This window comes from Thiohalophilus sp. (assembly GCF_034522235.1).
Lineage (GTDB): Bacteria > Pseudomonadota > Gammaproteobacteria > UBA6429 > Thiohalophilaceae > Thiohalophilus.
This window is the reverse complement of sequence record NZ_JAXHLN010000003.1, coordinates 57,672-115,342: the sequence shown is the minus strand read 5'-3', so window position 1 is coordinate 115,342 and position 57,671 is coordinate 57,672. Positions and strand designations below refer to the sequence as shown.

Genomic DNA, 57,671 nt, shown 5'->3' with positions numbered 1-57,671 from the left:
GGAAGTCCTCCATGGGGTAAGGTTTAGCCAACCGCCACAGCCCCGAGTGATGCGCGGCTGCACGTGAGTGTAAACGTGAAGCGTTCACAGGGGAAACCATAGGCTGAGTATCGAGCTGCGAAATGGGTCGAACTCCGAGGTGCTGATCTCCTACTGCTGAAGAGAAAGCAACATCGAGTCATGCGTTATTGGCCAGTATGACATCGGACCTCGCGCAGTCGTAGACCTCATGCATGTGGAAAAGTCCTTTGTACGGAACCTGGGAGGTCTCATCTGTGCCCGGTGGGCATACCGAGCCGATTTATTAAGGTAATAACTGAGCAATAAATATGAACGCAGATGAGAAGTCGGACAAAGCCATAGTACTGAAGATGCTACCGAACAAAGAGAGGCAACTCTCGGCGGAGGTCGTGGAGGGAAGGGCTTTGCCCAAGAGGAACACTGGTCAGACGACCGCGGTCCGGACGCAGAGCCGGGGTATCGCGTCGCTTGGACTGGCTGGTGTGCGCCAAGCGGCGCGATCAAGGAGAGACTGTAAATTAAATTGTGTAACTGCTCAAAGTCCCATACCCTTGATAATAAAGGAGAAGACACATGAGCAGAAGAACAAAAACCAAAACCGATCTCGACCCGCAGCTTGAAGAACTGGTCAAGGCAGTCAAAACGCCAGAACAGCTTGCCGCATTGACCCAGCAGCTTCAGCAAAAAGCCTTTGAGGCCATGCTCGAAGGCGAGATGACTGACCATCTCGGCTATCCCAAGCACGCCACAGCCGGCCACAACACCGGCAACAGCCGTAACGGGTATAGCGCCAAAACCCTCAAAGGCGAACAGGGCGCACTGACCCTCGATGTGCCTCGAGACCGTAACGGCGAGTTTGAGCCGCTCATTATTCCCAAGGGGCAGACGCGTCTGCCGATGTTCAACGATAAAATCCTGGCGCTCTACAGTCGGGGCATGAGTACCCGCGATATCGTTGCCATGCTACTAGAGCTCTACGGCGTCGAGGTTTCCCCTACGCTCATCTCCCAGGTCACCGCGCAGGTGATTGAGGAAGTGCAGCAGTGGCAGTGCCGACCGCTGGACGAGATCTATCCCATCGTCTATCTGGACTGCATCCACATCAAGATCCGCCAGGACAAGCGGGTCAGCAACAAGGCCATCTATCTGGCGCTGGGTATCAACCTGGACGGCCAGAAAGAACTGCTGGGGCTCTGGCTCAATGAGAACGAGGGGGCTAAGTTCTGGTTGTCCGTGTTGACCGAACTCCAGCAGCGGGGTGTCCGGGATATCTTTATCGCCGCCGTGGACGGTCTGACCGGCTTCCCCGAGGCGATCAATACCGTCTACCCCAAAACAAAAATCCAGCTGTGTATCGTCCACATGGTGCGCAACTCGCTGAAGTTCGTGGCCTGGAAACAGCGCAAGGCGGTCGCCGCGGATTTGAAAAAGATCTACACCTCCCTGACGGTGGCCGAAGCCGAGCAGGAGCTCGACGCCTTTGCGGCTCGCTGGGATGATCAGTTCCCGTCGATCAGTGCCAGCTGGCGGCGACACTGGCCCAACCTGATTACCCTGTTCGACTATCCGGATGACATCCGTCGGGTGATCTACACGACCAACGCCATCGAATCACTGAACAGCGTGATCCGCAAGGCGGTCAAAAATCGCAAGGTTTTCCCTAACGATGAATCCGCCCTCAAGGTCGTCTACCTGGCCATCCAGGCGGCATCGAAAAAATGGACCATGCCCATTCACCATTGGAAGAACGCGCTCAATCGCTTTATGATTGAATTCCCGGACAGAATGCCGGAGCAGTTCTAAGCGGGCAGTTACACAGAATTATTTACAGTCTCATCAAGGAAGGATGGACAGTTCACAGCATTGCTACATCACATCAGCGTGGAACTCCTGGAGCAAAGCTATTTTGCACTAAAAAGAAACTCTGCTCCGGGGATTGATGGTGTGACGTGGCGGTCCTATGGGGAAAACCTTTCTGATCAGCTTACAAATCTTCATAACCGGATACACAAAGGTAACTACCGAGCCCAACCTGCCAGGCGGACAATGATCCCAAAGGCAGATGGTTCAGAAAGACCTCTGAGTATCTTATGCCTGGAGGATAAGATAGTCCAACAAGCTGTGGTTTATGTGCTGGAAGCGATCTTTGAGGATAACTTCATGGGATTCTCATATGGATTCCGTCGAGGGCGTAGCCAACATGATGCGCTAGATGCTCTTAGTACCGGGATCTATAGAAAGCGAGTGAATTGGGTGTTGGACGCAGATATTCAGAAGTTCTTTGATGCCATGAACCATGATTGGATGATGCGATTTCTCCAACACCGAATCGGAGACAAACGACTGCTTCGACTTATCGCGAAGTGGCTGAAAGTGGGTGTCATGAATGGCCATCATAGAGAGAGCAGTGATCAGGGAGCGCCGCAAGGAGCGGTAATTTCGCCTATTCTTGCGAACATTTACCTGCATTATGTGCTCGATTTGTGGAGTCAAAAATGGCGCCGCCAACAGGCCAACGGTGATATGATCGTTGTACGTTATGCAGATGACTGTGTGTTTGGTTTTGAACACGAACACGTTGCGCAGTCATTTCTGGTTGACGTTAAGGAACGTTTGAAAGCGTTTGATTTGGTCTTACACCCAGATAAAACGAGGCTGATCCGTTTCGGAAGGTATGCGATACAGAATAGGAAGCGTTTAGGTGAAAGGAAGCCGGAAACATTCGACTTCCTTGGTTTTACGCATTTCTGTACGCGGTCTAGAAAGAACGGCGCGTTTGTTATTGGGCGTAAGACGATCAAAAAGCGTATGCGTGCAACGCTGAAGCTTATTAAAGCAGAGTTGCGCAGGCGATGGCATGATTCAATTCCCAAGACGGGAAAATGGATTCAAAGGGTGCTACAAGGCCACTTGAATTACTTTTCGGTGTCGGGAAATGACTCTAGCATTTGGCTTTTCTATAGCGAAGTGCGCCGACTTTGGCTACAACGTATTAGATCTCGAAGCCAAAAAGCTTTTATGAGTTGGAATAAATTCATGCGTATCACCACTCGTTTCTTTCCTAAAATCCGGTTGCTACATCCTCATCCTTGTTACCGCTTTGACGTTCGTACTCGAGGGAGGAGCCCAGTGCGTTAGTAGCGCACGCTGGGATCTGCGCGGGGGGTACTGGGTAACCGGTATTCCTACCGCGACCATTGCAGGCAATGAGGCAGCGATAAACACTAATGAAATATTTCTAGTATGTCATTGACTCCATTTACAATGATATTGTGTACTGGTTCCAATTTAGTTTGGTGATTTTTAGGAGTATTAGTCTATGAAAATAATTATAGTTCCATTCTTGATGGTTGCTTTGTTGCTAACGGGTTGCATTACGGTAAGTTTGTCGCCAGAAGGCTCTAAAGTGAGACTTACATCTAATCCTGATGTTGTTCGCAACTGTTCATACGTAGGGCAAGTAAAAGGCACTGATCATTTTAATGGCGGTCTTGCAGGCCAAGGTGCGGCGGAGGAAAATGCAATGCGAGAAATTCGTAATCGAGCAGCGGATATGGGTGCTAATACTGTACATATTGTCACTAAATCAACCGGAACGTCGGGTTCGGCAATTCGAGGGGAAGCATATGGCTGCACCTAGAGGAACCTGATGTCGTTATACCTATATCATATCGGAATTTAAGGGATCAAAGCCCTTTGATTCCATACGATCATATAGAGCGAGTGAGGGATGGTGGCTTGGGTGCCTCCGATAATACACAGCTTACTCATCCTTATTGTAATCAATCAGTAAAGCAATGAGCGTATAACAATGCGCTCGTTCGGACGCTTTTGTCGTCGCGCTGCATAGCATTAACGTTATACGTATAGGAAATCGGATATGGATGCGGAAGTGGTTAGACTTATAGAGACGGTATCTCTAGACGCGATAAAGATTCTTGGTCCAGCTATAATTGCTGCTTTCGCTACCTACAAAGCCACTAAGATCCAGTATGAAATAAAGTTACAGGAAATAACGAAAGGCCATGAGTTCAAAGCCCGAGAACATTTGTTTGATTATTACAAGGAAAGGCAAGCGAAGCTCTCAATGAGCCATGAAGAGCTCAACCGCGCGCTGAGTCAATTGCTAGGAATGTCTGCTGCTTCTAGTGACTACGATGAAGGTGATTCGACAAGTAAGATTGTTGACAGTTTTTCTGGAATTTCTGGCTTGTATACTGAGTTGGCGCCTTTTGAAATTGAAGCGACGTTAAAAGATTTCGAGTCAAAAGGGCTTTCAGAAGCCATAGAATATATAAAGCTACAGTCATACACGGATAGGCTTCGTGACCTTCAAGAGCCCATAAATTACTACAGCATTAAAGATAACGTATTTCTATTGTTAGAAGTTTACTCCTTTCTAGAGCGTTGCAACCAAATATTGCTGGAGACTCAAATTGAGCGACTTTTCAGTGAGTACGTGGGCAGCGAGCGATCATGAGAGGATCATGGGGTCAGAGCACTTGAAGTCTGACAATCTTATATTTCAAGCGCTCTAACCCTTTGATAGAATATGGAAGAGGCGGTTATGCAATCTTTCTTTGCAGACAAATCAAAAGTATTCTTTCAAGCCCATCCTTCACAACAATCCCAAAATAAAAGAGGTTTAAAGAATATCTCTGAAGATTGGGAAATGATGGCAGCATATTTAGAAGAGAAAAATAATGCCTAACAAGAAAATCATGTCGTTCGCTATTGCTCTCTCGGACACGGCAAAGCCGCGTTGCATATTTTGTAGTTGAATGTCGGCTTCTGGCCGGTAAGTGACCGTACCTGGCTACTCACCGACCAGCTCCGATTAGATCTCAGTTTGTTCCGCCAGCTCTAGCGCGTCATCCACTTCGATACCCAGGTAGCGAACGGTGCTCTCCAGCTTGGTATGACCGAGTAGCAGTTGAATCGCCCGAAGATTCTTCGTGCGTCGATAGATTAATGTCGCCTTGGTACGTCGTAGCGAGTGCGTCCCATAGTCAGCTGGATCCAACCCAATATCGGCAATCCACGATCGCACGATCCGCGCATATTGTCGGGTTGAAAGATGCGGCGATCTCTTCATCCGACTCGGGAAGAGATAATCGCCACTGGACAGTTGTGACTGGTCGATCCAGGCCGAAAGTGCCTGACGAGTCTGCTCGGTTATTTCGAATTGAACGGGCTGTTGCGTCTTCTGTTGCAGGATCATGGCGCGTTTAGATACCTGGGTGCCGTGAGCGATGTCTCGCACCCTGAGCCTGACGAGGTCACAGCTGCGCAATTTGCTGTCCAGGGCTAGATTGAATAGGGCCAGTTCTCTCACCTTGTAGCCTACTGAAGGCGGATACGGATTGCCGAGATTTCACGGATTTTCAGTGGCGGCTTCAGGCCAACTAATCTACCCTTGTTCCAGGGTCCAGCGTAATGTGGAAACTCGGTACGGTAGGTCATGGTCGGTTCTCCCGGTGGTGACAGGATCACCAAGTATGCGACAAATTCTGATGGGCGCTGACCGACGCAGAGCGGCATTGCAGGAAATGGGAAGGCGATAAATACTAATGAAAATGCTTCTCGTTTGTTACCGACCCCATTTACTTTATGCGCAACAATAATAAACAACCATGAAAAAAACAGAGCCTGAGATAAAGGAACTATCAGAATTCTTAGCAGAATTTAACGGCGAGAGTGATCGGGGTGCCGTACTAACGGCAGGAGCATATCTCGATGAGAGGTTAGGTGAAATGCTAAAAGCATTTTTCGCTGAGGTAAAAGAAACAGACGATCTGCTATTTGGCTTTAACGCCCCGATCGGCACCTACTCAGCACGCATTAAAGCAGCATATTCTCTTGGTCTTATACAAGATAATGAATTTAGCGAACTAAATATAATAAGAAAAATACGTAATGAATTCGGCCATAGTTGGAAAGGTGTAAGTTTTAAAACACAAAAAATCATAGACCTGTGTAATAACTTGCCGTGGTTAGGCCCAGAGGAGCATAAAGAAACTTCTGATGCAAAAGCGCGGTTTAGTGCTGAGGTGGCAATATTACTTTCTGATTTCCTGTGGCGAGTTCGACTTATTAAAAATGAACAAAGAGATATTAAAGAGTGGTCTCACAAAATGCGTTCATAGTAAAAATTACGCATAACAACGCGCTTGTCTGGTGCGCGCGCCGCGATGCGGCATGCGCCCCTCAGCTTAGTCGTTAAGTGCTTAATCAGGAGATAAGTTGAGAAATCTCGGCAACACAAAACTATGGTGTCACCTGTCGTTTGTTAGTGGGGTACAATTCACGAACAAGGAAATTCGTGAAAGTATTCCCGCCAAAATCTTTAGCTTTAGAGAATTGGTCCAAGCTGTAGCAAAAATTGCAAATCACAATCCGGATTATAGTCTATTTTTCCGCGGGCAACTCAAAGACTACAAGCTAAATTCTGGCTCAAGTTCATTCTATCCCACGCTTTTCAGATCACCGGGTCGCTCGTTGTCTACAAGAGAGCTAGAAGAAAGATACAATAAACTAGAAAAGTGCACTAATGACCTGCTTATAAAACTAGATGAGTTAGATATTGATAGCATCAATAAGTTGAAGAAATTCCCTGAATTACCATGGTCGATTCTTCAGCACTATGAGGTTTGCCAAACTCCTTTGTTGGATTTTACTCATTCACTTCGCGTGGCAGCTTCCTTTGCTCTAAATGATGCAGTCGATACTGCCAATATATTTGTTTTTGCCTTTCCATACCCGAACGGAACCATTTCCTACTCAACAGAGGAAGAGTTGTTAAACGTAAGGTTGCTAAGTGCATGCCCAGCTGAAGCATTGCGTCCTCATTTCCAAGAAGGATACTTGCTGGGCTCATTTCCATCCCGTGTTAAAAGGAAGCAGCCGTTTCTCGATTTTGGTAGGAGACTAATAGCCAAGTTTGAAATACCGAAAAAAGGCTTCTGGAATAAAGATTTTCATGCTATTCCGAAAACGGCACTGTATCCTCATAATGACGAGATCGAAATAATATGCGAGAAGATTAAGTCGAAGAATGGAACTTAACAATCACATTAACTTCGCTCCCTTCGGTCGACGGACGCTCGCAAGCTCGCGCCTTTTATGTGGGCGTTGAATGTCTGCTCCTGGCCGAGAGCAGCCAGATTGGCACACTTATTTTTAATTCTACAGCCTACTCTTTCAGCAGTCGCTTGAGAAAAACCCGCATTTCCTTGGCGGCTTGCATGTCGCCTTTCTTTTCCGCCACTTCGATGCCCTTTTCATAGGTGGCGATCGCCTGCTGGTGATCGCCGCTGTCGGCATGGGCCTGGCCCAGCAGTTTCCATGCGGCCGAGTAGTCACCATCGAACTGCAGGGCGCGCTGTAGATGTGGGATAGCGTTGGCGGGTTGTTGTTCCTTCAGGTAGGCCTGGCCAAGCCCGAACCGCAGCAACAGACTGTCCTGGCCGTCGGTGAGCATTTTTTCGAGGTTGTTAATCATGGACATGGCACAAGGATAGGGGGAGATAAAACAAAAAACAATAATGTATTACCGCAGAGAGCATGCGGAAATTTTGAATTTTGAATGTTTAATTTTGAATTCTGGATTGTTTGAATATTTGATTAGCGGCGCCAGAAGGCGGGAGTCAGTAGAACAAGCAGGGTGAAGATTTCGAGGCGACCGAGCAGCATGGCAAAACAGAGAATCCATTTGGCGCTATCGCTTAGAGAGGCATAGTTGCTACCCACCTCACCCAGCCCCGGACCAAGGTTGTTCATGGTGGCGGCGACGGCGGAAAAGGCGGTGATCTGATCCAGTCCGGTCATCATCAGGATCAGCAGCATAATAGCAAACACGGCCACATAGGCGGAGAAGAAACCCCAGATGGAATCAATGATCCGGGGGGAGACAGGTTTGCCGCCGATTTTGATGGGGATTACGGCGTTGGGATGAATAATCCGCATAATTTCGCGTGAGCCCTGCTTGATTAGCAGCAGAAAGCGAATCACCTTCATACCGCCGCCGGTGGACCAGGCACAGGCGCCGACAAAACTGACGAACAACAGCAGCACCGGCAAAAAGCCGGGCCACAGATGATATTGGTGGGTGGTGAAGCCGGTGGTGGTGCCGATGGAGACGGTCTGGAATATCCCATGCAGCAGGCTGCGTTCGATGCCGTCGAAGACGCCCTCGTAATACAGGTAAAATACAGTAACCAATGCAACTACTAGCAGGATAAGAACATAAGCCCTGAATTCGGGATCAACAAAGTAAGATGCTACTGAGCGATAGCGCCAGGCGGCAAAATGCAGGGCGAAGTTAATACCGGATAAGAACATGAAAATGATTGCCACCACCTCAATCATGGGCTTGTCGATAAAATAGCCCATGCTGGCATCGTGGGTGGAAAAACCACCGATTGCGACGGTGGAAAAACTGTGGCCAATCGCATCGAACAGATTCATACCCGCCAGCCAGTAGCCTGCGGCACAGAGTACAGTCAGGCTCAAATAGATATACCACAGTGCCTTGGCGGTTTCGGTGATGCGGGGGGTGATCTTGGTGTCCTTGACCGGGCCGGGGGTTTCGGCGCGATACAACTGCATGCCGCCGATCCCAAGCATAGGCATGATGGCCACCGCCAGTACGATGATCCCCATCCCGCCCAGCCATTGCAGCTGCTGTCGATAGAACAAAATGGATTCAGGCAAGGTGTCGATGCCGGTGAGAATGGTCGAGCCGGTGGTTGTCAGGCCAGAGAAGGACTCGAAAATCGCGTCCGTGATGGAGATATCCGGTTGAGGTGCGAGAATGAAAGGAATGGCACCAAACAGACTCAGGGTGGTCCAGAATAAGGCGACAACCAGGAAACCGTCGCGTGTCCGCAATTCCTGTTTGCGGTTTTTGACCGGCAGCCAGAGCACAATGCCACTGATGAGGATCACCGCAAAACTGTAAAAGAAGGCCTCGAAGGTTACATCAAGATAGATCACCGAGGTCACCAGCGGTGGCAGCATTGCCAGGCTGAAGATCATCAGCAGAATACCCAGGATGCGTTGTATAACAAGCAGATGCATAATCAAAAACAGGGACGAGGGACGAGGGACGAGGGACGAGGATAAACAAAAGGCACGGGGTATTTGCCTTGTTTACGGACGGTTCTTATAAATAGAGCTGTGGTGATGCAGTGGATTAATTGCATGTTCCTCGTCACTCGTCCCTCGTAACTCGTACCTTGTTATTTAAATGAATGTGATGCTGACCTGGAACATGCGCTCGACATCGGGGATACGGGCTTTGTCCACCAGGAACATAATGACGTGGTCATCGGATTCGATCAGTGTGTCATGGTGGGCAATGATGACTTCCTTGTTGCGGACGATGGCGCCGATGGTGGTGCCGGGCGGAAGCTTCAGGTCTTCGATTTTACGACCAACGACTTTCGAGGTGTTGATATCGCCATGGGCGATCGCCTCGATCGCCTCGGCCGCGCCACGGCGCAGGGAATGGACCTTGACCACGTCACCACGACGTACATGGGCCAGCAGACTGCCAATGGTAGACTGTTGCGGTGACAGGGCGATGTCGATTTCGCCGCTCTGGATCAGATCCACATAGGCGGCACGGTTGATTAGCGTAATCGCCTTACGCGCGCCAAGGCGTTTGGCCAGCATGGATGAGAGGATATTGGCCTCATCATCATTGGTCAGGGCACAGAAGACATCGGTTTTATCGATGTTCTCTTCCAGCAGTAATTCCTCGTCGGCGGCATCGCCGCATAGCACCATGGTTCGGGATAATTCATTGGAGATTATTCGGGTGCGCTCGGGATTGTGATCGATCAGCTTGACCTGGTAATTGCGTTCCAGTGCCTGGGCTACCCGCTTGCCGATATTGCCGCCGCCGACAATCATGATGCGCTTGTAGGGTTTGTCCAGGCGGCGCAGTTCACTCATGACCTTGCGGATATTCTTGCTGGCGGCAATGAAGAAGACTTCGTCGTCGGCCTCGATAACCGTGTGGCCTTCGGGGATAATCGGTCGGCCACGGCGGTAGATGGCGGCGACACGTGCCTCGATAGCGGGCATGTGTTTGCGCAGGGTTCGCAGTTCATGGCCGACCAGCGGGCCGCCGTAATAGGCGCGAACGCCGACCAGTTGCACCAGCCCGTCCGCAAAGTCGAGGACTTGCAGGGCGCCGGGATGGTTGATCAGGCTTTGTACATAATTGGTGATCAACTGTTCGGGGCTGATCAGCACATCGATGGGCAAGGCTGTCGGACTGAACAGATTCTTGTGTTTCAGGTATTCCAGGGCCCGGACCCGGGCGATTTTGGTCGGCGTATGGAAGATCGTATAGGCGATCTGACAGGCGATCATGTTGGTTTCATCACTGTCGGTCACGGCAATCAGCATGTCGGCATCATCCGCGCCGGCGCGCTGCAACACTTCGGGATAGGAGGCGTGGCCGACCACGGTACGCAGATCCAGCCGGTCCTGCAGGCCCTGCAATACCTCTTCGCGCTGATCGATCAGGGTGATATCGTTGGCTTCACTGGCAAGATTTTCTGCCAGGGAACTGCCCACCTGTCCGGCCCCGAGGATGATGATTTTCATAAAAATCCAGTATTGTACTTGTTATTGGCTGTATGGAGGAATTGTAAAACGTTTATTGATGGATTACCCATCATGAGTGATATTTTTTGGATCAATCCCCAGTGCACGCAGTTTGCGATATAGATGGGTACGTTCCAGCCCGACCGCCCGGGCTACCTTGCCGACACTGCCATGTGCTTTGCGTAACTGATACTCCAGGTAATCACGTTCGAACTGTTCACGTGCTTCGCGAAGTGGTAGGTCATAATTGACCTCAACCTCACGTTTGTTAGTTGTTGTGTCGCCTTCGCCCAGGGTGGCGTCAATCTCATCGACATCGATCTCGTGGCCCGAGCCGACAATAAGAAGTCGCTGAATCAGGTTGGTCAACTCGCGCAGGTTACCCGGCCAGTCGTAGTTGCGTAGTCGATTCTGGGCCGCCATTGTGAACTTGCGGTAAGGTAATTTTTCCAGGTCGACCAGCTGGTTGGTAAAGAAATTAAGCAAATCAGGGACATCTTCACGATGTTCGCGTAAGGCGGGGATACGCACCGGTACCACGTTTAGCAGATAAAACATATCTTTGCGGAACAGGCCGTCGGCCACCCGCTGTTCCAGATCGTAGTGGGTGGCTGCGATGATGCGCGCGTGCAATTCGATGGGTTGGGTCCCGCCGGTTCGATAAAAACTCTGTGCATCAAGGGCGGAATAGAGCTTGGCCTGGGTGGCCGAATCCATTTCGGCAATATCATACAACATCAGCGTCCCGCCACTGGCTTGTTCCAGCAAGCCGTAATGAACCAGGCCGTTCTTTTCAGAGCCGAACAGTTCGTGCGCGGCATTATCGGGGTTCAGACCGGCGACATTGACGTCGATAAAGGGGCGATCGCGCCGGTTGCTGGCATCATGTAGATAGCGTGCGGCGATATGAATCCCGCAGCCCGGTTCGCCACTCATTAATACCCAGCTGTCATGTTCCGCGATGCGCCGTAGTTGATCCCGCAGTGTCTGCATGGCAGCGCTTTTGCCGATCGGTTCGTGCACCAGCAGACTGTGCCGACGCAGCCCCTGGTTTTCGCGCTGCAGTTTGTCTGTTTCCAGGGCGTGTTCGATGGTCAATAACAGCTTGGCCAGGGAGATCGGCTTTTCGATAAAGTCATAAGCGCCCAGGCGGGTGGCCTCGACAGCGGTTTCAACCGTGCCATGGCCGGACATCATGATCACCGGGGTGCCAAGTTGGTTATCATCCTTCCACTCCTTGAGCAGGGTGATACCATCGATGTCCGGCATCCAGATATCCAGCAGAATCAGATCCGGTCTGCGTTGACGGTGTTGTTGGCGCGCGGCTTCGCCGTTTTCGGCAACCGCGACAGTATAGCCTTCATCCTCAAGGATCTCTCGCAACAGCTGACGAATATCCGGCTCGTCATCGACGACCAGAATATAGGGCCTGGCAGCCGAGGTGTCAGGCTGCTGTGTCGGATCAGGGGCGGCGGATTCAGGCGGCTGCATCATCATCGCGGTTAATCGATTGTTCGGAGTCAAGCTCCATTGTATCGCTTATTTCACCGCCGGAGGAAACCACCGGCAGGCGGATAATAATCGTGGCACCCCCTGTGGGGCTGTTCTCCGCCCATAACATGCCGCCGTGCTCTTCGACGATCTTTTTCACAATGGCCAGCCCCAGACCACTGCCGCGGGGTTTGGTGGTGACATAAGGGTCGAATAACTGATCAAACAGCTGATCGGGGATGCCCGGGCCACTGTCCTCGATTTTCAGTTCCACATAGCGGCAGCTCTGCTCATGAGCGCACTTCGTGGTGACTCGAAGCCTGGAGCCCCTGGCATAGTCCATCGCTTCCAGCGCGTTTTTGAACAGGTTGTGCAGCACCTGACGCAGGCGGCCGGCATCGGCTTCGATGCGCGGCATGCTGGGATCCAGCTTCAAGGTGAAGCGGATCTGGTTATTGCTGGTGCGATAGAGATCGAGGACTTCGTCAATGATCGTGTTCAAATCCAGCGTTTCCAGTTGCAGCTCCGGCATACGGGCATAGTCGGAGAACGCCTTGACCATCTCCTTGAGCGCCTCGACCTGCTGGACGATGGTGTGGGTGGAACGGTCCAGCACGTCGGCATCGTCTTGCGGCATTGTTTTCAGATACTTGTGACGCAGGCGTTCGGCAGCCAGCTGAATGGGGGTTAACGGATTTTTGATTTCATGGGCCAGGCGCCGGGCGACTTCGCCCCAGGCCGCATTGCGTTGGGCCTGAATCAGCGCGGTAATGTCGTCGAAGACGATAATACTGCCGCTTTCGCGATCGCTGCTGTCGGGCAGCGGGGTGCCGCGACACATCAACACCTTGCGGCCGTTGGGACCGAACAGGGTAACCTGCTCCTGCCATTCCTGTTCGCCGGCATCGAGATACTGGGCGATCGCGTCGACCAGTTGCCGGGTGGCGGGTTCGGCGTCGGCCAGCGTATCCAGTCGCGCGCCCTGATAACGGCTCAGGTCGAGATTCAGGATCTGGCTGGCAGCCAGGTTGTGGGTATTCAGCGTGTGCTGGTTATCCAGGGTCAACACACCGGAGGAGAGATTGGCGAGCACCGCCTCCAGATAGGCGTGCTGGGCTTCCAGTTGCTGTTGACTTTGCTGGGCCTGTTGCTGGGCAATGGCGATCTTGTGGGTCATCTCGTTGAACGAGCGAACCAGAAAGCCGAGCTCATCCTTACCGGGCAGGGGCAACCGTTTGTCGTAGTTGCCGGCGGCCACTTCGCGCGTGCCCTCCACCAGATCGTAGATGGGTTGCACCATGCGTCGCGCCGCATAAAAGGCCGCCCAGATGGCGACCAGAATACTCAGCAGCAATACCAGCGAGAGGGTGAGAATAAAGCTGTATTTCAGTGGCGTGCGCAGATAAGCCACTTCCCGGTACTGGCCGAACGCCGACTGCACGCTGTCGGCCAGAGTATTGATACGCTCGTTCACCGGAAACAGGGCCTGCAGGATGCGCGGTTCGGTGACCGCATCGGGTCCGGGCAGGGTCACCGCGGCCCGAAAGTGCAGGCCACTGTCCTTGATCGGGACCAGGCCGATGTCATCGTTACCCTGGCGCAGCATGTGCAGGGTGGTGTCATCCAGTCGGGCCGGCAACAGCTGGGTCGACTCCAGGTTGCTGGAGGCGATGATGCGGCCGTTGCGCGAGAACAGGGTCAGTTCGGAGGCGTCGGTACTTTGATGGATTTCATTCAGCTTCAGCGCGGCGAGGTTGTTGGGCGTATTAACCAGCTCACTGCTCAGGTTCTGGGTCTCGCGCAGTAACTCGCGCATGCGCACGCCCAGTGACGCCTGGCTCAGTTCCAGTGCATCGTTCAATGCATTCTCGACCCGCACATCGAACCAACTGTCGATGCCGCGCTTGATAAAGTCGAGTGAGAAGTAATAGACCACCGACACCGGCGTGACCGAGAGAATGACAAACATGACGACCAGGCGGGCGGTAAGCCGGGTACCCGTATCCTTCCTTCGGTATTGCTGTATCAGTTGCCACAGGCTTTTGCCGATCAGAACCAGCAACAAGAGTATCGCGATAATATTGACGCCAAGCATCAGCGAGTAGAGCTCGCCGAACAGCGCCGAGTTGTGCGTAGCGCCGCTCATCAGATAGAGCGAGGTCAGCAGCAGGGCGAACAGAATAATGATCGGTGCGCTGCCGGAGAACAGCTTGCGAATCAGCGAGCCAATGACCATGAGTACCAGTCGCTTTGCAGTTGCCAGTCACTTGAAATATAGGCCAGTGGTCGCATGGGTGCCGGCAGGGATTCGATATCCAGTCGGGCACGCAGGTCGATGCCGTATTCGGCGCCCGGCTCCAGCAGGTTGGCGTCAATCAGGGGCAGGTCATTGACCTGACCGAGCGACCAGAGGGCGGTGTCCAGATTGCTGTAGTTTTCCTGAATACCGCTGTTGAGGTTGTGAATCACGTATTTTTCGGTCAGCGCGTGATAGAGCAGCAGGTAGTTCTGGGTCAGGGTGGCCAGCTCCTTGTCCAGCCACCAGACGCGCTTGCGATCCACCCGGATATCGAGGGCGATGATCAGCGGTACCCCGTTTTTGACCGCATTGACGGCTTCCCGCGACAGGCGGTAGTCGATGCGGGCATCCAGGTGATAGACCATATCACGCAGGGTCAGCTCTGCCGAGCGGATTGCAAAACCGTTATCGGCTGCGGCGGGATTGGAAGTGCCTAGAGCGGTCACGAGCAGCAGATAGCGCAGCCAGCGGACGGGCTCCGGTGTTGCGGTCTCAGCTTGTCTTGACCAGACGTGCGTAATAAAAACCATCCATATCATCCTCGCCGGGCAAGATCTGTTGCCCTGCCGACTGAGCATGTCCCCAGCCTGTCGGCAGGGCATCGTGCCGGGCATTGTCCACGGCGGCCAGAAAATGTTCCACCTGTTGTCGATTTTCCTCCGGCAGGATCGAACAGGTGGCGTACAGCAGGCTGCCGCCCGGTTTAAGCAGGGGCCACAGTGCTAACAGCATAGCATGTTGTGTGGCGCACAGCGTCGGGATATCACTCTGACGGCGGTGCAGTTTGATGTCGGGATGGCGGCGAATGACGCCGGTGGCGCTGCACGGCGCATCGAGCAAGATGCGATCGAAAAGCCGGCCGTCCCACCAGCTCTGTGGCCGGGCGGCATCGCCCTCCAGCAGTGTCGCGTGCAGGTTCTGCCGCGTCAGGTTCTGTGCGATCCGCTGCAGGCGAGATGGCTCGATGTCCAGGGCGACCAGCTCCTGTACGTCGGGCTGCTGTTCGAGCAAATGCGCGGTCTTGCCCCCGGGTGCGGCGCAGGCATCGAGGATCCGTTCGCCGGGTTGGGGATCCAGCAGCGGCGCGGCCAGCTGAGCGGCGATATCCTGGACCGAGATATGCCCCTCGGCAAAGCCGGGCAGCTGTTCCACCGGGCAGGGGTCGGCGAGAATCACGCCGCTGTCGCCGGCACGGGCTTCGAGCCCGGCCGCGGCCAGACGCTTTATATAGGTGTCGCGGGAGACCTGACGCTGATTGACCCGCAGGCTCATCGGTGCCTGGGTGTTGTTGGCCTCGACGATCGCCGGCCACTGCCCGGGCCAGGCCTGCTGCAGGTGGGTCAGCAGCCAGGCGGGATGGGCAGTGCGAGCCGGGGCGTCCTGCGTCAGTTTAGTCTCGAGTTGAGGTTGCTGGCGTTGATAATTGCGCAGTACCGCATTGACCATGCCGCGCGCCCAGGCCTTGTTGAGGCTTTGGGTCACGGCGACGGTCTCGCCCACCGCCGCATGGGCCGGGATCCGGCTGAAACGTAACTGATACAGTCCCAGCAACAGCAGCAGACGCAGATCGGCGTCTTTTTTCTTCAGCGGTTTGTGCAGCAGTTGTCCGAGCAGAAATTCGAGTTGCGGATACCAGCGCATTACCCCGTAGCAGAGGTGCTGCAACAGCCCTTGATCGCGGGCCTGATCCAGCTGCGGGATGATCTCTTCCAGGGCCGTATCCAGGTTCTGACCGTGCTGGACGATCTGCTGCAGCACCCGCAGGCAGGCAAGGCGGACGTTCATCAGTGCGTGTCGCCCAGGCGCATGCCCACCTGCAGCCGACCGGGGCGGCCGTTGAGGAAGGCAGCCGCGCTCATCGCCTTGCTGCCGGCCGGCTGGATCTGTTGCAGCAGTAACAGGCCCTGCCCACAGGCCACACCGATCCCCTCAGAGTCAGTGCTTACTACGGTGCCAGGCGTTTGGTCAGAGGCGGCAGGGGGTGTTTCCCGCGCCCCGGCCTGCCAGATCCGCAATGCCTCGCCCTCGAGCCGGGTGTGACTCACCGGCCAGGGGTTGAAGGCGTGCACTTCGCGCGCCAGCTGGATGGCCGGTTTGTACCAGTCAATCCGGGCCTCGGCCTTGTCCAGCTTGCGGGCATAGGTCGCCTGACTGTCGTCCTGAGGCTCGGGCTGAAGCTGGTCGAGGCTGGCCAGCGCCTGCACGATCGCCTTGCCACCGAGCGTGGCCAGCTTGTCGTGCAGACTGCCGCCGGTCTCATCCGGGGCAATCGGGCAGCGCAGCCTGAGCAGCATATCGCCGGTATCCAGTCCGGCGTCCATCTGCATGATGGTCACGCCGGTCTCGCTGTCGCCGGCCAGAATGGCCCGCTGGATCGGCGCCGCGCCGCGCCAGCGCGGCAGCAGCGAGGCGTGGATGTTCAGGCAGCCGTGGGCCGGAATGTCGAGCACCTGTTGCGGCAGCAGCAGTCCATAGGCGGCGACGATCATCCGCTCCGCCTGCCAGTCGGCCAGTTCGGCCAGGGCGGCGTCGGATTTGAAATTCTCCGGCTGGCAGACCGGTATCCCGTGTTCCCGCGCCAGCCGCTTGACCGGCCCCGGTTGCAGCTTGCGTCCGCGCCCGGCCGGGCGATCGGGCTGGGTGTACACCGCAGCAATCTCGTGACCGGCATCGAGCAGGGCTCGCAGCGAAATAGCGGCGAACTGAGGGGTGCCGGCGAAGACAAGACGTTGTTCAGAGGGCATCGGTGTCCTGGGTGTGTGTTGCGACTTGTTAGACGCCGCCAGGGGCTAGGTTCCAGGTCCTGGAAACTAGTACCTGGCACCTGTCGGATTTATCCGGCCTGGCGTTGCTGTTTTTGCAGCTTTTTGCGGATGCGCTGGCGCTTGAGATCGGAGAGGTAGTCAACGAACAGTTTGCCCTCCAGATGGTCCATTTCGTGCTGGATGCAGACCGCCAGCAGGCCTTCGGCTTCCATCTCCACGGGGTTGCCGTCGCGGTCCTGCATCTTGAGACGGATATGCTCGGCCCGCTCCACGGGCTCATACACGCCCGGCACGGAGAGACAGCCTTCGTCGATCTGCTGGATACCGTCTTTTTCAAGGATCTCCGGGTTGATCAATACCAGCGGCTGGCTCTTGTCCTCGGAAACGTCGATGACAATCAGACGCTGGTGGAAATCCACCTGGGTCGCCGCCAGACCGATGCCCGGCGCGGCGTACATGGTCTCGAACATGTCGTCGATCTGCCGGTGCAGGCGGGCGGCGAACTGCTCCACCGGCTTCGCCTTGATGCGCAGCCGGTCATCGGGATAATTCAAAATATTCAACATTGCCATATAATTTCGTGACGTTTCTCTAGTACGAGTGTAGAAAAAGCTGCTAACATTATGATAGTACTGTGATACTACTGACTGCAGACCTGTCAGATTCGGGCTTGTTCCCGGTGCCAGGTCGATTAAACTCGAATAACAAGCGGCCTCTGACAGGGGAACCTTCATGGTAGATAATAAACCGACTGGCCTGATTTTGACACGTTTCCTGTCGATTGTTTTGCTCGGCGCGGGCCTGGCGGCCTGTGGCTCGACGCCGCCGGAGCCCGAGTCCGCTCCGGCGCCTGAATCGACCCCGTATACGCTGGAAGAGCCCGGTGCCGGTGCCGAACCCGAAAAGCCGGTGTTTAAACCGGATTATCCGGAGCGCTACGTGGTCAAAAAAGGGGATACCCTGTGGGATATCGCCGGCCGCTTTCTCAATGATTCCTGGTTATGGCCACAGGTCTGGCATATCAACCCCGAGATTCGCAATCCGCACCTGATCTATCCCGGTGATGTGATCGTGCTTTATCGTGATGCTGACGGCAAACCCTATCTGACGCTGGAAGGTAGCGCAGGGGTGGTTCCCGAAGCGCCGCGGGGCATCGAGACTATCAAACTGTCACCGCGCAAGCGCTACGAGCCGATCGAAAAGGCCATTCCGACCATCCCCCGTTCGATCATCGCGCCCTTCTTGCAGCGTCCGCGGGTGATCGACAGGGATGAGCTGGATGATGCCCCCTATATCGTTTCCAGCTATGAAGGCCATCTGATCAGCGCGACCGATAACAGGATCTATGCCCGGGATATCCAGGATGAGCAGATCGGCCGCTATGAGGTGGTCCGTCCGGGACGGGTCTACAAGGATCCGGAAACGGGCGAAACGCTCGGTTACGAGGTCCTGCGGCTGGCGGAGGCGCGCGTGGTTCGCGGTAAAACCGGTGCCGATGATATCACCACCCTGAATATCGTGAATGCCACGCAGGAGGTGCTCAACGGCGATCGTCTGTTGCCGATTGAGGATCACGCGCTCGATTTTAATTTCTTCCCCCGGCCACCCGAGGACGAAATGAACGGCCATATCATTGCCGTGCACAACGGCCTTTCCCAGATTGGCCAATATAATGTGGTGATTCTGAGCAAGGGCACTCGCGATGGGCTGGAACCGGGCCATGTCCTGGCGATCTATCAGGACGGGGACACCGCCCGCGATCCCGACAGCTGGCTCGGCTTCCATGTGGATTTGCCCGACGAGCGGGCCGGGATCCTGATGGTGTTCCGTACCTACGAGAAAGTCAGCTACGGACTGGTCATGGAGGCCTACCGCTCCTTGCACGTCAATGACAAAGTCACCAATCCCTGAGAGGGCGTGAACGGCGGGGCTGTTCAAATTCCCGTCGGGTGATACAATCCCCCTGATGCAACCGAAACGGCCTTGATGGCCGCTTTCGGGGGACCAAACGGAGTTGGTCGGGATACACTTATGGCTGAACGACAGGAATCATTGCGCCCCTGGCTGGCGCTTCACCGGGCCCCGCATATCGGTCCCGCGACCTTTTACTCCCTGATAGAGCGTTTTGGCAGCCCGGCGAAGGTTCTTGGCGCCGGATCGGCGGCGTTGAGTGCGGCCGGCCTGCGGGAGGAGACGGTGGCAGCGTTGCAGACCCCGGACGAGGCCGCGATCGAGGCCGATCTGGCCTGGGCCGCGCAGCCCGGGGCGCATATCCTGACCCTGACGGATCCCCGCTATCCGGCCCGTTTGCGGGCGATTGCCGATCCCCCGCCACTGTTATACGTGTACGGCGATCCTGACTGTCTCGGGCTGCCGCAACTGGCCATGGTCGGTACCCGCAACCCGACTCCGGCCGGTCGCGAGACGGCGCAGGAGTTTGCCCGCCACCTGGGTGGCATGGGATTGACCATCACCAGTGGCCTGGCGCTGGGTATTGATGCCGCCAGCCACCAGGGTGCCCTGACCGGTGGCGGCTACAGTGTGGCGGTGGTTGGCACCGGCCTGGATCGGGTCTACCCGGCCCGCCATCGTGAGCTGGCCCACGAAATTGTCCAGCGTGGCGCGCTGGTGTCGGAATTCGCGCCCGGCACGCCGCCGCTGGCGGGGAATTTCCCGCGCCGCAATCGCATTATCAGCGGCCTGGCGGTGGGGGTGCTGGTGGTGGAAGCCGCGCGGCAGAGCGGGTCATTGATTACCGCCCGGCTGGCGCTGGAGCAGGGTCGCGAGGTATTTGCCGTGCCCGGCTCGATTCATAACCCCCAGGCCAGAGGCTGCCACCAGTTACTGCGTCAGGGTGCCAAGCTGGTCGAAACGGCGCAGGATGTGCTCGAAGAGCTGGGCGAACTGGTGGACTATCAAGTCACAGCGGATGCCCCGTCTGGCGAACAGATCGTGGTGGATCCGAAGAATGAACTCGACGCCGAGTATCAAAAAGTGCTGGAGTGTATTGGTCACGAGCCGACATCCGTAGATACGGTAGTAGAACGCAGTGGATTGACGGCCGATGCCGTTTGTTCCATGCTCTTGGTACTGGAATTGCAAGGCTTTGTTGCCGCCACCACCGGTGGTCATTATTGCCAGACCTGTTAGAGGGGTAAGAAAATGAAAGAGAGTGTACTCGACGTATTGATGTATCTGTTTGAAAACTATATGAATGATGAAATAGAATTCGATACGGACGAGGAAACACTGCGCGTGGAACTCCAGGAAGCGGGTTTCCGTCAAGTCGAAATCACCCGCGCCTTTGAATGGCTGGAAGGTCTGGTGGCGATGCAGGATGACCCGTCGATCTACAGTGGTAAAACCACCGGATCGATTCGCATCTACACCGCCGAAGAGTGCGAAAAACTGGATATTGAAGCCCGCGGCTTTTTGCTGTTTCTGGAGCAGACCGGCGTACTGGATCATTATACCCGTGAAATGGTTATCGACCGGGTCATGGCGCTGGGCGAAGATGAAATTGACCTGGAACAGCTCAAATGGGTCGTCTTGATGGTACTGTTTAATCAACCGGGCAGGGAAGCGGCATTTGCCTGGATGGAAGATCTGGTGTTCGACGAAATGCCCGGTATTCTGCATTGAGTTGGCAAAACAAGCAGATTTAAACATAGTGCCCGCTAAACGCGGGCATTTGCTTTTATAAGAGTAACTTAACCTTATGGCAAAAAGTCTGGTTATCGTTGAGTCGCCCGCCAAGGCCAAAACGATCAAAAAATATCTTGGCAAGGATTATGAGGTCCTGGCTTCCTATGGTCATGTGCGCGACCTGTTGCCCAAGGAGGGCGCGGTCGATCCCGAACATGACTTTGCCATGAAGTATCAGCTGATCGAAAAGAATGAAAAGCATGTCGATGCGATTGTCAAATCGCTGAAAAAAGCCGACAACCTGTATCTTGCCACTGACCCGGATCGTGAGGGTGAAGCGATCTCCTGGCATCTGTATGAGATCCTCAAAGACCGGGACGCACTCAAGGATAAACACGTCGGCCGCGTGGCGTTCAACGAAATCACCAAGCGTGCGGTGAATGATGCGGTAGAGCATCCGCGTGAACTGTCCGATGATCTGATCCATGCCCAGCTGGCGCGTCGCGCGCTGGACTATCTGGTGGGCTTCAATCTCTCTCCCCTGTTATGGAAAAAAATCCGTCGTGGCCTGTCCGCAGGACGGGTACAGAGTCCGGCCCTGCGCCTGATCGTCGAGCGGGAAATCGAGATTGAAAATTTCAAGCCCAAGGAGTACTGGAGCATGGATGCCGAGGTGGAGCAGGACAAGCAGGTGTTTGCCGCCAAGCTGACCTATCTCAAAAGCAAGAAAGTCAGCCAGTTCACGATTAATAACGAGAAAAAGGCCAAAGAGGCCGAACAGACCCTGAGTAGTGCGGCCAATGGCAAACTCACGGTCCACAAGGTCGAAAAGAAACAGCGCAAGCGTAACCCGGCCGCGCCGTTTACCACCTCGACCGTGCAGCAGGAAGCTTCACGCAAACTCGGCTTTACCGCGCGCAAGACTATGAGTGTCGCCCAGCAGCTGTATGAAGGGATCGATCTTGGCGGCGAAACCGTCGGTTTGATTACTTACATGCGTACCGACTCGGTGAACCTCGCTGATGAAGCGTTGACCGAGATCCGCCAGTTTATTCAGGACAAGTACGGCGCCGACAACCTGCCGAAAGAACCGCGCCAGTTCAAGACCAAATCCAAAAATGCCCAGGAAGCGCACGAGGCAATTCGCCCGACATCGGTGCTGTACGAACCGGCACAGATTAAAAAGAATCTGAGCAAGGATCAGTTCCGCCTGTATGAGTTGATCTGGAAACGCACCGTCGCCTGCCAGATGATCCACGCCACCATGGATACCGTGGCCGTGGATCTGGCTGCCGGTAGCCCGGACAACCTGTTTCGCGCCAACGGCTCGACCGTGGTCAAGCCCGGTTTCATGGCGCTGTATCTGGAAAGTGAGGACGACAGCAAGAAAGATAAGGACGACAAGGACCGCATTCTGCCGCCGATGAAAGAAGGCGATGTGGTCAAGCTGCTCAAGATCCTGCCGGAGCAGCACTTCACCGAGCCGCCGCCGCGCTATTCGGAAGCCAGCCTGGTCAAGGCGCTGGAGGAGTACGGCATCGGCCGCCCCTCCACTTATGCTTCCATCATCTCCACCTTGCAGCAGCGCGAATATGTGGAGATGGACAAGAAGCGCTTCATTCCGACCGATGTGGGGCGTATCGTCAACAAGTTCCTGACCGAACATTTTCCCCAGTACGTGGACTATGAGTTCACCGCGCATATGGAAGACGATCTGGATGCCATCTCTCGCGGCGAGAAGGACTGGATTCCGATGATGAAGGCCTTCTGGAAGCCCTTCCACGAACTGGTCGAGGACAAGGACAAGAGCGTGGATCGCAAGGATGTGACTCACGAGCAGATCGACGAGAAGTGTCCCAAATGTGGCGGCAGCCTGGCGATTCGTCTGGGCCGGCGCGGGCGCTTTATCGGCTGCAATAACTATCCCGAGTGTGATTACACCCGCAACGTCAACGAGGACGCTAACGCCGAGCCGGAAGTGATCGAGGGCCGCAAGTGTCCAGATTGCGGTTCGGATCTGATTATCCGCCACGGGCGTTACGGCAAATTCATCGGCTGCAGCGGTTACCCCGACTGCCGCTATATCGAGCCGCTGGAGAAGCCGGAAAACACCGGCGTACAGTGTCCCGAATGCAAGCAGGGCAACATGCTCAAGCGCAAATCACGTAACGGCAAAATCTTTTTCTCCTGTGAGCGCTATCCCGACTGCAAGTACGCCGTCTGGAACCAGCCGCTGAACGAAGCCTGTCCCCAGTGCAACTGGCCGATGCTGACCCTCAAGACCACCAAGCGGCGCGGTACCGAAAAGGTCTGTCCGCAAAAGGATTGCAATTACAGCGAGCCGGTGGAAACCGAAGAAGAGACTGAGCAGGAATAAATAATAAAAGTTGGCAGATGGCAGTTGGCAGTCAACAGTCGTTAATTGTTAATCGTTGTCGATCTGATTTGTTGTGCCATCGGCCGGTGCAGGAGCGGCTGCGCCGCGATGCGACTTTCGGCAGTGGGAAATCGGAAGTCGTGAATCGTCAATCGATGGTGATCTGATTTGTTGTGCCATCGGCCGGTGTAGGAGCGGCTGCGCCGCGATGCGACCTTGAATAATGAAGGGTAACAGCCATGTCCTCGTCGATAGACCAAGCCGTGGAAGTGTTGCGCAATGGCGGGGTGATTGCCTATCCCACCGAGGCGGTCTATGGCCTCGGCTGCGATCCGGATAACAGCCCGGCGATCGAAAAGATCCTGACGTTAAAACAACGTGAAAAGAACAAGGGGTTGATCCTGATCGCCAGTGAGGTCGGGCAGCTAGAGCCCTATCTGGACGAATTACCGGAAGAGGCGCGGCATCGGGTTCTGGCCAGCTGGCCGGGACCGTTTACCTGGTTGTGGCCGGCCAAAGCGCAAACCAGCGAGTGGTTGCGCGGCGACTTTGCCACACTGGCGGTGCGCGTCACCGCCCATCCGCAGGCGCGGGAACTGTGCCAGGCCTTCGGTAAACCGCTGGTCTCGACCAGCGCGAACCTCGGCGGCCAGCCGCCGGCGCGCACGGTCGCACAAGTGCGTGAACAGTTCGACGCCCGGGTAGATTTTGTGCTCGAGGGTGAAGTCGGCCCGCACAGCAGCCCGACGGAAATCCGCGATGCGCTCACTGGAGAGCTGATCCGCGGATAAGAAAATCTTACTGCAGAGACGCAAAGGTCGCAGAGAAATATTATTTAAGAAAACCTGTAGGCCGGATCAAGCGATAGCGGATCCGGCAAAATCATCTGCAAGGTAAGGTGGCTCCGCTTTCGCTTGAGCCACCCTACGAACGGATGGTCTCAGGTTTTATTAATCTTGTACTCAGCGCCCTCTGCGGTAAAAATTATATTAATACGGTGTAAAGTCGATGAGTGAAGTCAATCCCGAAGCGGTCAAAGCCTATCTGTTAAACCTGCAGGACGAAATCTGCAACGCCCTGACTGAAGAAGACGGCGGTAACGGGTTTGTGGAGGACAGCTGGGAGCGCGAGGAAGGTGGCGGGGGACGATCGCGTGTACTGGAAGAAGGCCGGGTATTCGAAAAGGCGGGGATTAACTTCTCACACGTATACGGTCCCGGATTGCCGGCTTCGGCCACGGCGCACCGTCCCGAACTGGCCGGGCGGAGCTTCCAGGCCATGGGCGTGTCGCTGGTGATCCATCCACGTAACCCCTATGTACCGACCTCGCACGCCAATGTACGCTTTTTTATCGCCGAAAAAGAGGGCGCCGATCCGGTCTGGTGGTTTGGCGGCGGGTTTGATCTGACGCCGTACTATCCGTTCCATGAGGATGTCATTCACTGGCATACCGTTTCGAAGCAGGCCTGCGACCCCTTCGGTGAAAAGGTCTATACGCGCTATAAAAAATGGTGTGACGACTATTTTTATCTCAAGCACCGTGACGAGACCCGCGGGGTCGGCGGACTGTTTTTCGATGACCTGAACGAATGGGACTTTGACAAGAGCTTCGCCTTCATGCAAAGCGTCGGCGATCATTATATTCCCGCCTACCGGCCCATCGTCGCCAAACGCAAGGATCATGAGTACGGCGAACGGGAGCGGGATTTCCAGCTGTATCGACGCGGACGTTACGTGGAGTTCAACCTGGTCTACGATCGCGGTACCCTGTTTGGCCTGCAGACTGGCGGGCGCACCGAGTCGATTCTAATGTCCCTGCCGCCGCTGACCCAATGGCGCTATAACTGGTCACCCGAACCGGGCACGCCCGAAGCCGAGTTGTACGAACATTATCTACAACCCCACGACTGGCTCGGCCAGTAACATAGGCCGCATCCGTAGCCACTGAACAGGTATGCCGTCACTTGTCACTTTGATCAAACCCTGGGAGTTTTCTCCCACCGTGCTGGTCAGCACCCTGGCTGCGGCAGTTCTGTACTGGCGGGGGATAAAACAGCGACGGCGCGATAAGCTGCGCACCGGTTTCTGGCCCACACTGAGTTTTTGCCTCGGGTTATTACTGATTTACGGGGTGATGCAGACTTACGTGGATTACCTGTCCCAGCACATGTTCTGGGTGCATCGCCTGCAGCATCTGGTCCTGCATCATATCGGACCGTTTCTGATTGTGCTGGCCACACCCCATAAGGTTCTCGGCCGGGGCATCCCGCAAAAATGGCGCCAGCAGATGCTGTTGCCGATCTGGTATAGCCGGCCTGTACGCGGGATCTATCGATTCCTGCAGAACCCGGTCTTGGCGCCAGCGTTGTTTGTAGGCCTGATCTATTTATGGTTGATCCCGGAAGTCCATTTCGAGGCAATGCTCAGCGAAACACGCTACAAGGTCATGAACTGGAGTATGCTGATCGATGGTCTGCTGTTCTGGTGGCTGATCGTGGATCCACGCGCCCCGCAGGGGCGGATAACCCTGCACTATTCAAGCCGGATTGTGATGTTGTGGGTGGTGATGGTTTTGCAGATCATCATCGGCGCCTATATCGCGCTGAGTGAAAAGGTGCTGTATGACGTCTACAGTGTTTGCGGGCGGGCCTGGCCGATTAGCCCGCTGACGGATCAGACCATCGGCGGACTGACCACCTGGATTCCCGCTGCGATGATGAGCGTGATCGGCATTCTACTGGTTATTCGCCTGTGGATGAGGCAAAGCGCGCAAGCTGAGCAGAAAAATGTTTCCGGTGGCGAAAGCAAGCAGGTATGAGCATGACTATGCATCGAGACCGTAAAGTAACAATACCCGGATTTGGGTATCTTGTCGTGTTACTGATGATCGTGCTATTTCTGCATGGCTGCACTGACAGTGATGAAAAGTGGCAAACAAAGGACATTACTGGCCTTATGCCACCGCTGGCTTTTACCCTGCGCTCCGCAAACAGTAAAAGCATGGTTGATGCGCAGGATTATCGCGGTAAGATCCTGTTAATGTATTTCGGCTATATGCATTGTCCGGATGTCTGTCCGATGACCCTGAGTCGACTGCAGAGTACGGTTTCGCAGTTAGGCAAGCGAGCAAGTGAGATCAGAATACTGTTTGTCAGCGTGGATCCGCGGCGTGATAGTCTTGACGAGCTGGGACAGTATGTACAGGCCTTTGGCCAACAGGTTGTTGGCCTGCGTGGGGGTCAGCAGGCCCTGCAGGAGCTGACCAAACGTTATCGTGTAACCTATGGTTACGACAAACCTGATGCTGACGGTGATTACACCGTTTCACACAGCAGCGCGGTTTATGTGTTCGATCACCAGGGACAGGCGCGCCTGTTGATCCGCGATAGTGATTCAACAGAGGCAATTCGTCACGATCTGGAACAATTGCTGGCCGAAAGCCACTGACCTGCCCTTTTTATTCCTCAAGTAGTGTTTCAATCCGGCAGACAATCAGATTATGTTCACAGTATCGCAGGTCTGGTTGCGCGAGTGCGATACCTGACACCTCATTCGAGAGGTGTCACGCAGGCTATCGCCAGCGTGACCTACGCGATTTGAGCCACCCTGCAAAAAATTAAAACTCTGCGGTCCTCTGCGTCTTTGTTGCGCGATGTACAGGGATGTACAAGTGTCGCGGGAGGCAGGAGGCCGGGAGCGACCCTCTGCGTTGGGTGTTTTTCTTATTCATTAATCAGCTTTTCGATTTTGTCGAGGATATCCGGCCGTTCCCAGTCGACGCTGCCGAACAGGGCGTAACGGATACTGCCCTGTTTGTCGATGACGTAACTGGTCGGAAAGGCGAAGACCTCCCATTGTTTCAGTGCCTTGCCGTCGCGATCCAGCAGGATCGGGAAGGTGACGTTGACTTTGTTGTCGAGAAAGTCGCGGATGGTCGGTTTGTCCTCGGCCATGTTCACGGCCAGAATCGTAAACGGCCGGTCCTGCAGGCGGTTTTGCAGTCGTTCCATGGAGGGCATTTCATGCACGCAGGGCGGGCACCAGCTGGCCCAGAAGTTGACCAGCACCACGTCGCCACGGTAATCCTCCAGGGTGTACTCGCGATCATCCAGCCCGGAAAGTCGCAGGGAGGGCGGTTGCGGATCGCCGGCATAGGCCTTGAGCTCGCGTTCCTTCTTGCTGGAGGAAAGAGGCTTGAGTTCTTCCTCCAGCGGGTTGACGCGCCGGCTGATCGCGGGCCAGTGATGCAGGGCCAGGGCGGCCTGACGAACCAGGTGAACCAGCCCGGTTTCCCATTGTTGTTCACGCTCCGTGGCATCGGGACGGTAATAGAAACGATCTCGCGCCGCCGGCAGCAGGCGGAAAAAGACATCACTACCGCTCTCCTCCAGTGCGGGGACCGTTTGCCCAAGTTTCCAGCGCCAGGGGGATTTGGCCGGCTGCAAAATAAAGATCGAAGCATTGCTCTGCCGGACAATGGGGCGCAGTTGTGCCGCCTCACCCGGATCCGGCGTTTCATGATAGAACTGGGGACTGATCAGGATCACCCCGGGCGTGTGATCGTTGTCCGGATTCTGCAACTGCCAGGCGTGCAGGCCGCGCAACACGGGCAGGGCACCGCGGCCGCTGCTGATGAGAAAAACCCGCTTTTGCCCCGGGTCTGCCGCTTCAATCAGTGCGACCACGTCGCTTGCCGGGATCTTGTCCAGACTGCTTGCGGTGGTCGGCAAAAAACGTGATTCAAACAGATCCACCAGCCAGTTTTCGTGTCCCGAGTCCGCCAGACGGCGGGCCGCGCGGCGTTCGGCTTCTTGCAGGCCGTCCTCGGAGGGGAACCAGATAAACAACACCTCGCCCTCACCACCGTGGCGACGGTATGTGATTTCAGTACCATCTTCACTGCTTACCGTCGCGGACTGTTGTGCATGAACGGGTGAAATACCCGGCCAGCCCGCGATCAGCATCAGCAGGCCGATCAGGCTATTGTAGAAAGTTCGGGAGCTTGTCATCATGCTGACGGTTATACCTCAAGCCTGTTAAATGGACAAATGGGCTCCCGCTTCGTAAAAGGTTGAATTTGATAATGACGCATTCGAATTATGATGTGGTAATCGTTGGCAGCGGCCTGGGGGCCTATACCCTGGCCCGTGAGTTTCGCAAGCTCGACAAGGAGGCAACGCTGTTGATGATCACCCGTGATGACGGGGTATTCTATTCCAAACCCATGTTGTCCAATGCCCTGGCCGGTAACAAAACCGCCGAGCAACTGGTGATGAAGCCGGTTGAGAAAATGCGCGAGGAGCTGGCTGCGGAGATCTGGACCGAAACTGATGTTACGGAACTTCAGCCTGCCGATCACAGCCTGCATTGTAATGGTACCGAGATAGGTTATCGCCAGCTGGTCCTGGCACTGGGAGCCAGGCCACGGCAGTTACCGTTGCAGGGTGATGCTGCCGATCAGGTCATCAGTGTGAATGATCTTGTTGCCTATCGTGAGTTTCGGGAACGACTTGAAGGACAGCGGCGCGTGGCGATTATGGGGCCGGGACTGGTCGGTTGTGAATTTGCCAACGATCTGTTGCGTAGCGGTCATGAGGTGCAGGTTATCGGGCCGGATGCGTATCCGCTCAGCACCCTGCTGCCGGAAGAGGCCGGTCGGCGCATGCAGCAGGTATTGGAAGAGAAGGGTTTCCACTGGTATTTGCAGCGCACGGTGGAACGTATCGATACACAGAATGGCGCATTCGCTTTGCAGTTATCCGATGGTGAACCGTTGCAAGCCGACTTTGTGTTATCGGCGGTCGGGCTGGCCCCCAATCTGGATCTTGCCAGGGCGGCCGGGCTTGAAGTGAACCGGGGAATTGAAGTGGATCGGCATCTTGCCACCAGCGCGGCGGATATCTATGCCCTGGGCGATTGTGCCGAAGTGGCGGGGTTGTGGTTGCCCTATGTCATGCCGATCATGAATGCAGCACGGGCGCTGGCCAGGACACTGGCCGGTGAATCGACCGAACTGGTGTATCCCCCCATGCCGGTGGTGGTCAAGACGCCCGATTTCCCGCTGGTGGTCTGCCCGCCCGCGCCGGATGCGGTCGGTCAATGGCAGATCGAGCAGGATGAAGCGGGGTTGCGCGCGCTCTTTATGGATGCGGAAGAGACGTTGCGGGGCTTCGTCCTGACTGAAGACAAAGTCAAGGAGAAGCAAAGCCTCACCAAACAACTGCCCAATGTACTGGATAGCAGCCCCTAGCCCCTGGCTTTATCGGCGGCCTGCCCGGCCACTTCTTTCAGTTGCGTCAAATGGTGATTGATCTGTTGCGACAGCGTCGTATCCGGCGTTCGCTTCTGCTCGATCACGACCCGCAGCAGCTGTTCGATTGCCCGGCAATGTTCGGTCACCCGGGCAAATCCGTAGCTGGTCCCGGTGCCGGCCAGGGTGTGGCATTGACGCATCAGTTGCTCCAGACCGTCGGCTGTCATGTTGTCCGCCAGCCCTTGCCAACTACACTGGATCGCCTCGATCTTCGCCGGTAGCTGACGGGCGTAATTGTTGTGCAGCTGCTCGAGGCGGCGCTGAATGTCGGTCGGTTTGTTGCGCATGGCTATCCGGGTTGCTGGAACATGGGCCGGTATGAGTGGGGTTATTGGTCAGTAACAATCAGTCAAGTATGGTTGAAAAGGCGGAAAGAAGGAAACTTTGCCGGGGCGGAGGCCCCGTAGCCGAAGCCAATTTGGTAAACTTGGCACATGGATATCTCCCGGATTCTCGATTCCCTCAACGATGCCCAGCGCCAGGCGGTGTGTGCGCCGGCCGGTAATGTACGGGTGTTGGCCGGCGCCGGCAGCGGCAAGACCCGGGTACTGGTGCATCGTATCGCCTGGTTGTTGCAGGCCGAAAATGTTTCGCCTTACGGCATTCTGGCGGTTACCTTTACCAACAAGGCGGCCGGCGAGATGCGCAGCCGGATCGAGCAACTGCTCGGGATCCCGGCGGCCGGTCTGTGGGTCGGCACCTTTCATGGCATCGCCCATCGTTTGTTGCGCGCGCACTGGAAGGATGTCGATCTGCCGCAAACCTTCCAGATCATGGACAGCGAGGATCAGTTCCGCGCCGTAAAGCGGGTGGTGCGGGAGATGGGACTGGACGAGGAGCACTGGTCGCCGCGCGAGGCACAATGGTTTATCAATGCGCGCAAGGACGAGGGGCTGCGTCCGCAACATCTCGAACATCATGGTGATCCCCGCCAGCGACACATGATCGCCATTTATGAAAATTACGAGGCCGCCTGTCAGCGTGCCGGGCTGGTCGATTTTGCCGAGCTGCTGCTGCGGGCCCATGAGCTGTGGCTCAAACATCCCGACATTCTGGGTCATTATCAGCAGCGTTTTCGCCACATTCTGGTGGACGAGTTTCAGGACACCAATACCATCCAGTATGCCTTCGTGCGCCTGCTGGCCGGACAGAGCGGCCAGGTCTTCGCCGTCGGCGACGACGATCAGTCGATTTATGGCTGGCGTGGCGCCCGGGTGGAGAATATTCATCAGTTTGCCCAGGATTTTACCAATACCAGCACGTTTCGCCTGGAGCAGAATTACCGTTCCACCTCGACCATTCTCAACGGTGCCAACGCCCTGATCGCCAATAACACGGATCGCCTGGGCAAGCATCTGTGGACCGCCGGCCAGGAAGGCGATCTCATCCGGCTGTACGGCGCGTTCAACGAGCAGGAAGAGGCGCGCTATGTGATCGAGCAGATCCAGGACTGGATCGAGCAGGGCGGGGCGCGCAGTGAATGCGCGTTATTGTATCGCTCCAATGCCCAGTCCCGGGTGCTGGAAGAGGTATTGTTCCAGGCGCGCATTCCCTATCGGGTCTATGGCGGGCTGCGCTTTTTCGAGCGCCAGGAGATCAAGGACGCGCTGGCCTATTTGCGTCTGGCGGTCAACCACGAGGATGATGCCTCGCTGGAGCGCATTATCAATGTGCCGACCCGCGGTATCGGCAACCGTACCGTCGCTGCCGTGCGCGACGAGGCCCGTCACAGCGGCAGCTCCATGTGGCAGGCCATGCAGCACGTGATCGAGCACAAGCAGCTGGCCGCCCGCGCACTGGGTGCGTTGCAGAACTTTGTCCAGTTAATCGAAAAACTGGGAAATGATATCCGCGAACTGGAACTGCACGAGCAGATCGAACAGGTGATACAGGCCAGTGGCCTGATCGCCCATTATGAAAAAGAGAAGGGCGAGCGCGGCCAGGCGCGCATCGAAAACCTCGAGGAGCTGGTCAGTGCCGGGCGCGCCTTTGAGCCGGAGCAGATCGAGGACGACGAACCCGAACCGGATCCCCTGTCGGCCTTTTTGTCCCACGCCGCGCTCGAGGCGGGCGAACGCCAGGCCGACGAGTGGGATGACTGCGTACAGTTGATGACCCTGCACTCGGCCAAGGGGCTGGAGTTCAAGCAGGTATTCATGTGCGGGATGGAAGAGGGCCTGTTTCCTCACCGGCTGTCGGCGGAAAATCCCGGCCGGCTCGAAGAGGAGCGGCGCCTCTGCTATGTGGGGATGACCCGTGCCATGGAACAGCTGACTCTGAGCTACGCCGAAAAGCGCCGGCTCTACGGCGAGGAGCACTTCGCCAGGCCGTCGCGCTTTCTCAAGGAGATCCCGCCCGAGCTGATCGAGGAGCAACGTCTCACCGGCGTAGTCACGCCCGCCGCCAGCCTGTCATCGGGACAGGGCGGGTTCTCGCTCAATGAATCGGGCTTTGCACTCGGGCAACGGGTTTGTCACGACACCTTCGGTGAAGGGGTGGTGCTCAACTACGAAGGTGAGGGCCGCCACGCCCGGGTGCAGGTTAACTTCGAGTCCGAAGGCAGCAAGTGGCTGATGGTGGAGTACGCCAACCTGATGGTTTGTTGAACAAACAGATCTAGGCGCTGACTGTGACTACGTATGGAATTTCGGTCTGGGGTTTACCCAGATGGTGGCCCTGGGCAAAATCTACCTCAAACTCACGTAACAGTACCAGCGTCTTTTCATTCTCAACGAACTCGGCAATGGTTTGTTTGCCCAGGGCGTGGGCGATCTGGTTCATGGATCGGACCATCGCCTGATCGATGTCAGATCCGGCCAGCCCCTTGACGAAAGAACCGTCGATCTTGAGTTTGTCCACCGGCAGATGTTTCAGATAAGCAAATGAGGAGAAACCGGTACCGAAATCATCCAGTGCAAATTGACAGCCAATATCCTTGAGTTGATAAATGAAACGGGTCGCCTCGGCAAGGTTGGAGATTGCCGCCGACTCGGTTATTTCAAATGTCAGTGCCTCGGGACTGAGTCTGGTTTCCCGTAGTAGACTATTAATTAACGGTAACAGTTCCCGGTCTTCAAAGGCACGGCCTGAGAGATTGATGGCGAAATGGATGCTGTCGTTTTTTTCATGCAGTCGGGCAAGATGCTCTATTGCACTGCGCACTGTCCAGCGATCCACCTGGTTGATCAATCCAAAGCGTTCGGCGGCGGGCAAAAAGCCGCCAGGCAGAATCACATCGCCATCATCCAGTGACATGCGTAATAAGACCTCGTAATCCTCGCTCAGACCATTTTGAATATCGATAATGGGCTGAAAGACCAGTTTGAAATGATTATTTTCAAATGCATCACGTACCCGGCTGGCCCAGCCCATATCTTCGGCCATGCCGTCACGCTGCTTGTCACCGGGATCATAGAGATGCAGACAGTTGCGTCCCTGGGACTTGGCGATGTTACAGGCCAGATCGGCATGCGATAGCACCTCGTCCTCGGAGAGTGATTGATGCGTCAACATGGCAATCCCGATACTGCAGGTGATATTGAAGGCCTTACCGGCTTCCATGAAGCGGTAGTTTTCGAATAACAGCCGGATGTTTTCAGCCACCCTCAGAACAGTAGGTGGATCTACATTATCCAGTAGCAGGGTGAACTCGTCACCACCAAAGCGGGCAAGCAGATCTGCTTCGCGGGTATGCTCCTGCAGCATTTCGCTGCACTCGAGAAGCAGTCGGTCGCCGGTGGCGTGGCCGAGTGTGTCGTTAATATATTTAAACTGATCCAGATCCAGATAAAGCAGGGCACAACTGATACCACTGCGATAGATCCGACTGAGTGTGCGTTCCAGTTCGCGCTGGAAGTAATTGCGGTTATAGAGGCCGGTCAGCGTGTCATGTTGGGCCTGATAGGTGAGTTCCTGCTCAAAGGCTTTTTGTGCCGAGATATCCCGGGCGGTCCCCATTATGCTGACCACTTCACCATTTTCACCCCACTGGGGTTTGGCGTTGAAACTGATGTGGCGGCGCTGGCCGTCCTTGTCCAGATGCACGGTTTCATAATGGAGTAATTCCTGCCCTTCCATTACGCGCGCTATTGCTGTTTTATCACGTTGTTCCGATTCGGGGGCCTGGAAGTCCTGGTAGTACCGAAATAACATTTCTTTGGCCTGGTAACCGTAAATACGGCTGACCGCATCATTGAGATAGGTCCAGCGTCCTTCCCGGTCCATGCTCCAGACCAGATCGTGTGCGGTTTCGACCAGATTGCGATAGCGGGCTTCGGCGTCCAGCAGCATCTGTTCGGCGGCCTTGCGTGCGGAGATGTCTGCAATCAGACAGGTATAATAAATCCGCTCATCGTTATGCATCAGGCTGATACGCATCGACATGGGAATTGCATAGCCGGTGCGATGTCGACCCTCCACCTCCAGTTCTTTACGTGGCAGTGAGGCCTCGTCACGGGGCAGGATAAAATCCGGCAACAGCCAGTCCAGGGATTTGCCGCGGATTTCCTGGGAATTAAAACCGAAGAGTTTTTCCGCGGCCGGATTAAAGGTTTCAATTGCATGCTGATCATTGATCACGATAATGCCCTCGGCGGCGTGATCGACAATCGCGTGAACGTGGCTCTCCTGGTCGCCCAGACGACGGAACAGTCGGCCCAGCATCTGGATAATATAGCCGGTTTCGTCGGTGGAGCGGGGTCGAAGACGTCGTGCCATATCATCGTAATTGGTCGCGCCGCTGCCGCTGATCAGGTCCTGAACGGGCTGCAGGGATTGTTTGAGACTGCGAATTGAGAGAATGGTCAGGGTAAACGCGAACAGCCCGAGTGCGGCCCAGATCAGAATGACCTCGCCGGTCAGATACTGGGTCCGCCACCAGTAATATTTCAGCAAAATGGTGCCGGTAAGCAAGGGGATGTATCCCCCCATCAGCAGCATCCTGGTCTGCATGCGGACATGGACCTGCTGGAAACCGCTGTGTTCCACCAGTCGCCCGATGAGCGCCAATGCGTAAAGATAGCCCGGCATCCCCACCAGGATGGCTATAACCAGCTGCAGGAGGATAAACTGGCTGAGGCTGGCAAATGCGGATTGTTCCGCGGGATAGAGTCCCAGCCAGTGCTGCAGGGTCGGCGCGAGCAGGGCGTAAAGCAGGAAGAACAGCCAGTAATTATCGCTGAAGTTCTTCAGTTGCTGATCCAGCGACTCGGGCAGTATGGCGTGATCGTGCTGGCGAAGTTGCCACTCCCGCAGCGGTCGAAAGTAGCGGCGGAAATAAAAACAGAGTGTGACCGGCAGCACCAGTGCGGTCACGGTCAGCAGCAGGACGGCCTGCGCGGAGACAAGCTGATCCGCCTGGATCATGGTGAAAAACCAGGCTGTCGAATAGCCTATGATTGGCGTGAGCGCAAAACTGGCGGTGATTACGACAAGGAGCCGTTGATGAATGCGCCTCAGAGCTTGTTCTTCCATGGCACCCGCATTATTGTTAGAAGTTTACCTGAACGGGGGTCTGAGCAGTCCGTTCAATAATGACAGAATAAAATCCGGGATACCAGTCATGATTGTGGCGGATCCGGTTAGCTCGCTTTGTTCACAATTTACTGGAACAAAGCGAATGAAGTTATGATTTCTCAACAGAAAACAGTCTCGAACAAAAACCAGACGGGGACGGAGTAATGAAACGACGCGACTTTCTCAAATCCGCCGGGGCCGGTTCCCTGGCGGCCGGCAGCCTGCTGACAGGCGTCGAAACGGCCTCTGCCAAAGGCAAAACCCAATTCAAATGGAAAATGGTGACCACCTGGCCGAAAAACTTTCCCGGTCTGGGTACCGGCGCCAACAATCTGGCCGCCCTGATCAACCAGATGAGCAATGGCCGCATCGAGGTCAAGGTCTACGGTGCGGGCGAGCTGGTGCCGGCTCTGGAAGTGTTTGATGCCGTATCACGTGGTACAGCGCAGATGGGCCACGGTGCCGCCTATTACTGGAAAGGCAAGAGCGAGGCGGCGCAGTTTTTCTCCGCCGTGCCCTTCGGCCTGACCGGTCAGGAGATGAACGGCTGGCTCTATCACGGTGGCGGCATGGAACTGTGGGAAGAGGTTTATGCGCCGTTTAACCTGGTCCCGGCGGCGGCCGGGAATACCGGTGTGCAGATGGGCGGCTGGTTCAACAAGGAGATCAACTCGCTGGCCGATCTCGAAGGCCTGAAAATGCGTATCCCCGGTCTTGGCGGCGAGGTGTTAAAGCGCGCTGGCGGGACTCCGGTGAACCTGCCCGGCGGCGAGCTGTACACCTCGTTGCAGTCCGGTAACATCGATGCCACCGAGTGGGTCGGTCCCTACAACGACCTGGCCTTCGGCCTTTACAAGATCGCCAAATACTATTACTACCCGGGCTGGCACGAACCGGGCACGACGCTGGAGGCGATGATCAACAAAGAAGCCTTCGAGGAACTGCCGAAGGATCTGCAAAGCATCGTGCTCAATGCCTGCAAGGTGGTCAATCTGGACATGCTGTCCGAATACACCGCGCGCAACAATCAGGCCCTCAAGACCCTGGTGGAAAAACACAATGTCGATCTGCGCCGCTACCCGGACGATGTGCTCAAAAAACTGCGCAACCTGTCCGACGAAGTCGTCGCCGAAGTGGCCGAAAAAGACAAGATGAGCAAGAAAGTCTACGAGTCGTTCAAAAAATTCCGCAACCAGGCGATGGAATGGCACCGCATTTCCGAACAGACCTACATGGCGGCGAGAGAGATGTAGGAAAAGCTTTAACGCAGAGAACGCAAAGACGCAAAGGACGCAAAGAAGATAAATTTATAAAGCCCGGGGTTTTGTCACCCCGGCGCATGCTGGGGCCCAGTTGGAGTCATGGATTAAAACGCGGAGGACGCAGAGCCGCGGAGTCGCAGAGGAATTGAAAGGTATTCCAGTATTATTATTGTCTTCTCCGCGCCTTTGCGTCTCTGCGTCCTCCGCGTTATTTCCAGAGAGTCTGAAAAGTGGCAGGCCAGGACGTATGCGTGTTACCTGGCGCATTGCTGGGTTCCGGCTTTCACCCTGTCGGGTACAGGCGCCGGAATAACAAGCACTTCCTCGTTACTCGTCACTCGGTACGGCCCGAAGGGCCACGGAGTTGATGCAGTAGCGCAGGCCGGTGGGGGGCGGGCCGTCGGGGAAGACGTGGCCGAGGTGGGCGTCGCAGCGGCTACAGTGCACTTCACTGCGCACCATGCCGTGGCTGGCGTCTTCGGTGGTCTCAATGACCTCCTCGCTGATCGGCTGCCAGTAACTGGGCCAGCCGCTGCCCGAATCGAATTTCTCTTTGGAGTGAAACAGCGGCTGGCCGCAGCAGACGCAGACATAGGTCCCCGGCGCCTTGCTGTCACAATACTCCCCGCTGAACGGCCGCTCGGTACCGTGGCGGCGGGTGACCTGGAACTGCTCCTCGCTCAGCAATTCCCGCCATTCCTCGTCCGACTTTCTGATTTTCTCCACCATGGCCCTGTTGTACACGCAGTGTCGGGGTCAGACAAGGGGCGGCACCCCTGTTCTCATAACGGATTTATTACGCGGAGGACGCAGAGCCGCGGAGTCGCAGAGGATTTAAAAGTATTCCAGACACATCGGGGCATAATGATTGTTTTCTCCGCGCCTTTGCACCCAAACAACGGGCATAAACGCCTCCGCGTCCTCTGCATTACTTTCCAGAGAGCCTGAAAAGTGGTTCATGCCCTGGGGTGTCACATAGGCTATCGTCAATGTGACCTACGCGACTGTTCAGACCACGAATTTATAACGCAGAGGGCGCAGAGCCGCGGAGTCGCAGAGGAACTGAAAAGTATTCCAGCATCATTATTGTCTTCTCTGCGTTCTTTGCGCCTCTGCGTCCTCCGCGTTAATTCCCAGAGACTTTGAAAAGGACTAGGAGCCGTAAATGACACCCGGCAGCCAGGTGGCCAGGCCCGGCCAGAGGGCGAGCAGGGCGAGGGCGAATAACTGGATGGCGATGAAGGGCATGACGCCGCGATACAGCTGGCCGGTACTCATGCCCTGGGAGGCGACGCCGCGCAGGTAGAACAGGGCGAAGCCGAACGGCGGGGTCAAAAACGAGGTCTGCAGGTTGATAGCAATCATGACCCCCAGCCAGACCGGATCCAGGCCCATCATCAACAGTATGGGGGCGACGATCGGCACCACCACGAAGGTGATCTCGATAAAATCGAGAATGAAGCCGAGCAGGAACATCACCAGCATGACGATCAGCATGGCGCCAACCACCCCGCCGGGCAGGCTGGTAAGAATATCGCGCACCGCCTCGTCCCCGCCGAAGCCGCGGAACACCAGCGAGAACAGCGATGCGCCGATGAAGATCAGAAATACCATGCTGGTGACCTGGACGGTGGTACGCATCACCTCGCGCAGTTTGCCCGGATCAAACTGGCGCTGTAATAATGCCAGCAGCGTGGCGCCGACCGCGCCGACCGAGGCCGCTTCGGTGGGGGTGGCGGCACCGGCCATGATGGAACCGAGCACGGCCACGATCAGCAGCAGTGGCGGAATCAGCACCTTGATAACCCGGCCGGCGAGCTCCCGCTTGCTGTGCTGGCGTTCATCGTGCGGCATGGCCGGGACCTTTTCCGGCTGCAGCCAGGCCACGCCCAGCATATAGAGGACATACAGGCCGACCAGCATCAGGCCGGGAATCAGCGCCCCGGCGAACAGATCGCCAACCGAGACCGTCTCCGGGGCAAACAGCCCCATATCGAGCTGGGCCTGCTGATAGGCGGAGGAGAGGACGTCCCCCAGCAGCACCAGAATGATCGACGGCGGAATAATCTGCCCGAGGGTCCCCGAGGCGCAGATGGCGCCGCCGGCCAGCCCCGGGTCATAATTGCGGCGCAGCATGGTGGGCAGGGAGAGCAGGCCCATGGTGACCACGGTGGCGCCGACGATGCCGGTGCTGGCGGCCAGCAGCATGCCGACCAGGATGACCGAGATCCCGAGGCCGCCCCGCAGCGGGCCGAACAGCATGGCCATGGTATCCAGCAGCTGATCGGCCACCTTCGAGCGCTCCAGCATCACCCCCATGAAGACAAACAACGGCACGGCGATCAGCGTGCCGTTGGTCATGATGCCGTACAACCGGTTGGGCGCCGCACTCAAAAAGGCTTCGTCGAAGGTGCCGGTCAGATGGCCAAGCAGGGCAAAGGCGAGCGCCGTGCCCCCCAGGCAGAAGGCCACCGGGTAACCGCTGAGCAGGACCAGCCCGACGACCAGAAACATCAGCAACGGCATCAGCTCGGCCATGCTCAAAGCACCTCCTGCTGGTGCTCGTCGCTCTGGCCACGCCGCCGACCGCGCAGCACCTGCCAGTTTTGCAGGACCCCGGCCAGCCCCTGCAGCATCAGCAGCAGCGGCATCAGTAACAGCAGGCTCTTGAGCAGATAGACGAAGGGCAGGCCGCCCGGCTCGTTGGAGGTCTCCAGCCGTTCCCAGCTGACCGCCACGTAGTCCCAGCTGATAAAGGCGATGAACAGGCACATGGGCCACAGCAGCAGCAGGGTACCCAGCAGATCCACGAGCGCCTTGCCGCGCGGCCCGAGGCGGTGGTAGAAAATGTCCACCCGCACGTGCCCTTCATGGCGCAGGGTATAGGCGGCCCCCAGCATAAAGACGGCGGCATGCAGGTAAGTGATGACTTCCTGCAGGCCGATCCAGCCGGTGTCGAAGCCGTAGCGCAGGACCACCACGGCAAAGGTGATGAGTACCATCAGCAGCGTCAACCAGGCGACGGCGCGTCCGCTCCATTCGCTGAGTCCTTCAAGAAAATGGCTGACTTTTTCCATGAGCAACGCGCTATCGGGCCTGTTCGGGCCTGTGATCCTGCATGCAGTAGGGGTATTGCGCAAGACATTGGCAAACCCCCTCAGGGTTTACCCTGAGATAACTTATACACAGTTGGCTAAGTGCATGACACATTTGTGAAAAAATTCGCCCGGCTGAAAAAGAACGCATAAAAACAATATAACTTGCTGTTATTATTGAAAAAAAAGAAATTGCTAATATTCCCGGGGAGAAATGGCGCTGAAAAATGCACCGAATCGGAAAAATCCTGCCGTTTCGTCCACAAAGTTATCCACAAGCAAAGAACAGGGCCGAGGGACGAGTTACGAGTGCCGAGGCAAAGGCGGGCACCGGGCTTAAAACGCCTCGTCCCTTGTCCCTCGTCCCTCGTCACTCCCGGGGGGAACGAGCGTAAGCGAGTCCCGGGCAGCAATACGCCGTGCCAGGATTCGTCGAAATACCAGGGGATCCTTGGTATGGGTGATCTCCCCGGCGCGTGGGAAGTGCATATCGTACAGCCGTGAGAGCCAGAAGCGCAGGGCGGCGGCGCGCAGCATCACCGGCCAGGCTTCCTGCTCGGCGTCGGTAAATTCCCGCTCCTGACGATAAGCCTCGAGGAAGGCCTCCAGGCGCGGCGGGTCGAAATGGCCGTTTTCGTCGCAGCACCAGTCGTTGACCGTGACGGCCACGTCGTAGAGCAGCACGTCGTTACACGCGTAATAGAAATCGATGATGCCGGTCAGTTTGTTGCCCGTAAACAGGGCGTTGTCGCGGAACAGATCGGCGTGGATCACGCCGCGCGGCAGGCTGTCGCGGCGGTGCTGCTTTTGGTAGGCGATCTCGTTGTCCAGCAGTTCGGCATCCTCGCCGGTGAGTCGGGGCAGTACCTGTTCGGCGGTTTCCACCCACCAGTGGGGCCCACGCTGGTTTTCCCGGTAGCCGGTAAATGACTGGCCGACCACATGCAAATGGCCGAGCGCCTTGCCCAGTGCGGCGCACTGGACCTGGTTGGGGTCGTCCACGCTCTTGCCTTCCAGACGGATGACCAGTGCAGCCGGCTTGCCGTTGAGCGTGCGCAGATAGTGGCCTTCATCGTCCGCCTCGGGGTGGGCGCAAGGCACGTCGTGTTCGGCCAGATGCGCCATCAGATCCAGAAAATAGGGCAGTTCGTCCATCGCCAGCGCCTCGAACAGGGTCAGCACATAGCGCCCGCCGGTGGTGGTGACGAAATAATTGGTGTTTTCGATACCGGCACTGATCCCGCGATACTCCACCAGTTGTCCCAGTGAGTAATGGCGCAGGAATGCTTCAAGCTTGTGGTGCTCGACCTTTGTATAAACCGACATATCGGGATTCAGCCAGATTCGTGTATGTAAATGGTCGCCCTGTTACCAGCGTTTGAGGATCCATTGGTTAATGGTCGGATTATCCAGCTCGTGTTTCCGGGTCTCCAGCTCGCCATCGCCATCGGTGTCGATAAAATAGTAGGGTTTGCCCTTTTTGGGCGTCACTTTGACATAGCGCAGCTGGCCGTTGATGCGCACCTCTTCGATGACGCGATCCTCGCGACGAATGATGGTGACTTCCGGCTGGGGAATATCTTCGTAACCTTCCAGCTCTTCCGGTAGCGGCGGCGGCGCATCGTCGGCAGCCGGCAGGGTGACGCCCAGCAGGGCCAATATAAAGAATAACGAAATGCGTTGCATCATCGGGTTAACCGCCTACAGGTCCAGCATGATTTCGGCCTCTTCGGCCGAGGGCTCGAAGCCACTGTACTCATAATGTTTAAAGATAGCATCCAGGATCGCCTCGGGCTCGTCCAGAATCTGGATCAGATCGAGATCCTCGGCGTTGATCGTGCCCTCGTCCACCAGCGTGGTGCGAAACCAGTCGAGCAGACCGGTCCAGAAGGGCGCATGGACCAGAATAATCGGAATCCGTCGCGATTTTTTGGTCTGCACCAGGGTCAGAATTTCGGCCAGCTCATCGAGAGTGCCGAAGCCGCCGGGCAGCACCACATAGGCCGCGGCGTATTTGACGAACATCACCTTGCGTGAGAAGAAGTGCCGGAAGGTCAGCGAGATATCCTGATACGGATTGCCGGACTGCTCGTGGGGCAGCTGGATGTTGAGCCCGATACTGGGCGACTTGCCCTCGTAGGCGCCCTTGTTGGCCGCCTCCATGATGCCGGGACCACCCCCGCTGACCACCGAGAAGCCGGCGTTGGACAGGGTCCGGGCGACCTCGATGGTTTTCTGGTAATAAGGGTGATCGGGATTGGTCCGGGCCGAGCCGAAGATACTGACCGAGGGGCGGATTTGCGCCAGCCGTTCGAAACCTTCGACAAATTCCGCCATGATCTGGAAAATTTTCCAGGATTCGCGGGTCAGCATGGTATCGTTGACCGGCAGCATCCCGGGGTGTTTGTGCTTGTCATCCATCATGATCGGTCCGGCCCTGTCTCATTGTCGGCTGTGGTTGTCGGCGTCGAGCGGCCGCAATATCGCGGCCGGCCAAGTATAATGCATCCCGTGGAGCGAGTTCGACAGATTCAGCCACTATTCTCACGTAACGGTTAAACACATCCATGTCTGACAAGCAGAACACCCCTTTTATCCTGGTCGACGGCTCATCCTATCTGTTTCGCGCCTATCACGCGATGCCCAAGCTGACCAACTCCAGCAGCGAGGCGACCGGCGCCATCTACGGGGTGATCAACATGATCCGCCGCCTGCTCAAGGACTACCAACCCGAGCATATCGCCGTGGTGTTCGACGCCAAAGGCAAGACCTTTCGCGACGACCTCTATGCCGAGTACAAGGCCAACCGCCCGCCCATGCCCGACGAACTGGCCGAGCAGATCGAACCCATCCACCGGATCATCCAGGCCATGGGGTTGCCGCTGCTGTGCGTACCCGGCGTGGAGGCGGATGACGTGATCGGCACCCTGGCCCGCCAGGCGGAGGCAAATGGTATCGACACCGTCATCTCCACTGGCGACAAGGACATGGCGCAGCTGGTGGATAAACACGTCACGCTGATCAATACCATGAGTGATAGCGTCAGCGATCCCGGTGGCGTGGTCGAGAAATTCGGCGTCAAACCGGAGCAGATCATCGATTACCTGGCGCTGATCGGCGACACGGTGGACAACGTGCCCGGCGTCCCCAAGGTGGGGCCGAAAACGGCGGCCAAATGGCTGCAGGAATACGGCTCGCTGGATACCATCATGGAAAACGCCGATCAGTTCAGGGGCAAGGTGGGCGAATACCTGCGCGAGTCGCTGGAGCAGTTACCGCTGTCGCGCGAGCTGGTGACCATCAAGTGCGATGTCGATCTGGATGTCACGCCTGAAACGCTGAACCGCGGCGAGCCGGACAATTCGGCATTGCGCGAGTTTTATCAACGTTATGAATTCAAAAGCTGGCTCAGCGATCTGCTCGGCGAGGCCGGTGGCAACGGCGGCGATAACGACAAGAGCAAGAACAGCGAAGACAAGGCCGGCTATGAGTGCGTACTGGATCAAGGCACGCTGGATGGCTGGCTGAAGCGTTTAAAAACCGCCGAGTTGTTCGCTTTCGATCTGGAAACCACCAGCCTTAATTACATGCAGGCGGAGATCGTCGGCTGCTCGTTTGCCATCGAGCCGGGCGAGGCGGCCTATGTGCCGCTGGCGCATGTGTATGAAGGTGCGCCAGAGCAGCTGGATCGCGCTGCGGTGCTGGAACAGTTAAAACCACTGCTCGAGGAACCCAAATACCCCAAGCTCGGCCAGCACATCAAGTACGACATGAACGTGCTGGCCCGCTATGACATTCATCTCGAGGGTGTGGCGTTTGACAGCATGCTCGAATCCTACGTGCTGGAGAGTACCGCCAATCGCCACGACATGGACACCCTGGCGCTCAAGTACCTGGGGCACAAGACCATCCACTACGAAGATGTCGCCGGCAAGGGCGCCAAACAGGTGAGCTTCGATCAGGTCGCGATCGAGGCGGCCAGCGAGTATGCCGCCGAGGATGCCGATGTCACCCTGCGCCTGCACCAGACCCTGTGGCCCAGACTCGAAGCCATTCCGTCACTGGCCAGGGTCTTGAAAGAAATCGAGATGCCGTTGATGCCGGTGCTCTCGCGCATGGAACGCCGCGGGGTGAAGCTGGATGTGGCCATGCTGAATAAACAGAGCAAGCAGCTGGCCAAACGACTCAAGGAGCTGGAACAGGCCGCGCACGAGTCGGCCGGCGAGGCCTTCAACCTCGGCTCGCCCAAACAGCTGCAGGCGATCCTGTTCGAAAAACAGGGCCTGCCGGTGGTGAGCAAGACCGCCAAGGGCCAACCCTCTACCGCCGAGTCGGTACTGCAGGAGCTGGCCGATCAGGGCTACGAGCTGCCGCAACGGGTCCTGGAATGGCGCGGCCTGAGCAAACTCAAATCCACCTACACCGACAAGCTGCCGGAGATGATCCACCCCGACAGTGGCCGGGTGCACACCTCCTATCAGCAGGCGGTGGCCGCCACCGGCCGTCTCTCCTCCACCGAGCCCAACCTGCAGAACATCCCGGTGCGCAGCGAGGAAGGGCGGCGCATTCGCAAGGCGTTTGTACCGGAGTCAGGCTATCGCATGCTGGCGGCCGACTATTCGCAGATCGAACTTCGCATCATGGCCCACCTGTCCGGCGACAAGGGCTTGCTGGAGGCGTTTAAAAACGGCGAGGACATTCACCGTGCCACCGCCGCTGAAGTGTTCGGCGTGGCGCTGGACAAGGTCAGCAACGAGCAACGCCGCTCGGCCAAGGCGATCAACTTCGGCCTGATCTACGGCATGTCCGCCTTCGGCCTGGGCCGCCAGCTCGGCATCGGACGCGGTGAAGCGCAGCAGTATGTGGATCGCTACTTTGATCGTTACCCCGGCGTCAAACAGTACATGGACGACATCCGCGAGAAGGCCCGCGAACAGGGCTACGTGGAAACCGTCTACGGCCGCCGGCTCTATCTGCCCGAGATCAACACCAGCAACCACACCCGCCGCCAGTACGCCGAGCGCACCGCCATCAACGCCCCCATGCAGGGCACCGCCGCCGACATCATCAAGCGCGCCATGATCACCCTGGACACCGTGATCGAAAAAGAACAACTGCCGATCTGGATGATCATGCAGGTCCACGACGAACTGGTCTTCGAAGTCAGGGACGACGCCGTCGATGAAGCGACCCGGGTTATCCGTGACAACATGGTCCGGGCCGCCGAGCTGTCGGTACCGCTGGAAGTGGATATCGGTGTGGGTGACAACTGGGATGAGGCGCACTAATTCTGTTAACGGATAGGGGAAATGGATTATCTGACTTTCAACACGTTTATCAGCATCGAGGTGCTGATTGTGTTTTATTATCTCGGTGCGGTTATCCTGCCAGTCGGGGCGTGGTTTGTGGCGTTATGGTTGTTGCGAAAGTATCAGCTTTTGGGTGACGCTTATCAAAAAGGTAAGACAGCAACCTGGGATTTGTTAAATAAACAGCAACGGTTCTGGCTGGTGTTGTTCGGCCTGGTTTTCTTTTTGCTGATGGAACTGTTCTGGCGTTTGCTGTTTGAATTTCTTATCGCCTATATGCAGATGCGAGATGCACTGGTACAGGGTTAACCGCCTGGTAAGGGCGGTCTGACAGAGGCGGGTTCGATTCATGTTTATCAGTGTCCTGGATCTGTTCAAAATCGGCATCGGGCCTTCCAGCTCCCACACCATGGGCCCGATGGTGGCGGCGAATGATTTTATTGCACGGACACAGCGTTATTTGACCTCCGCCGGGCAAGTGACGGATATCAACCTGCGCTGCACGCTGCGGGGATCGCTGGCGTTTACCGGCAAGGGCCATGGCACGGATCGAGCGGTGACGCTGGGCTTACACGGTTATACCCCCAAAGGGCTGGCTGCGCAGGATGTGGACCGCCTGGTAAGTGAGCTCTGGCAACAGGATACGATCGAATCCAAAGAGTTGCCCGCCATCCGCTTTTCACCCGCCACAGACATTGTTTTCGATCAGGGGCCGCCGTTGCCCCAGCATCCCAACGGGATGATCTTCGAGCTGCGCGATTCGCAGGACAGCGTGGTCCTGTCCGAAACCTGTTTTTCCATCGGCGGCGGGTTTATCAATACGCTGGCCGAGATCAGCGACCTGGAAGCCCCTCTCAAGATGGTGTCGGCCCTGGACTGTCCCTATCCGTTTGATTCGGCACGTTCGATGCTGGCCATGGCCGTCGACAGCGGTATGTCGATCGCGCAGATGAAGCGGGCCAATGAACGGGTACAGCGCACGGAGGCCGAGCTCGATACCGGGCTGGATGCGATCTGGCAGGCGATGCGCACCTGTATCGAAACAGGGCTGGCGGCCGAGGGTCACTTGCCCGGTGGTCTGAATATACGGCGGCGTGCCCGACATCTGTACCGGCAACTTGAAGCCGAGCCGCACAATGCGAGCCTGAATGACTGGTTGTCGGCCTACGCCATCGCGGTGAACGAGGAAAACGCCGCCGGGCACATGGTGGTGACCGCGCCAACCAACGGCGCGGCCGGGGTGATCCCGGCGGTGCTCTATTATCAGGTCATGCATCACGGAGCAACTGAGCAACAGATCCGGGATTATCTGCTGAGTGCCGGGGCGATCGGCGGAATTATCAAACACCGCAGTTCCATTTCCGGTGCGGAAGTCGGTTGTCAGGGCGAGGTCGGATCCGCGGCGGCCATGGCCGCGGCCGGACTGTGCGCGCTGCGCGGCGGTTCGGTGCAACAGATCGAGAACGCGGCGGAGATCGCGCTGGAGCATCATCTGGGCATGACCTGCGACCCGGTCAACGGGCTGGTGCAGGTGCCGTGCATCGAACGCAACGCCTTCGGTGCCATCAAGGCCCATGCGGCGGCTTCACTGGCGATTCGCGAAAGCGGCACTCACTTCATGCCGCTGGATAACTGTATCGCGGCCATGAAGCAGACCGGGCTGGAAATGTCAGACAAGTATAAAGAGACCGCGCTGGGCGGCCTGGCGGTCAGCCTGACCGAATGTTAGACCGATCATTCTCATGTCTTGCGCCGGATGACAAATCCCCTGTCTCTGTCACAATGAAGTCATCTCACTTTATTTAATCAGCATCATGGCCTGCAGGTCTGCAGGTCAGGGTGAACGGGAGGGGTTATGTCAGAGATGCTCAGGCTGGTCGCCGAGTGGAGCGTGCTGCTGATTGAGGCGCTCGGGATCGTGATTATCACCCTGGTGGCGGTGTACGCGCTGGTTCAGGCCCTGCGCCGTTTGATCAAGGAAACGGAACGTGAACCGATCTTCCAGGAACTGCGCCAGCGAGTCGGCAGTGGCATTCTGCTCGGGCTGGAGTTTTTGATCGCGGCGGATATTATCCATACCGTCGCGGTCGATCTGACATTTTATTCGGTGGGGGTGCTGGCCGTGGTGGTGCTGGTTCGAACCTTCCTGAGTTTTACCCTGGAGGTCGAGTTGACCGGCCGCTGGCCCTGGCAGGCGAAGCGATAACGCAATCTGCCCGGGCTGGCGGGCGTTTCGTTACAGCTTATAAGTGTCCGCGATGGACGTGCTGGCCAGCCGATTAAAGTAGCGGGCGCGGTAATAGTGACGTTTATGCTTTGCATCGTCGGTGAAGGCAGCGCGATCGTGCAGGACGTTATTGCTCAACAGCCCCATGCCCGATTCGAGGCGGCCGCGAAAGATATAGGGTGAGTCACTGTGGAGGATCTCCTCGAGATAGGCCAGCGCTTCGCGGCTCAGGGGATCGTCGGCCCAGATTACGTTGTTGACCCGGATGGTGTAGCGCATGTGCAGATCCCCGGAGGGGAGAATGCTGAAGACCGGACCGGTAACCGCCTTGCGGGCCACCGTTCCGCCTGCATCGATGCGGGCGGGAATGGTCAGAACCCGGGGATGCATCAACGCCCGGATATACGCCGGGTTTTTGTCGCGCAGCAGAACGTAAGCGAGTTCGTGATCCAGCAGTGCGTTGTGGCCGCCGTGGGCGGCCTGTTGTACCACGTGCAGATTCAGGGCACGGATCTGCCGGTTGGCGGCGTTATAGTAGCCGTCGGTGTGCCAGTTGATTGCCCGGTTGGTGTAGGGAATATAATTCTGGCGAACGCCTTCGTCGCGGACAGTCAGGGAGGTCAGGCCGCTCTCGTCGGCCAGCCAGTTGTGGTTCAGATCATGCAGGCCGAAGCGACGTCCCAGTGACAGCGGTATCTCCGGATCGGGATCGGTGCCGGTTTTGCTGAAATACAGTGCCATATTGGCTTTGCGACAAAGCTGTAACAGCGCGGCATGTTCGCTCTCGCTCAGATTCCGGGGATCGTTGATTTCCACCAGCAGATCACCCAGGGTCTCGGGGTAATCCAGAAGTTTTTGCTCGCGCCAGCGCAGATAGCGATCCTCGTTATCCAGATTGAAGGGACTGGCCGTGGGATCAGGGGCTTGTTGTGGGCGGGTCATGGGGGCCTCGCGGGTCGAGTTTGAGTTGCTGACAGCTATCGAACGAGCATAGCGAACCGGTTCGGGCGGTCATTGACGAAGATCAAACGCAGTGCGCAACGCCAAATCAGACAAAACAGCGTGCATCGGCCCGGGAGAGGTTTTATGCGGCTATTCGGGGAGTTTACCTGCCATGTATACGGAAGAAGATATCGCCTCGGCCATTAAGGCGGGCATTTTGAGTAATGAGACGGCAGAGGCGTTTCGCGCGCATGTGGCCGGCGAAAGACAGGGGCCGGCGGTGGACGAGGAACATTTTCGTCTGATTACCGGCTTCAATGACATCTTTGTGGTGATCGCCAGTGTGTTGTTACTGGCGTCGGTGGGCGGGATTGCCGGCGTGCTGACGGACTGGATCGGCGCCGCCGCCGTGGCGGCCGTGGCCTGGCTGCTGGCCGAGTTTTTTACCCGCCAGCGGCGCATGGCCCTGCCATCGATCGTGTTGCTGCTGGCCTTTGTCAGCAGTGTTATGGGCGGCGTGCTTCTGCTGCTGGGGCCGGAAAAGGGCGCGCAAAGCGTCGTCATCGCCAGCGCGCTGGCAACGCTTGCGGCCTGGTTACACTGGCGCCGTTTTCAGGTTCCCATTACGGTGGCGGCCGGCGCGGCGGTGGGGGTGGCGTTTGCCGTTGCCCTGTTGCTCTGGGCGGCGCCCGATGCCCGGCACTGGCTGAGTGTGATTTCCTTTATTGCCGGCGTGGCAGTTTTTGTATTGGCGATGTACTGGGATACCCGGGATACCGCGCGCCTGACGCGCAAATCGGATGTCGCTTTCTGGCTGCACTTGCTGGCCGCGCCATTGCTGGTGCATCCGGTATTCGCCGCGCTGGGTGTCTTCGAGGGACAGATGAACCTGTGGCAGGCGGCCGTGGTGATTCTGTTGTATGTGGCGATCGGGTTTGTATCGCTGTGTATTGATCGTCGCGCCCTGATGGTCTCCGCCCTGGTCTATGTGATGTATGCCTTCAGTACGTTGCTGGAGCAATACGGAGTGGTGAGTCTGAGTTTTGCCCTTACCGCGCTGGTGATCGGTTCTGCCCTGTTGCTGCTCTCCGCTTTCTGGCATGCCAGTCGCGCGCAGGTACTTCGCCGGGTGCCTCTGGCGGTACAGCGTTGGCTGGTGCCGGCACGTTAATGCTGTTGTTTGTGCCGTGGCACGTTTTTGTTGTTGTGATGACATGGCACAAGTTGGAATAATCCGCTTAACTTCCTTACCACATGTCACCCAAGGACCTCAGTGAAACTCCCCTGGCGTAAAAACAAAACCGACGACGAGGAACTGATCGGGCTGGATCAGGAGCGCGTCAGTCTCGAGCGGGTCGGCCACAGCCGGATCGATGAGGCGGTCTCGAGCGTGCGTCAGACACCCTGGAGCCTGACCCTGTTGCAGTTGTTATGGACGGCCGGGCCGGTGACCTTTCTGGCCATGGAGGGCGGCTATTATCTGGGTTTCGGGCATGCTGCCCCGTTAGAAAACTTTGTGTTTTTTGCCGCCTATACGCTCATCCTGGGTGTGATCGGTTTGCTGGCCCGTTTTGTGGCGGTGGTGTTGCGTGGCCGGCGCCAGAACGATGCCCGTGCGGCATTGAGCAAGACACTCGATCTGCTGCCGGATCTGTTGTTTGAAAGTCGCGACCGGGTACTGGCCGAGCTGGCGCCGGAAGACCGGCGGCTGCGCGCGGCCGGCGCCCTGTTGCACGAGCTGGATCTGAGTCCCGAGAGCGTGGCACTGGCGGTGCGCGAGCTGACCGGGGATACCAGTCTGGCCGAGATTACCGAGCAGATCGAAATTTACCGCCGCCTGGGACTGCGCAGCCGGGTGCAGGATCTGATCGCCGCCAGCGCCGAGGCGCGTGCGGCGGCGCTGGAGAAGATCCACGCCACCGCACCGGACGAGGCCGATCTGTTACGCGATCGTCTCACGGGCGTCGCGCCCTCCTTTGAACATGGCGTACCGCGGCGGGAAAATTTTCTGGGCGCCATTTTCTCCGCCGCCGATGAGCACAGCCTGGATTTGATGGCGCAGGAAGATGTCCAGGAGCTGCTGGTACTGGTGTTCGAGTTACTCAGCGGCCGCGAGATCACCCGGCTGGTGATCGACTATGAAGGAGGTTGGCAACTGGAACGCAGTCTGGATGAGGTAGAGGCGGCGCGCAGCCGTTACAGTGTCAGTCAGGCGATGGCCCTGAGTCGTTTGCATGCCCTGGCTGCCCTGCTGACGGACTACCCCGAGCTGGGATTTGATGAGTCGGTTAGCAGGCTGCTGCCGAAAGAGCTGGTGAACCAGTTGACCGAAGGACTGGAACGTCTGGTATCACAGGAACGGCCGGATGCCCGCACCCGGCAGCATCTGAAAACGATTCTGGAGCTGGTGCGCCAGAGTCGGCGTGCCGGTGAGCAGCTGCACAAATGGCGGGAGCGTTATGTCCGCGATTTGCAGCGCTGGGAAGAGTTGCGTCGGCGTTATTCTCCGGACGAAAAGCGTCTCGAATTGCCTCGCCGGCGCGCGCGGGGATTGCGCATTCGCGAGGAGTCGATTGCCCTGGATGATGCGCAGAAGATCGAGGTGGCCCGTCAGTTTTGCCAATATATGCGGGATCTCGATTATCAGCATAGCGAGGCCGGTCTGCAGCGCGGTGGACGGCCGTTGCAGCGTGATGATCTCAAGCGGCTGGCAATTCGCTTAACACTTATTTTGCAGCCATACGTGCAACTTGCCGATGCCAGCGTCCAGCGGGCGATCGATAGCAGTCGTGCGGCTTACCTCGGTGGTCTGGAAACCGGATTCAGCGCCGATGCCAAGGCCGGGCTGGGTGCTGCCGCGGTCAGAGAGGTACGCGAGGAGCTGGGCAAGAGTGCCGAACATCTGGCGTTGCGTATCACGCGAATGTATCGGGTGCCGCTGAGCGAGTCGATGATCGATTTTCTGGTGGAGCATTACCATGCCACCCGCGAACGGCTGGAAGTCATTGCCGCCACGCCGGTGGACGACACCCCCTATTCCAGCCAGTTCACGGCTGTACTGCTTGGCCTGTCGATGGACTCGGAACGCTGGCGTCGGATTATCCAGCAACTCGAGCGCCTGTTGCATGATTACGATCACCGCCGGGTTCAGCGTTAGCCGCTCGCGGTCGCGAGCCCATTGATCGGGGCTGTGAGACTGGCCGGAACTTTCCCGGTCCGGGGGTGTCCTATTTTGTGAGCGCAGTAATGCGCTTATTCCCGCAACCCTCCCTGTAGTGGGAATTAAAAGCCCGGTTTCCCCAAGCCGGGCTATTTCGAAGGCCCCGGACGGCGCTTTATCCCCACTTCGTCCGGGGCATTTTTTTGCCCACTTTATATTCTGGATCTGCAGGTCACGCTGGCGTTAGCCTGCGTGACACCCTGCTGACCTCTCGCAGAGACGCCAGGGGTAGAGAAACTGCACGCGTTTATTCTCCGCGCACGCTGCGTCTCGCGAGTAATCCATTGGTAGGCCGGACTGCAACGCGATGTCCGGCAACGGTGTTGTTCGATGTTTCGTGGTTATCCCTGTTTGGGGCAGGTGTCGTAGTAAGGAAAAAGCGGAGCTCTCGCAGAGATGCCAGGGCGCAGAGAAATTGATATTGCGTTTATTCTTCAGCGTACTCTGCGTCTCTGCGAGAGCCGTCCATTGGTAGGCCGGACATAGCAACGCGGTGTCCGGCAATCGGCGGTGTTGTTCGGTGTTTCGGTGGTTATCCCTGTTTGAGGCAGGTGTCGTAGAAGGAAAAAGCGGATCTCTCGCAGAGACGCCACGGCGCAGAGAAACTACTATCGTTTATTCTCTGCGACCTCTGCGTCTCTGCGAGAGTCTTATAGCCGGGTAGAATGCCTTCTGTGCATCATCATCTCGACCCGGAATACGATGTTCAGAACGCCGCGTCAAAGCCGACCAGGAAATAGTTTTCGTTGGTCAGGTGGCCGGTCCAGTAGGTGCCGGTTTTGGCTACATCACTTTGCAGATCGGCATTGAACTCGATCACGCCCTTGACGTTGCGCATGAAATAATAGGAGGCCGTATAGGTCACCGTCTCCATGGCGATACCTTCATAGATGGTATCGGTGTTTTCCAGATCCCCGGCGTCGGCGTAGTTATACAGCAGTGAATGGGCCCAGCGCGGACTGTGGATGTAATCGATTCCGACAAAGCCGCCGAACCATTCGTAGTTTTGGCCGGCATTGATGAAGCCGTCCCACTCGTTCCACAGGGCCTGGGCGAACCAGTAGGTCTTGTTGCCGAGCTTGCCGTTGAAATCGAGGCCGACGATGTTCTTGTCGGTCTGACGATTGCCGCTACCGGTACCGGCGGGATTGTTTCCATCGGTAATTGCATTTTTTTGCTGGCCGCTGTAGCCGAACAGCCCGGCGGCGACCGGTCCGATATCCCCGCCGATGCGGCCGAACACCGCTTTGGACGTATCGTTGTCGAACAGATGGTCCGAGCGCTGATACCCGGGGCTGTTGATGGTGAGGTTCTCCTTGATGCCGTTGCCGTTGACCAGGCCGACGGCCAGATCCAGTGGCCCGGCGGTGGTGTCGAAGATGACACCGCGATCATAGGTGATGCCGGCCATGCGATAGGCCATGTAGTCCTGGAAGGTCAGGCGGGTCTCGCGCGGGAACATCAGATCCGAGACCTGGAACTGGCCGAGCATCATGCCCACATCCGTGCCGAACAGGGCATCGTGGGAGAACCAGGCATCCTCGACGATGGTCTCGCCGTTGCCGCCCTTCTCGGCGAAGATCGCGTAAAAGTAATAGGTAATGTGTTCCGACAACGGGGCGCTGGAGAGCATCTTGATCAGATAGGGCGACTGAAAATCACTGTCGACTTCCGTGGATTCCCCGGTGGTCAGGTCGGTGATCGCCTCGGCATCGCGCGCCTGGGCAAAGGCCTGGGCGCGAAACGCTATCGGCGGGGTCTTGGCCAGGGCCAGCATGTCGTCGCCGGTGGCCACGGTGTTGTCCTTCCAGTTGGGCAGGCGGAAGTTGGAGGCAGCAAAGCTTTCCCCGAACGCGTTCAGCTTGGGAAAGGCGGCGTGACAGGTGGCGCAGGACATTTTGTAGTCGCGGGCGAAGGCCGGCATGGCGTTCGCCTCGGGCAGCAGCAGGATCAGCAGCAGCAAACTGCTGAACAGGGTGTGCAGATGAAAGCGTTTGAGCATGGTTGTTCTCCCCGTTGCAATGGCAAGTTGTTTTTGAACCGGCCCGGTGTAACCCGCGGGTTACGGTAAGCCCGGCCGGATCGGTTGTTTATCAGGACATTCTAGCGGACTTTTCTGAAATGAAACTGAATCGGGAACCAGTGGCATAGATTTAACAAACGTTCACAATCGCCGCCTGTTACCGGGGCATCGGGCGCACTACGCTGAGAGTGTCTGACCCCGCTTAACCCAGAGCGGGATTCAAGGCCCGGTCCCCAATGCCGGGCGAACTTGACCCCGGAATGACGCAATTCCCCACATCCCAACCCCTATTCCGGGGTTTTTTTTTGCTGCCCTTGATCCGGCTCAAGGTCGAGCCAGCGGTTGACCACGTTTAATGCCTCCTCGAGCCCCTGTTTTTTGGTGGCGGAGAACAGTTGTGCGCTGGCCTGGGGATAATCGGCCAGCTGTTTGCGCACCGCCAGCAGGGTGTTTTGTGCCGGCCCCCGCTTGAGCTTGTCGGCCTTGGTCAACAGGATGTGGGCCGGCAGGTCGGCGTGGCGGCAGAATTCGAGCATTTGCCAGTCGTAGTCGGTCAGCGGGTGACGAATATCCATCAGCAGGATCAGGCCGGCCAGGGACTGGCGTTGCTGCAGATAGACCGCCATGGCCTCGCCCCACTCGCGCTGCACGGCCTCGGGCACCCGGGCAAAACCGTAGCCGGGCAGATCCACCAGCCGGCGCCGCTCGTCCAGGGCGAAGAAGACCAGGTGCTGGGTGCGCCCGGGCGTCTTGCTGGTGCGGGCCAGGGCCTTGCGCCCGGTCAGAGCATTGAGCGCGCTGGATTTGCCGGCGTTCGAGCGCCCCGCGAAGGCGACTTCGACGCCTGTATCCGCCGGCGCCTGCTGCGGCCGGGGCACGCTGAGCAGGAAGTGGATGGCGGCGTAGGGTCGGCGTAACTGGTCGAATCGGGTACTCACGGCGCCTCGGTAGTGGGTTTCGGCGTGGCTCTGGGGTATAATGGGTCGTCTTGACCGGATATTGAGCAGCTGATATACAGACTGCCGCTTCGTGTGCACAGATTCTAGCATGACGAACCTGGGGACGGCGTCATGGTCGAAAGTTTTATACCATCAACATCGATTGGAGTTAGGAGTAGACTAATGAAAAAAGCAATCACCGGTACTGTCGTATCTCTGGCCATGCTGGGTCTGGCTTCCGTTGCCTCGGCGGCTGAAGGTCAACAAACCTATCAGCAGGCCTGCTTCGCCTGTCATGGCACCGGCGCCGCCGGCGCACCGAAGCTGGAAAAGAGCGCCTGGGCGGATCGTCTGTCCAAGGGGAAAGAGACCCTGTATAACCATGCTCTTAATGGTTTCAATGCCATGCCGGCCAAGGGCGGCCGCGCGGATCTGAGCGATGCGGACGTCAAGGCCGCGGTCGATTACATGCTCTCCGAGGTCCAGTAAGCGTCCGAACAGTTTGTCAAACATCGCAAGGTTGGTTTAATCACAAATGAAGTATTCAACGTTAGTCAGTTTTCTCTCGGTAGTCCTGTTTGTACCGGCGTTTGCCTCCACGGCCCAGGCGGCCGGCGATGCCAAAGCCGGTGAAGCCAAGGTCGCAGCCTGTGTCGCCTGCCACGGCGAAAAAGGTAACAGTGCGGTTGCCAATTTTCCCAAGCTGGCGGGTCAGCATGCCGGCTATGTTGCCAAGCAGCTGGCGGATTTCAAACGGGGTGAGACCCGTTCCGATCCGCTGATGGCCGGTCAGGTTGCCGGTTTGAGCGAGCAGGACATGGCGGACATTGGCGCCTACTATGCCAAACAGTCTCCCAGCATGGGTCAGGCCGATGAAGAACTGGCGGCGTTTGGTGAGAAACTCTACCGGGGCGGTAATCCTGAAAAGGGCCTGACGGCCTGTATCGCCTGCCATGGTCCGACCGGGGCCGGGAATCCGGCAGCGAATTTCCCGCTGTTGAGCGGCCAGCATACCGATTATCTGGTCAAGGCCCTCAAGGATTTTCGTGACGGCAAGCGGACCAACGATATGAATGGCATGATGCGGGATATCGCCCGCAAGATGAACGATCGGGAAATCAAGGCGGTTTCGTCTTATATTTCCGGTTTGCACTGATGGCCGGTTACTGATTGTTCCGACAAACGAAGCAAGATAAAAAAGGGCGGATCTCCGCCCTTTTTTGCGCCTGAAAGTCGACTTTTTATCCGCAGCGAAGGAACTTTGTATCGCTCGAAGCAGACTTAAGAGAGTGACAGGGCGCACCGGGACGACCCGCCTCGGTGCCGGACAAAATAACCATAATAGTTTACAGATAAAAACGCAGATAACTCCTGCCCGGTACAACACCAGAATATAAACCGCGTCCCGCGGGGCGAGGTTAAATTTATCCCGGGGTGTGATAGCGTAGCGCACCGGATTGGCGATGAGATTGGCGAGCAAGCGTGAGTAAATCCCGACAACAAAAACCGGCCGCCTGGCTGGAATTCCTCGGTTCCATGAACCTGGCGATCACCATGCTGGTCGTAATCGCCGTGGCGTCGGTGATCGGCACGGTTTTGCAGCAGAACCAGCCTTACCAGGATTACATCATCAAGTTCGGGCCCTACTGGCACGAGATCTTCAAGGTGCTGGATCTGTACGACGTCTATGGGGCCGTCTGGTTTTTGCTGCTGCTCGGGTTTTTGCTGTTAAGCACCAGTGTCTGTGTTTATCGCAACGGGCCGGGCATGTTGCGCGATATGGGCCATTATCGCCTGAGCATGAAAGAAAAGTCCCTGCGGGTCATGCGCAATTTTCGCGAATGGACTCTGGGCGACTCCCCGCAGCAGGTCGAGCAGACCTTCACGCAATATTTTAATAACAAGGGTTACCGTGCCCGACGCAAGGAAAGCGAAGGCGTTACCGTCCTGGCCCTGATGAAGGGGCAGATGAACCGGCTGGGCTATCTGTTCACCCATGTCGGTATCGTGGTGATCTGTGTCGGTGGTCTGATGGACGGTAACCTTGGCCTGTCGATTAAAGAATGGCTGGGCGAGATCAAGATCGAAAAACGGGATATCGCCGCCAAGGAAGTGCCGCCCGTCAGCCGGCTGAGCCCGGCTGAGAACTGGTCGTTTCGCGGCAACATCACGTTGCCGGAAGACAGTGTCAGCAATATGGTATTTCTGAATATCCGTGATGGCTATCTGGTTCAGGAGCTGCCATTTGCCGTCGAGCTCAAGGAATTTCGGGTCAAATATTATGATTCCGGTCAGCCCAAGTCCTTTGAAAGCGATCTGGTGATTCATGACAATCAGCTCGAAGCGCCGAGGGAAGAGACCATCGCGGTGAATCATCCACTGATCTATCGTGGCTATGCTATCTATCAGGCCAGCTTCTCCGATGGCGGCACAAAGATGCAGCTCAAGGCGTGGCCGCTGTTTGACAGCAACCCGCAACCGATCGAACTGGATGGCAAGGTCGCGGCCAAACGCCAGATCGAAACGCCGGATGGCGTGATGACCATTGAGTTTGAGGATTTCAAGGAATTCAATGTGTTCCCCGCCGATGAGGAGCTGGCAGTGGCGCCCAACGAAGAATTTGATCAGAGCGAGATGGTGCGCGGCGGTACCATGGGCCAGAGCGGCAAGAAGTTCACCAATTACGGCCCCAGTTTTACCTTCCGGCTGCGGCAGCCCAACGGCGAGGCGCGTGAATTCGTCAATTACATGGTCCCGGTACGTCAGGAAGGACGTTATTTCTTTTTAAGTGGCATGCGTGAAAGCCAGGCCGAGCCATTCCGCTATCTGCATATCCCCGCCGATGACAAGATGTCCGTGGATCGCTTCATGCGTCTTCATGCCTGGTTAAATGACAAGGATCGTGTGCGTCGGATTGCCGAACAAAGCGCCCGTCAGGCGATGTCCGAAGCGAACATGCAGGATAAGGAGATGTTGCAAAATATCGTGACCTCCATGGTTCGACTGACCAGTGAATTCAACCGGGGCGGTTATCAGGCGATCGATCGGCGCATTCAGCAAACCGTACCGGAAGAGCAGCAGATGAAAGTCGCGGAGACCTATCTGAAAATTCTCAATACCGTGCTGGAAAACCTGTACTGGGAACTGTTGCAGGCGGAAGACGTTGCCCTCGAACAGGGTATCAGCACCGAACAGGGGCGCTGGTTCGAGGATGCAGTCAATGCCCTGGCATCCATGGGGCCATACAGCTCGCCGTTTTATCTGCAGATGACTAACTTTGATCTGCGTCAGGCCTCGGGCCTGCAGATTACCCGTTCCCCGGGGAAAAATGTGGTTTATCTGGGCTGTGTGATGTTGATTATCGGGGTGTTCATGATGTTCTATATCACTCATCAGCGCCTGTGGGTGATGATTCGCCCGGAAGGCGAGGGCAGCCGTGTTATGCTGGCGGGGATGGGCAACCGTAATCAAAATGATTTCAGCAAGGTGTTTGATGGACTCGCCGATGAACTGGATCGGCATTATGCATCACGTCAATAACGACAGACAGGTGACAGACTATGGCGGTAACCAAGGAACAATTTAACCAGGACTTCGGCAAGGAGTCCTTTAT

49 protein-coding genes and 1 pseudogene (1 of these 50 only partly in view) are annotated in these 57,671 nt (G+C 56.7%); 28 read left to right on the top strand and 22 right to left on the bottom strand.

The window, feature by feature from the left end; translation table 11 throughout:
• Positions 1-594 precede the first annotated feature (594 nt).
• The 5 genes from U5J94_RS03360 to U5J94_RS03340 all read left to right on the top strand — a co-directional run bounded on the left by U5J94_RS03360 (position 595) and on the right by U5J94_RS03340 (position 4,732).
• The gene (locus U5J94_RS03360; RefSeq protein WP_322563789.1) at positions 595-1,824 is read left to right on the top strand and encodes an IS256 family transposase; all 1,230 of its coding nucleotides are present in this window, start codon (positions 595-597) and stop codon (positions 1,822-1,824) included.
• A gap of 78 nt (positions 1,825-1,902) precedes the next feature.
• Positions 1,903-3,159, top strand: coding sequence for a group II intron reverse transcriptase/maturase (gene ltrA / locus U5J94_RS03355; protein ID WP_322564222.1), 1,257 nt, complete (start codon positions 1,903-1,905; stop codon positions 3,157-3,159).
• A gap of 181 nt (positions 3,160-3,340) precedes the next feature.
• A complete protein-coding gene (locus tag U5J94_RS03350; RefSeq protein ID WP_322564221.1) occupies positions 3,341-3,661 on the top strand; it encodes a DUF4156 domain-containing protein in 321 nt (106 codons plus the stop codon).
• A gap of 240 nt (positions 3,662-3,901) precedes the next feature.
• Positions 3,902-4,501 carry a hypothetical protein gene (locus U5J94_RS03345; RefSeq protein ID WP_322564220.1) on the top strand — a complete coding sequence of 200 codons (600 nt, stop codon included), beginning with the start codon at positions 3,902-3,904 and terminating at the stop codon, positions 4,499-4,501.
• A gap of 72 nt (positions 4,502-4,573) precedes the next feature.
• Entirely contained in the window at positions 4,574-4,732 is a 159-nt protein-coding gene (locus U5J94_RS03340; protein ID WP_322564219.1) for a hypothetical protein, read from the top strand.
• Positions 4,733-4,858: 126 nt separating this feature from the next.
• On the opposite strand, the pseudogene U5J94_RS03335 reads toward U5J94_RS03340, so the two are convergent.
• Positions 4,859-5,484: pseudogene (locus U5J94_RS03335) on the bottom strand (tyrosine-type recombinase/integrase).
• A 170-nt stretch (positions 5,485-5,654) separates the two neighbouring features.
• On the opposite strand from U5J94_RS03335, the gene U5J94_RS03330 reads away from it, so the two are divergent.
• Positions 5,655-6,167 (top strand): MltR family transcriptional regulator, encoded by a 513-nt coding sequence (locus tag U5J94_RS03330; RefSeq protein WP_322564217.1) that lies wholly within the window; start codon positions 5,655-5,657, stop codon positions 6,165-6,167.
• A 97-nt stretch (positions 6,168-6,264) separates the two neighbouring features.
• Complete coding sequence (locus U5J94_RS03325) at positions 6,265-7,086, top strand: FRG domain-containing protein (RefSeq protein WP_322564216.1); 822 nt, start codon at positions 6,265-6,267, stop codon at positions 7,084-7,086.
• Positions 7,087-7,213: 127 nt separating this feature from the next.
• Here U5J94_RS03325 and U5J94_RS03320 read toward each other — a convergent pair whose 3' ends face one another.
• The 9 genes from U5J94_RS03320 to def form a co-directional block, all read right to left on the bottom strand.
• On the bottom strand, positions 7,214-7,528 hold the full coding sequence (locus U5J94_RS03320; protein ID WP_322564215.1) for a tetratricopeptide repeat protein: 315 nt from the start codon (positions 7,526-7,528) through the stop codon (positions 7,214-7,216).
• A 116-nt stretch (positions 7,529-7,644) separates the two neighbouring features.
• On the bottom strand, positions 7,645-9,099 hold the full coding sequence (locus U5J94_RS03315; protein WP_322564214.1) for a TrkH family potassium uptake protein: 1,455 nt from the start codon (positions 9,097-9,099) through the stop codon (positions 7,645-7,647).
• Positions 9,100-9,264: 165 nt separating this feature from the next.
• Positions 9,265-10,638, bottom strand: coding sequence for a Trk system potassium transporter TrkA (gene trkA, locus U5J94_RS03310; RefSeq protein WP_322564213.1), 1,374 nt, complete (start codon positions 10,636-10,638; stop codon positions 9,265-9,267).
• A gap of 63 nt (positions 10,639-10,701) precedes the next feature.
• The gene (locus tag U5J94_RS03305) at positions 10,702-12,132 is read right to left on the bottom strand and encodes a sigma-54-dependent transcriptional regulator (protein ID WP_416224185.1); all 1,431 of its coding nucleotides are present in this window, start codon (positions 12,130-12,132) and stop codon (positions 10,702-10,704) included.
• Positions 12,116-14,365, bottom strand: coding sequence for an ATP-binding protein (locus U5J94_RS03300; protein ID WP_322564211.1), 2,250 nt, complete (start codon positions 14,363-14,365; stop codon positions 12,116-12,118). Before U5J94_RS03300 ends, U5J94_RS03305 begins: the two co-directional genes overlap by 17 nt.
• Entirely contained in the window at positions 14,347-14,958 is a 612-nt protein-coding gene (locus U5J94_RS03295; protein ID WP_322564210.1) for a DUF4390 domain-containing protein, read from the bottom strand. The genes U5J94_RS03300 and U5J94_RS03295 overlap by 19 nt, the downstream gene beginning before the upstream one ends.
• Complete coding sequence (rsmB, locus tag U5J94_RS03290) at positions 14,921-16,213, bottom strand: 16S rRNA (cytosine(967)-C(5))-methyltransferase RsmB (protein WP_322564209.1); 1,293 nt, start codon at positions 16,211-16,213, stop codon at positions 14,921-14,923. The genes U5J94_RS03295 and rsmB overlap by 38 nt, the downstream gene beginning before the upstream one ends.
• Positions 16,213-17,172 (bottom strand): methionyl-tRNA formyltransferase, encoded by a 960-nt coding sequence (gene fmt, locus U5J94_RS03285; protein ID WP_322564208.1) that lies wholly within the window; start codon positions 17,170-17,172, stop codon positions 16,213-16,215. Before fmt ends, rsmB begins: the two co-directional genes overlap by 1 nt.
• Before the next feature lie 89 nt (positions 17,173-17,261).
• Positions 17,262-17,765, bottom strand: a complete 504-nt coding sequence (def, locus tag U5J94_RS03280; RefSeq protein ID WP_322564207.1) for a peptide deformylase — start codon at positions 17,763-17,765, stop codon at positions 17,262-17,264.
• Between the two features lie 160 nt (positions 17,766-17,925).
• Here def and U5J94_RS03275 point away from each other — a divergent pair, with 160 nt between their 5' ends.
• The 8 genes from U5J94_RS03275 to U5J94_RS03240 all read left to right on the top strand — a co-directional run bounded on the left by U5J94_RS03275 (position 17,926) and on the right by U5J94_RS03240 (position 26,662).
• Complete coding sequence (locus U5J94_RS03275) at positions 17,926-19,104, top strand: LysM peptidoglycan-binding domain-containing protein (RefSeq protein WP_322564206.1); 1,179 nt, start codon at positions 17,926-17,928, stop codon at positions 19,102-19,104.
• A gap of 120 nt (positions 19,105-19,224) precedes the next feature.
• Complete coding sequence (gene dprA / locus U5J94_RS03270; RefSeq protein WP_322564205.1) at positions 19,225-20,343, top strand: DNA-processing protein DprA; 1,119 nt, start codon at positions 19,225-19,227, stop codon at positions 20,341-20,343.
• A gap of 12 nt (positions 20,344-20,355) precedes the next feature.
• Positions 20,356-20,835, top strand: coding sequence for a DUF494 family protein (locus U5J94_RS03265; protein ID WP_322564204.1), 480 nt, complete (start codon positions 20,356-20,358; stop codon positions 20,833-20,835).
• Between the two features lie 76 nt (positions 20,836-20,911).
• Positions 20,912-23,215 carry a type I DNA topoisomerase gene (topA, locus tag U5J94_RS03260; RefSeq protein ID WP_322564203.1) on the top strand — a complete coding sequence of 768 codons (2,304 nt, stop codon included), beginning with the start codon at positions 20,912-20,914 and terminating at the stop codon, positions 23,213-23,215.
• Between the two features lie 239 nt (positions 23,216-23,454).
• Positions 23,455-24,006, top strand: a complete 552-nt coding sequence (locus U5J94_RS03255; RefSeq protein ID WP_322564202.1) for an L-threonylcarbamoyladenylate synthase — start codon at positions 23,455-23,457, stop codon at positions 24,004-24,006.
• A gap of 217 nt (positions 24,007-24,223) precedes the next feature.
• The gene (hemF, locus tag U5J94_RS03250; protein WP_322564201.1) at positions 24,224-25,138 is read left to right on the top strand and encodes an oxygen-dependent coproporphyrinogen oxidase; all 915 of its coding nucleotides are present in this window, start codon (positions 24,224-24,226) and stop codon (positions 25,136-25,138) included.
• Positions 25,139-25,169: 31 nt separating this feature from the next.
• Positions 25,170-26,033: a cytochrome c oxidase assembly protein gene (locus U5J94_RS03245; RefSeq protein ID WP_322564200.1), complete on the top strand. Its 864-nt coding sequence runs from the start codon at positions 25,170-25,172 to the stop codon at positions 26,031-26,033.
• Positions 26,034-26,170: 137 nt separating this feature from the next.
• Entirely contained in the window at positions 26,171-26,662 is a 492-nt protein-coding gene (locus U5J94_RS03240; protein WP_322564199.1) for an SCO family protein, read from the top strand.
• A 275-nt stretch (positions 26,663-26,937) separates the two neighbouring features.
• Here U5J94_RS03240 and U5J94_RS03235 read toward each other — a convergent pair whose 3' ends face one another.
• Positions 26,938-28,227: a TlpA disulfide reductase family protein gene (locus U5J94_RS03235; RefSeq protein ID WP_322564198.1), complete on the bottom strand. Its 1,290-nt coding sequence runs from the start codon at positions 28,225-28,227 to the stop codon at positions 26,938-26,940.
• Positions 28,228-28,298: 71 nt separating this feature from the next.
• On the opposite strand from U5J94_RS03235, the gene U5J94_RS03230 reads away from it, so the two are divergent.
• Positions 28,299-29,465 (top strand): FAD-dependent oxidoreductase, encoded by a 1,167-nt coding sequence (locus U5J94_RS03230; RefSeq protein WP_322564197.1) that lies wholly within the window; start codon positions 28,299-28,301, stop codon positions 29,463-29,465.
• Here the strand turns inward: U5J94_RS03230 and U5J94_RS03225 are convergent.
• Positions 29,462-29,815, bottom strand: a complete 354-nt coding sequence (locus U5J94_RS03225) for an Hpt domain-containing protein (protein ID WP_322564196.1) — start codon at positions 29,813-29,815, stop codon at positions 29,462-29,464. The two genes, U5J94_RS03230 and U5J94_RS03225, sit on opposite strands and share 4 nt — an antisense overlap.
• A gap of 147 nt (positions 29,816-29,962) precedes the next feature.
• Between U5J94_RS03225 and uvrD the strand changes: the two genes are divergently transcribed.
• A complete protein-coding gene (gene uvrD, locus U5J94_RS03220; RefSeq protein ID WP_322564195.1) occupies positions 29,963-32,134 on the top strand; it encodes a DNA helicase II in 2,172 nt (723 codons plus the stop codon).
• A 10-nt stretch (positions 32,135-32,144) separates the two neighbouring features.
• Here the strand turns inward: uvrD and U5J94_RS03215 are convergent, their stop codons facing one another.
• Positions 32,145-35,000: an EAL domain-containing protein gene (locus U5J94_RS03215; RefSeq protein ID WP_322564194.1), complete on the bottom strand. Its 2,856-nt coding sequence runs from the start codon at positions 34,998-35,000 to the stop codon at positions 32,145-32,147.
• Positions 35,001-35,206: 206 nt separating this feature from the next.
• Here U5J94_RS03215 and U5J94_RS03210 point away from each other — a divergent pair, with 206 nt between their 5' ends.
• Positions 35,207-36,295 (top strand): TRAP transporter substrate-binding protein, encoded by a 1,089-nt coding sequence (locus tag U5J94_RS03210; protein WP_322564193.1) that lies wholly within the window; start codon positions 35,207-35,209, stop codon positions 36,293-36,295.
• A gap of 336 nt (positions 36,296-36,631) precedes the next feature.
• Here the strand turns inward: U5J94_RS03210 and msrB are convergent, their stop codons facing one another.
• The 6 genes from msrB to U5J94_RS03180 form a co-directional block, all read right to left on the bottom strand.
• Positions 36,632-37,030, bottom strand: a complete 399-nt coding sequence (gene msrB / locus U5J94_RS03205; protein WP_416224184.1) for a peptide-methionine (R)-S-oxide reductase MsrB — start codon at positions 37,028-37,030, stop codon at positions 36,632-36,634.
• A gap of 426 nt (positions 37,031-37,456) precedes the next feature.
• Positions 37,457-38,842 carry a TRAP transporter large permease subunit gene (locus U5J94_RS03200; protein ID WP_322564191.1) on the bottom strand — a complete coding sequence of 462 codons (1,386 nt, stop codon included), beginning with the start codon at positions 38,840-38,842 and terminating at the stop codon, positions 37,457-37,459.
• A gap of 2 nt (positions 38,843-38,844) precedes the next feature.
• Positions 38,845-39,381, bottom strand: coding sequence for a TRAP transporter small permease subunit (locus U5J94_RS03195; RefSeq protein WP_322564190.1), 537 nt, complete (start codon positions 39,379-39,381; stop codon positions 38,845-38,847).
• 354 nt (positions 39,382-39,735) lie between these two features.
• On the bottom strand, positions 39,736-40,725 hold the full coding sequence (locus tag U5J94_RS03190; RefSeq protein ID WP_322564189.1) for a homoserine kinase: 990 nt from the start codon (positions 40,723-40,725) through the stop codon (positions 39,736-39,738).
• 42 nt (positions 40,726-40,767) lie between these two features.
• Entirely contained in the window at positions 40,768-41,088 is a 321-nt protein-coding gene (locus U5J94_RS03185) for a DUF2782 domain-containing protein (RefSeq protein ID WP_322564188.1), read from the bottom strand.
• A 12-nt stretch (positions 41,089-41,100) separates the two neighbouring features.
• Positions 41,101-41,823, bottom strand: a complete 723-nt coding sequence (locus U5J94_RS03180; RefSeq protein ID WP_322564187.1) for a TIGR00730 family Rossman fold protein — start codon at positions 41,821-41,823, stop codon at positions 41,101-41,103.
• Between the two features lie 143 nt (positions 41,824-41,966).
• Between U5J94_RS03180 and polA the strand changes: the two genes are divergently transcribed.
• The 4 genes from polA to U5J94_RS03160 all read left to right on the top strand — a co-directional run bounded on the left by polA (position 41,967) and on the right by U5J94_RS03160 (position 46,914).
• On the top strand, positions 41,967-44,687 hold the full coding sequence (polA, locus tag U5J94_RS03175) for a DNA polymerase I (RefSeq protein WP_322564186.1): 2,721 nt from the start codon (positions 41,967-41,969) through the stop codon (positions 44,685-44,687).
• 21 nt (positions 44,688-44,708) lie between these two features.
• Positions 44,709-45,017 (top strand): DUF4282 domain-containing protein, encoded by a 309-nt coding sequence (locus tag U5J94_RS03170; RefSeq protein ID WP_322564185.1) that lies wholly within the window; start codon positions 44,709-44,711, stop codon positions 45,015-45,017.
• A 40-nt stretch (positions 45,018-45,057) separates the two neighbouring features.
• A complete protein-coding gene (locus U5J94_RS03165; protein ID WP_322564184.1) occupies positions 45,058-46,437 on the top strand; it encodes an L-serine ammonia-lyase in 1,380 nt (459 codons plus the stop codon).
• A 126-nt stretch (positions 46,438-46,563) separates the two neighbouring features.
• Positions 46,564-46,914 (top strand): DUF1622 domain-containing protein, encoded by a 351-nt coding sequence (locus U5J94_RS03160; RefSeq protein ID WP_322564183.1) that lies wholly within the window; start codon positions 46,564-46,566, stop codon positions 46,912-46,914.
• A gap of 30 nt (positions 46,915-46,944) precedes the next feature.
• On the opposite strand, the gene U5J94_RS03155 is transcribed toward U5J94_RS03160, so the two are convergent.
• Positions 46,945-47,877 (bottom strand): TauD/TfdA family dioxygenase, encoded by a 933-nt coding sequence (locus U5J94_RS03155; protein ID WP_322564182.1) that lies wholly within the window; start codon positions 47,875-47,877, stop codon positions 46,945-46,947.
• A gap of 172 nt (positions 47,878-48,049) precedes the next feature.
• On the opposite strand from U5J94_RS03155, the gene U5J94_RS03150 reads away from it, so the two are divergent.
• Positions 48,050-49,048: a hypothetical protein gene (locus U5J94_RS03150; protein ID WP_322564181.1), complete on the top strand. Its 999-nt coding sequence runs from the start codon at positions 48,050-48,052 to the stop codon at positions 49,046-49,048.
• A 102-nt stretch (positions 49,049-49,150) separates the two neighbouring features.
• The gene (locus tag U5J94_RS03145) at positions 49,151-51,034 is read left to right on the top strand and encodes a hypothetical protein (RefSeq protein WP_322564180.1); all 1,884 of its coding nucleotides are present in this window, start codon (positions 49,151-49,153) and stop codon (positions 51,032-51,034) included.
• Between the two features lie 769 nt (positions 51,035-51,803).
• Here the strand turns inward: U5J94_RS03145 and U5J94_RS03140 are convergent.
• Together U5J94_RS03140 and yihA are read right to left on the bottom strand one after the other, a co-directional pair.
• The gene (locus U5J94_RS03140; RefSeq protein ID WP_322564179.1) at positions 51,804-53,099 is read right to left on the bottom strand and encodes a hypothetical protein; all 1,296 of its coding nucleotides are present in this window, start codon (positions 53,097-53,099) and stop codon (positions 51,804-51,806) included.
• A gap of 308 nt (positions 53,100-53,407) precedes the next feature.
• Positions 53,408-54,058, bottom strand: a complete 651-nt coding sequence (gene yihA / locus U5J94_RS03135; RefSeq protein WP_416224014.1) for a ribosome biogenesis GTP-binding protein YihA/YsxC — start codon at positions 54,056-54,058, stop codon at positions 53,408-53,410.
• Between the two features lie 183 nt (positions 54,059-54,241).
• Here yihA and U5J94_RS03130 point away from each other — a divergent pair, with 183 nt between their 5' ends.
• From U5J94_RS03130 to ccsB, 4 genes are all read left to right on the top strand, one after another.
• Positions 54,242-54,547, top strand: coding sequence for a c-type cytochrome (locus U5J94_RS03130; RefSeq protein WP_322564178.1), 306 nt, complete (start codon positions 54,242-54,244; stop codon positions 54,545-54,547).
• Between the two features lie 46 nt (positions 54,548-54,593).
• Positions 54,594-55,214, top strand: coding sequence for a c-type cytochrome (locus tag U5J94_RS03125; RefSeq protein ID WP_322564177.1), 621 nt, complete (start codon positions 54,594-54,596; stop codon positions 55,212-55,214).
• Positions 55,215-55,540: 326 nt separating this feature from the next.
• Positions 55,541-57,598, top strand: a complete 2,058-nt coding sequence (locus U5J94_RS03120) for a cytochrome c biogenesis protein ResB (RefSeq protein WP_322564176.1) — start codon at positions 55,541-55,543, stop codon at positions 57,596-57,598.
• Between the two features lie 20 nt (positions 57,599-57,618).
• Positions 57,619-57,671 carry the start of a c-type cytochrome biogenesis protein CcsB gene (gene ccsB, locus U5J94_RS03115; RefSeq protein ID WP_322564175.1) on the top strand. 1,126 nt of this gene lie beyond the right edge of the window, so only the first 53 of its 1,179 coding nucleotides appear in the window; it begins with the start codon at positions 57,619-57,621; the stop codon falls past the right edge of the window.

What these genes read in the sequence shown, in the direction of transcription:
- U5J94_RS03360 (WP_322563789.1), top strand. Translation starts at nt 595, where the DNA reads ATGAGCAGAAGAACAAAAACCAAAACCGATCTCGACCCGCAGCTTGAA.
- U5J94_RS03350 (WP_322564221.1), top strand. Translation starts at nt 3,341, where the DNA reads ATGAAAATAATTATAGTTCCATTCTTGATGGTTGCTTTGTTGCTAACG.
- U5J94_RS03345 (WP_322564220.1), top strand. Translation starts at nt 3,902, where the DNA reads ATGGATGCGGAAGTGGTTAGACTTATAGAGACGGTATCTCTAGACGCG.
- U5J94_RS03340 (WP_322564219.1), top strand. Translation starts at nt 4,574, where the DNA reads ATGGAAGAGGCGGTTATGCAATCTTTCTTTGCAGACAAATCAAAAGTA.
- U5J94_RS03330 (WP_322564217.1), top strand. Translation starts at nt 5,655, where the DNA reads ATGAAAAAAACAGAGCCTGAGATAAAGGAACTATCAGAATTCTTAGCA.
- U5J94_RS03320 (WP_322564215.1), bottom strand. Translation starts at nt 7,528, where the DNA reads ATGTCCATGATTAACAACCTCGAAAAAATGCTCACCGACGGCCAGGAC.
- U5J94_RS03315 (WP_322564214.1), bottom strand. Translation starts at nt 9,099, where the DNA reads ATGCATCTGCTTGTTATACAACGCATCCTGGGTATTCTGCTGATGATC.
- trkA (WP_322564213.1), bottom strand. Translation starts at nt 10,638, where the DNA reads ATGAAAATCATCATCCTCGGGGCCGGACAGGTGGGCAGTTCCCTGGCA.
- U5J94_RS03305 (WP_416224185.1), bottom strand. Translation starts at nt 12,132, where the DNA reads ATGATGCAGCCGCCTGAATCCGCCGCCCCTGATCCGACACAGCAGCCT.
- U5J94_RS03300 (WP_322564211.1), bottom strand. Translation starts at nt 14,365, where the DNA reads ATGGTCATTGGCTCGCTGATTCGCAAGCTGTTCTCCGGCAGCGCACCG.
- U5J94_RS03295 (WP_322564210.1), bottom strand. Translation starts at nt 14,958, where the DNA reads ATGGTTTTTATTACGCACGTCTGGTCAAGACAAGCTGAGACCGCAACA.
- rsmB (WP_322564209.1), bottom strand. Translation starts at nt 16,213, where the DNA reads ATGAACGTCCGCCTTGCCTGCCTGCGGGTGCTGCAGCAGATCGTCCAG.
- fmt (WP_322564208.1), bottom strand. Translation starts at nt 17,172, where the DNA reads ATGCCCTCTGAACAACGTCTTGTCTTCGCCGGCACCCCTCAGTTCGCC.
- def (WP_322564207.1), bottom strand. Translation starts at nt 17,765, where the DNA reads ATGGCAATGTTGAATATTTTGAATTATCCCGATGACCGGCTGCGCATC.
- U5J94_RS03275 (WP_322564206.1), top strand. Translation starts at nt 17,926, where the DNA reads ATGGTAGATAATAAACCGACTGGCCTGATTTTGACACGTTTCCTGTCG.
- dprA (WP_322564205.1), top strand. Translation starts at nt 19,225, where the DNA reads ATGGCTGAACGACAGGAATCATTGCGCCCCTGGCTGGCGCTTCACCGG.
- U5J94_RS03265 (WP_322564204.1), top strand. Translation starts at nt 20,356, where the DNA reads ATGAAAGAGAGTGTACTCGACGTATTGATGTATCTGTTTGAAAACTAT.
- topA (WP_322564203.1), top strand. Translation starts at nt 20,912, where the DNA reads ATGGCAAAAAGTCTGGTTATCGTTGAGTCGCCCGCCAAGGCCAAAACG.
- U5J94_RS03255 (WP_322564202.1), top strand. Translation starts at nt 23,455, where the DNA reads ATGTCCTCGTCGATAGACCAAGCCGTGGAAGTGTTGCGCAATGGCGGG.
- hemF (WP_322564201.1), top strand. Translation starts at nt 24,224, where the DNA reads ATGAGTGAAGTCAATCCCGAAGCGGTCAAAGCCTATCTGTTAAACCTG.
- U5J94_RS03245 (WP_322564200.1), top strand. Translation starts at nt 25,170, where the DNA reads ATGCCGTCACTTGTCACTTTGATCAAACCCTGGGAGTTTTCTCCCACC.
- U5J94_RS03240 (WP_322564199.1), top strand. Translation starts at nt 26,171, where the DNA reads ATGCCACCGCTGGCTTTTACCCTGCGCTCCGCAAACAGTAAAAGCATG.
- U5J94_RS03235 (WP_322564198.1), bottom strand. Translation starts at nt 28,227, where the DNA reads ATGATGACAAGCTCCCGAACTTTCTACAATAGCCTGATCGGCCTGCTG.
- U5J94_RS03230 (WP_322564197.1), top strand. Translation starts at nt 28,299, where the DNA reads ATGACGCATTCGAATTATGATGTGGTAATCGTTGGCAGCGGCCTGGGG.
- U5J94_RS03225 (WP_322564196.1), bottom strand. Translation starts at nt 29,815, where the DNA reads ATGCGCAACAAACCGACCGACATTCAGCGCCGCCTCGAGCAGCTGCAC.
- uvrD (WP_322564195.1), top strand. Translation starts at nt 29,963, where the DNA reads ATGGATATCTCCCGGATTCTCGATTCCCTCAACGATGCCCAGCGCCAG.
- U5J94_RS03215 (WP_322564194.1), bottom strand. Translation starts at nt 35,000, where the DNA reads ATGGAAGAACAAGCTCTGAGGCGCATTCATCAACGGCTCCTTGTCGTA.
- U5J94_RS03210 (WP_322564193.1), top strand. Translation starts at nt 35,207, where the DNA reads ATGAAACGACGCGACTTTCTCAAATCCGCCGGGGCCGGTTCCCTGGCG.
- U5J94_RS03200 (WP_322564191.1), bottom strand. Translation starts at nt 38,842, where the DNA reads ATGGCCGAGCTGATGCCGTTGCTGATGTTTCTGGTCGTCGGGCTGGTC.
- U5J94_RS03195 (WP_322564190.1), bottom strand. Translation starts at nt 39,381, where the DNA reads ATGGAAAAAGTCAGCCATTTTCTTGAAGGACTCAGCGAATGGAGCGGA.
- U5J94_RS03190 (WP_322564189.1), bottom strand. Translation starts at nt 40,725, where the DNA reads ATGTCGGTTTATACAAAGGTCGAGCACCACAAGCTTGAAGCATTCCTG.
- U5J94_RS03185 (WP_322564188.1), bottom strand. Translation starts at nt 41,088, where the DNA reads ATGATGCAACGCATTTCGTTATTCTTTATATTGGCCCTGCTGGGCGTC.
- U5J94_RS03180 (WP_322564187.1), bottom strand. Translation starts at nt 41,823, where the DNA reads ATGATGGATGACAAGCACAAACACCCCGGGATGCTGCCGGTCAACGAT.
- polA (WP_322564186.1), top strand. Translation starts at nt 41,967, where the DNA reads ATGTCTGACAAGCAGAACACCCCTTTTATCCTGGTCGACGGCTCATCC.
- U5J94_RS03170 (WP_322564185.1), top strand. Translation starts at nt 44,709, where the DNA reads ATGGATTATCTGACTTTCAACACGTTTATCAGCATCGAGGTGCTGATT.
- U5J94_RS03165 (WP_322564184.1), top strand. Translation starts at nt 45,058, where the DNA reads ATGTTTATCAGTGTCCTGGATCTGTTCAAAATCGGCATCGGGCCTTCC.
- U5J94_RS03160 (WP_322564183.1), top strand. Translation starts at nt 46,564, where the DNA reads ATGTCAGAGATGCTCAGGCTGGTCGCCGAGTGGAGCGTGCTGCTGATT.
- U5J94_RS03155 (WP_322564182.1), bottom strand. Translation starts at nt 47,877, where the DNA reads ATGACCCGCCCACAACAAGCCCCTGATCCCACGGCCAGTCCCTTCAAT.
- U5J94_RS03150 (WP_322564181.1), top strand. Translation starts at nt 48,050, where the DNA reads ATGTATACGGAAGAAGATATCGCCTCGGCCATTAAGGCGGGCATTTTG.
- U5J94_RS03140 (WP_322564179.1), bottom strand. Translation starts at nt 53,099, where the DNA reads ATGCTCAAACGCTTTCATCTGCACACCCTGTTCAGCAGTTTGCTGCTG.
- U5J94_RS03130 (WP_322564178.1), top strand. Translation starts at nt 54,242, where the DNA reads ATGAAAAAAGCAATCACCGGTACTGTCGTATCTCTGGCCATGCTGGGT.
- U5J94_RS03125 (WP_322564177.1), top strand. Translation starts at nt 54,594, where the DNA reads ATGAAGTATTCAACGTTAGTCAGTTTTCTCTCGGTAGTCCTGTTTGTA.